Below are 55744 nucleotides of genomic sequence, written 5' to 3' on the forward strand. Positions count from 1 at the left end.
TTCATCTGGCGGGCAACCATGCATGGTAGAGAGGGTAACCCCTTGTACCAGTTTTGCAGGAATGCGTTCCGCGAGCGTCGCCAGCCGTGGGCGAATATCATCCAGCGACAAGCGGGTGAGGAAGGCGTCATCATGCAGCCAGCGGTTCAGCGTGTCGCGGTACTGGGTAAATTTGGGTTGCCCGGCGGCGTTCATCATATTATCGATAAACTGCTGCATCGGCGGTTGCTTGATCCCTTCCAGGTTATAACCGACGCTCATATTGAAAATAAAGGACTTACCGTTCTTCGCCGGCGTGAACGGGAAAACCTCTTCCAAAAGATGCAGAATAAACCATGCTTTAAGATACTCATCCCACGCTTTTTGCAGCGTAAATTCCGTAGACCATTCGGTGTTAAAGCATTCGTCTTCAGCATCGATGCAGGGTTTTTCCAGCTCAAGCCGGTCGAGGATCTGTACGGTTTTCAACTCGATAAATCGCCCACCGGTGAGCCAGGCGGTGATGATGTTCTGCGCCAGTTGGGTATGCGGCCCGGCGGCGGGACCGATTGGGGTGGCGCAGCTTTCGCCGAAGACGCTTACCCGGCGTTGGTTGACGGGCGAATAGAACTGCTGCTCAGGAATACCAAAAATGGAATGGTGTTGTTGATACTCATCGAAAATGCGCGTCAATAATTCCTCAAACGGGACGGGACGCATGATATCCCCCATAACCCTCTCCTTTATTTGTGCAATCAAATTTGCCGGTTAGTAGTGCTTATTCCGACGGATAGTTAAGGAGGAGCAACAATCGAACCAGTTATTAAAGGCAGAAGGTTTGAATAATTAAAAATGTGAGAGAGATCTAAAGAACACCTGGCTTTGTGAATAGGCTCACGCTATGGTAATGAGAATTAAAATCACTCTATATTTTTATCCGGCGGGATTTCTCAAAATAAACGGCGAAATATCACAATGATAATTTCCCGACAAAGGCATGATTAATCCTGGTTTTGCAGGCGAATAAAATCAGCAGGGGTATCGATATCCCAGACCATTTGCGGAAAATCTAACTCCAGGCAGCGATGGCGGCTTTGTAATAACCGTTTGCGCATTGAGCCTGGTCCATCGAGAGTGATAAGTTGGCGCAAGTGCGCGCCGGCAATAAGAATGGGATGGCCCGGTACGCCTTGATATTGCGGAAGAAGAGCGCTGTCTCCGCGATGTTGCCACAGCCGCTGGAAAAGTGCAGCCGGCAGGCAGGGTAAATCGCCGAGGGTGATAAAACAAAAGTTGTTTCGCACTCGGCTCGCGCCAGCACAAACAGAAGTAAACAGACCCTGCTGATAGTTGGGATTATAAACCAGGGTTATTTGCGGATGCGCCGAATAGCGTTGATGTAACTCCTCTGCGCGAAAACCGCTCACCAGAATAATACGCGAGCAGAATTGCAGGGCATTTTTTATACTTGCATCAAGTATTGTCGTTCCACGCCAGGGTAACATCATTTTCCACTGTCCCATCCGGGAGGACAATCCGGCGGCGGTAATAATACAATCGACCTGTCTCATACTCCTCCCTGAATAATGGAATCCTGGCCAGCGCATGGAAAATATACCGCATATGCAATCGCTGTTTTGTGATTTAGGCGTAAATGATGGTCCGCTGCTCATTTCCGCCGTCGGCGCGGGAGGCAAAACCAGTACCTTAATGTGGCTGGCGCAGCGTTTTCTTGAGTCTGGCCGGCGAGTTCTGCTCACCACGACTACCCATATGTATCTCCCGGCATCACTACCTGTGGTGATTTGCCGCGAACCGCTGGCGCTGCCTGTCGAGGTTTGGCAGCGGCCGCTGCAGGCCTGTTACGCCTCATGGCTCGCCCCTGCGGGTAAGGTTCGTGGGTTTAGCCCGCAACAGCTTGATGCGCTGGTTGCCGCGGGGCGCGTGGATGTGGTGCTGGTAGAAGCTGACGGGGCTCACGGTTTCGCTTTAAAAGCGCCAGCTGAGCACGAACCTTGCATACCTCAATCCTGTTGCTGCGTTATTGCCGTCATGGGGGCCTGGAGGCTCGGGCAAAACGTTGGGCCAGCGACCGTTCATCGCTGGCCCCTTTTTTCCCGGATCACCGGCGCGGCGCCGGATACGGCGCTGAGTTGGCCAATGCTGCATCGCTTAATTACGCATCCGCAGGGAGCGTTTAAAGGCGTTCCGCCATCCAGTCGCCGGATCCTGCTGCTGAATCAGCTTTCTCAAAATGAGAATTTACCGGAGGAGGCGCTGTTGCAGCAGTGGGGGATTAACGCACTGTGGGCGGGAGCGGTACAAGAGCAACCCGCGATAACGCGACGACGAACAACAGAGTGACGCCCCGGCTTGGGCGCATAGCGGATATCCATTGAGGTTGTTATGAATATTTTCTCTGAAGCGGCAAAACTCGAAGCACAGAATCGCCCGTTTGCGCTGGCGCAGATTGTCGATAGCCGCGGCTCAACGCCGCGCCATTCGGCGCAGATGTTAATTCGTGAAGATGGTTCGATAGTCGGCACCATCGGCGGTGGCATGGTTGAGCGCAAAGTGATTGAACAGGCGCTGGAAGCGCTCAGCGAAAAAGCGTCGCGCATGTTTCATGGGCGGATGGCGCGCAGCGGCAGCGATGCGGTCGGCTCCGATTGCGGCGGGGCGATGTCGGTCTATATTAGCATACATGGCCTGCGCCCGCGTCTGGTGCTGATCGGCGCCGGGCACGTGAACCGCGCGGTGGCGCAAAGCGCGGCGCTGCTCGGTTTTGAGGTGGCGGTGGCCGATATCTATCCAGAGAGTCTGAACCCCGACTATTTTCCGCCGGCAACGCAGTTGCTGCATGCCGAAACCTTCAGTGAGGCGGTGGAAAATCTGGCGATCCGCGGCGATGACTTTGTGTTAATCGCCACCAATAACCAGGATCGTGAAGCGCTGGATAAACTGATTGAACAACCGGTCGCCTGGCTTGGGCTGCTGGCGAGCCGCCGTAAAGTCCAGGTGTTTTTACGCCAGTTGCGGGAGAACGGCGTTGCCGCAGAACATATTGCCCGCCTACACGCGCCGGTCGGCTATAACATTGGCGCCGAAACGCCGCATGAGATAGCGATTAGCATTCTGGCGGAAATCCTGCAGGTAAAAAATCGTGCGCCAGGCGGCCTGCTGATGGCGGCTGCCACGCCTGCGCAGCAGCAGTTGGTCGCTATTCGCGGCGCCGGCGATATCGCCAGCGGCGTGGCTCTGCGCCTGTGGCATGCCGGGTTCAAAGTGGTGATGCTGGAAGTGGCGAAGCCGACGGTTATCCGCCGTAGCGTCGCTTTTGCCCAGGCAGTCTTCGACGGTGAAATGACGGTAGAAGGGGTGATGGCGAAGCGGGTGTCATCCGCTCAGGAGGCCATCCGGGTAATTGAAAATGGCGTGATTCCGGTATTGGTGGATCCGCTGTGCGAATCGCTGACTGAACTGCGCCCTGTCTGCGTGGTGGATGCCATTCTGGCGAAAGAGAATTTTGGTACGCAACGAGAAATGGCGCCAGCGGTTATTGCGCTGGGTCCTGGTTTTTGCGCCGGCGTGGATTGCCATGCGGTGATTGAAACCAATCGCGGTCATTGGCTGGGGCAGGTGATTTACGATGGCAAAGCGCAGGAAAACACCGGGGTTCCAGGTAATATTCTTGGGCATACTTCCCGGCGGGTGATCCGCGCGCCGGGGGCCGGGGTGATGCGAGCGATGGTGGCGCTGGGTGATATTGTTAACGAAGGCGATATCATCGCCACCGTCGGCGAGGCCGAGATTATTGCGCCACTAAGCGGTATGGTGCGTGGTTTGCTCAGCGATGGGTTAGTGGTTGATAGCGGCTTTAAAATTGGCGATATCGACCCGCGCGGCGCCAGCGCCGATTTTACCAGCGTCTCCGATAAGGCGCGCGCCATTGGCGGCGGGGTGCTTGAGGCGCTGATGACGCTGATGAATAAAAGAGTAAAAGAGAAGAGTGAGTTATTGTCGGTGGCGTAGATAGCAGCACGAAGCCGGTGTTGATGGCCTCAAAATCCCCGGTGGCGCTACCGCTTACCGGGGCTACATTCGGTGCCTTTTTACCCTTCAATGACCGTACCGGTTTTTCCTTCAATCCCTTCTTTGGCTTTATTTAATACGGTGATGAGCGCTTTGCGTCCCGGACGTGAACGGGCGAATGACGCGGCGGCCTCAACTTTCGGCAGCATTGACCCCTTAGCGAAGTGGCCTTCACGAATGAACTGCTCGGCATCGCTGAGCGACAGCTTATCCAGCCACTGCTCGTTGGGTTTGCCAAAGTTGATTGCCACTTTCTCGACCGCGGTCAGGATGATCAACATGTCGGCGTCGATCATCGCCGCCAGTTTAGCGCTGGCCCAGTCTTTATCAATTACCGCGCTGGCGCCGCGCAGATGATTGCCTTCGCGGATTACCGGGATCCCGCCGCCGCCCGCGGTGATCACCACGTGGCAGGCGTCCATTAGCGCTTTGACCGTCTCTTTCTCAATAATATCAACCGGCTGCGGCGAGGCGACAACCCGGCGATAGCCGCGTCCGGCATCTTCTTTCATGATGTACCCCTGACGCGTCAGCTGTTCCGCTTCCTGTGCCGTGAAAAAAGAGCCGATAGGTTTGGTCGGATTTTTGAACGCCGGGTCGTTGGCGTCGACTTCCACCTGGGTGATGATTGTCGCCACCGGGATATGCATCGATCGCGACAGCAGCTCCTCGCGCAGGGCGTTTTGCAGGTCATAGCCGATATAACCCTGGCTTAGCGCCACACAGACCGACATGGGCAGCATCGGGGTATGGGCCTCGGTTTTGGCAGCGGCTTCGAAGGCAAGGTTAATCATCCCAACCTGCGGGCCGTTGCCGTGGGTCACGACCACCTGGTGGCCCTGAGCTATCAGGTCGACAATAGCCTGCGCGGTTTGTTTGACGGCCTGCATTTGTCCGGCCAGATCCTCGCCGAGCGCGTTACCGCCGAGGGCGAGTACAATTTTCTTACTCATGAATACCTCACTTAAGATATGATTCCGCTGACCGGAAGGTGAGCGGTAGAAAAGGGATCGCGGCGTAAGAAGCGCCCTTGGCCAGCGCTGCCGGTAAAGGTGCCATTATCAAAAATGACCCGACCATGCGATAAGGTCTGGCGAATCGCGCCCTGGCAGATAAAGCCCTCCCAGGGTGAATAGTCGGCGTTGTCATGCAACATCTCATGGCGGATCGTGGTGGTGCGCTGCGGGTCGATAATGACGACATCGCCGTCTGCGCCGGGCGCTAATCGTCCTTTTTTCGGCCACAGGCCAAATAGCTTCGCGGGAGTGGCGCTGGTTAGCGCGACGAAACGCTGCGCTGAGATCCGCCCGGTCATGACGCCGTGGGAAAACATGAGCAACAGGCGGTTTTCCACCCCCGGTAGGCCGTTCGGACAGCGGCTGAAATCGCCGCCGGAGAGCTGCTGGCGTTGGGCCATCGAGAAAGCGCAGTGATCGGTCGCCACCACGTCGATCGAACCATCGGCGATACCACACCACAGCGCATCATTGTTGCTGGCGTTGCGCAGCGGCGGGCTTAACAGATATCCCAGCGCGTCTTCGCGTTCATAGCACCGGTCGTCAAGCAGCAGATATTGTGGACAGGTTTCAATCCACACCGGCTGGCGCCGCCGCTGGGCGAGACGCAGATAATCCAGCCCCAGGCCGTTGGAGAGATGAACGATATACAGCGGCGCGTTGTCGGCGAGCTGGGCGAGGTTGATCATTCGCGCGATAGCCTCCGCTTCACACTCCAGCGGGCGGCTAAGGGCGTGGTAGCGCGGCGCGGTTTTACCGGCCGCCAGAAATTCGGCCCGTTTACGGGCGATAGCGGCGTCGTTTTCCGGATGAACGGTGGTTAGTGCGCCGGCGCGGTGGAGATGGCGCATCGCCTGAAGCACTTCATCATCGTTCAACTTATACTGGTAGGTCAGGTAGAGCTTGAAGCTGCTAATCCCGGCTTCAACCATCATCGGGATTTCATCGAGGATGGCATGGTTGATATGCTGGATAACGCCGTGAAAACTGTAGTCTATCACCGCTTTGTAGGCAGCATATCCGTGATAGGCCTCTAGCTGGTGACGAAGGCGGCAGCCGGCGGGGCCGAAGCCCATATGATCGACGATAGTGGTGGTACCGCCGCAGGCGGCGGCGCGGGTGCCGGTGAAGAAATCATCGCAGCTGCGGGCATGCCCGGTATCAATATTAAAATGAGTATGAACGTCAATGCCGCCGGGCATGACATAGCAACCTGCGGCATCGATAGTCTGGCAAGGTTCGGTCGGGGTAATCCGTTCGGCGAGCTGGCTGACCAGGCCGTTTTCAATCAGCAGATCCTGTTTTGCCTGGCCGTCGGCGTTGACCACGATGCCGTTTTTAATCAGTACGCGCATAAAAACTCCAGACTCCCGCCGACGCGCGGCGGGAGGAATAACCGAACGAACTTACTCCGTTGCCAGCCAGCTCAGCGGGATTGCGGCGTACATCGCGGCGCAGGTCACCAGATGCTGTTTCCAGGTTTTTTCATTTGGCGCATGGGCTTCCGGCTCTTTACCCGGACCGAAACCGATAACCGGGATGCCGTGACGGCCCATGATGGAAACGCCGTTGGTGGAGAAGGTCCACTTGTCGACCACCGGCGCTTTACCGAACAGCCCTTCATAAGCGTTGCTGAGCGCGCGCACGGTGAAATGATCCTCTTCCACTTTCCAGGTCGGGAAGTAGCATTCCGTTGGATAAACCAGCCCGGTCCATGACGGACGCTCATAGTTGTACATTGAGACCACGGCACCGGCCTTCTGCACGGCAGGCAGGGCGCGAATTTCATCCAGCGCGCCTTCCCAGGTTTCGCCCCAGGTCAGACGGCGGTCGATAGAGACCGCGCAGCTGTCGGCAACCGCGCAGCGGCTTGGCGAGGTGAAGAAAATTTCTGAAACGGTGAGGGTGCCTTTACCCAGGAACTCATCGTTGCCCAGGTTATGGGAGAGCTCCTGCAGTTCGTTAAGAATTGGACCCATTTTGAAGATGGCATTATCGCCGCGCTCTGGCGCCGAGCCGTGGCAGCTGACCCCCTGGACATCGACACGAATCTCCATACGCCCGCGCTGGCCGCGATAGATTTGGCAATCTGTCGGCTCGGTACTGACCACGAATTCCGGGCGAATGCCGGACTGTTCGATGATGTACTGCCAGCACAGACCGTCGCAATCTTCCTCCTGAACGGTACCGGTCACCAGCAGGGTATATTCATCTTCCAGACCGAGATCTTTGATGATTTTTCCAGCGTAGACCATCGACGCCATCCCGCCTTCCTGGTCAGACGCGCCGCGCCCGCCGATCAGTTCGTCGGTTTCCATTCCCTGATAGGGGTCAAAGGTCCAGTTCTTGATGTTACCGATGCCAACGGTATCGATATGCGCGTCCATGGCGACCAGTCGCGGGCCGTGGCCGATATAGCCCAGCACGTTGCCCATCGGGTCGATCTCGACTTTATCGAAGCCGACTTTTTCCATCTCTTCTTTAATACGATGCACGACGCGTTTTTCGTCACAGCTTTCGCTGGGGATGGCGATCATATCGCGCAGGAAGCGGGTCATATCCTGCTGGTAGTGGTTTGCTTTTTCGACAATCAGTTTGAAAGGAATGTGCTTAGCCATGAATTAACTCTCCGGTCCTGGTTTCCCGCTTCGCGGGATGAATATGTTGAATAAGTTGAACGTTTATTGTGCTGCCGGCAGCTTGCCTTCCCAGACGACCTCGCGGTAATGCTGCACGTCGGTGTCGCCTTCAGTGCTGATGACCAGCACCACGGAGTGAGTATCAAGCCCCAGTTTGTTCATTAGCGCCTGGCGCTCGGGATGGAAGTGGACGGCGGCCAGCGTTCCGAGCCCGACGGCGCCGGATTCCCCGGAGATAACCCGGTGGTCATTGCCGACAGGATTACCGAGTACGCGCATACCGAGGGCGGCCACGGCATCCTGGCAGGAGATAAATTGGGTGGCGCAGTTGCGCAGGATTTCCCAGCCCAGCGGATTAGGTTCGCCGCAGGCCAGTCCTGCCATGATGGTGGCCATGTCGCCGCCGACGTTGACGATGTCGCCTTTTACCCCGGAGCGATAGATGCAGTCCGCCAGTTCAGGTTCCACAATCACCGAGTGCAAATCGCGGGCGCCGAAGACGTCGACCAGATAGCCGAGCACGCCGCCTGCCATCGCGCCGACACCGGCCTGCAGGAAGACGTGGGTAGGGCGAGCAATGCCCATCGCCGCCATCTGTTCTACCGCTTCATCGGCGAGGGTGGCGTAACCTTGCATAATCCAGGTCGGGATTTTGGTGTAACCTTCCCATGCGGTGTCCTGTACCACTTCCCAGCCGTTTTTCTGTGCGGTTTGCATGGTAAAACGCACGGTATCGTCGTAGTTCATATCAGTAACGATACATTCCGCGCCGAGGCGCAAAATGGCATCCACGCGTTCCTGCGCTGACCCTTTCGGCATATACACCACCGCGTTTTGCCCTAGCTGCTGGGCGGCCCAGGCGACGCCGCGCCCGTGGTTGCCATCGGTGGTCGTGGCGAAAGTCATCTTCTCTTTGATGGTGGATTTGAGGGTATCAAACGAGAAAGCGTTAATATCGAGATGGTATTTTTCGCACAACAGTTGAGCGATGGCGTAGGCGCCGCCGAGCATTTTGAAGGCGTTGAGGCCAAAGCGCTGGGATTCATCTTTTACCAGGATGTTCTTTACGCCGAACAGCGTCGCCAGTTCCTTCAGGGCATACAGCGGCGTCGGTTGGTAACCGGCGATTTTTTGATGAAAATGGCGCGCCTGTTGCGCCTGCTGACGAGAGAACAGCGGCGAAGTTTCACCGGTAAAGAAACGGTTGTCGGCAATATCCATTTTCAGCGAAAAAGCAGACATATTCTGTCCTTATCCTTCTTTGGAGTCGGGAAAGCCGGCCCGCAGACCGGCTCGCGAAGTTATTTGATGCGTTTTTGCGCGTCCTGTAGCAGTTGTTCCAGCAACTGACCGGGTTTGGCATATTTGCGACAGAGGATCATGGCGGCGATGATGTATGGCTTCCAGCTGGCCTCTTTATAGGTGGCGATACGGTATTTCTCGAACACCGCTTCGGTGACTTCGCCCTCCTCGCAGGAGACGCCGGTAATATCCGCCGGCAGGCAGTGCATATACAGTGCGTCACCGTCTTTGGTGTGCTTCATCATCTCTTCGGTACAGTGCCAGTCCTTGTGATTGGCGTTCTGGGCGAGACAGGCTTTTTCCAGCGCTTTCAGCCCGTCATGATCGTTGGCGCGCAGTAGCTCGGTGCGCTGTTCCATCACTTTGTATGGCGCCCAGGATTTCGGGTAGACAATATCGGCGTCTTTAAAGGCTTCCGCCATATCGGTGACCTGACGGAAGCTGCCGCCGGAAGCCGCGGCGTTTTTCTTCGCCACTTCGATCACATCCGGGATCAGATCGTAGCCCTCAGGATGGGCGAGGGTGACGTCCATACCGAAGCGGGTCATCAGGCCGATAATCCCCTGCGGAACGGAAAGCGGTTTGCCGTAGCTTGGTGAGTAGGCCCAGGTCATGGCAATTTTTTTACCTTTCAGATTTTCCAGCGAGCCGAAGTGCTCACGCAGCCAGGCCAGGTCGGCCATCGCCTGCGTCGGATGGTCAATGTCGCACTGCAGGTTAATTAATGCCGGGCGCTGCGGCAGTACGCCCTGTTTGTGGCCGTCATCCAGCGCTTCGCCGACTTCACGCATATAGGCGTTGCCGGCGCCGAGATACATATCGTCGCGGATACCGATAGCGTCAGCGCAGAAGGAGATCATATTGGCGGTTTCACGTACCGTTTCACCGTGGGCAATCTGCGACTTGCCTTCGTCGAGGTCCTGCTGCGCCAGGCCGAGCAGGTTTAACGCCGAGGCATAAGAGAAGCGGGTGCGGGTCGAGTTATCGCGAAAGACCGAAATACCCAGTCCGCTGTTAAAAACTTTGGTCGCGATGTTTTCCGCCCGCAACGTTTTCAACGCCGCGGCGACATCCAGTACCTGCTTCAGCTCGTCCGGCGATTGCTCCCACGTCAGCAAAAAGTCTTTTTCATGCAGGTTAGAGTTGAGCTTATTGATATCCTTGATCAGTTCGTTAACAGTTTTCATATTTCGATCCTGGTAGTGAATGACGGCTTATTGATTGCTGTGCAGTCGAAATGACATTGATGTAAGTGGCGACGGCCAGCGCTGTATTACCACTAACAATAAGCGTGCCAGTTATAATTGAGTCGCGGTGGCTGAGCAGAAAAGCCGGAAATTATGCGAGGCGGGTCACGAAAAATGGCTTATAACGCTCACTTGATGGAAATGAAATTCATTTGCCAGTTGTTACGGCAAATTAAATTTGAGCCATCAGACAAGCGTAGATATCGATCTGCGACGATGAGTTTGTCACCAAAATGATAATTTTGACCTGCGGATTATCATATTGAGAGGAAAATGTGATACCTCTTCCATATTTTCTTTAAGCTGTAAAAAAGCGCAGGGTTGGCACCTTTTTTCAGGTCGGCCGGCGGTAGTATGATAAACGCAGAATAAAAAGAGTCGATCTTCAGCATTCTCTTTCGGCTACTGATATTAAAAGGTCAATTATGATTCCCTCCAATTCGCTATCCGTTTTAATGCAGATTCAGCCAACGATTCAACGTTTTGCCCGCATGCTCTCCAGCGTGTTACAACTCGAAGTCGAGATTGTCGACAATACGCTGTGCCGGGTCGCCGGTACCGGCGCCTACGGTAAATTCCTGGGGCGAAAATTAAATACAGATTCGCGACTTTTACGTTACATAATAGAAACAAAAAAAGAAAAGGTCGTAACTCATTCGCGTTTTGATCCCTTGTGTAAAGGTTGTACCAATAAAGAGAACTGTAAAGAGAAGGCATTTCTGGGTACCCCGGTGATTTATCAGGAACAGTGTGTCGGGGTTATTAGTCTGGTCGCCTTAACTCGCGAACAGCAGGAGCGCATTAATGACAACCTCCACGAGTTCTCAGATTATGTACGCCACGTTTCTTCAATATTTGTCTCCCGCCTGTTAGAAGACCAGGGTGGGGGAGACAATATGCTTAAAATGTTTTCCACCATGATTGAAAACATGGATCAGGGCGTGCTGGTGGTTAGCCAGGATCAAAAAGTTAAATTTGCCAATCAGGCGGCGATGAAAATCCTTGGCGCGAATCACGGCAGTATGATTGGCAAAACTATTCATTTTCGTCCGCTGACTTTTGCGCAAAATTTTATTCGCGGCCATGTTCAGCACGTGATTTCATTTGATGATAAGAAAGAACTGATTATCGGTCAGCTGCACGCTATTCAGGATCAATGGCTGTTCTTAATGGCCTTCCACCAGTCGCATTCGTCAGCCGATCTGGCGCCACCGCAGGATGGCCCGCAGATTGAACAGATGGTTGGCGAATGTCGGCCAATGCGTCAGCTGAAAAAACTGATTACCCGCGTGGCGCCAAGCCCGTCGAGCGTGATGATCGTCGGTGAAAGTGGGACCGGCAAAGAGGTGGTCGCTCGCGCGGTGCATAAGCTGAGCGACCGACAGGCGAAGCCTTTCATCGCGATCAACTGCGCGGCCATCCCCGAGCAGCTACTGGAGAGCGAGCTCTTTGGCTATGTCAAAGGCGCATTTACCGGGGCCTCGGCCAACGGTAAGACCGGTCTGATTCAGGCGGCTAATCACGGCACGCTGTTTCTTGATGAAATCGGCGATATGCCATTAACCCTGCAGGCCAAGCTGCTGCGGGCGATTGAATCGCGCGAAATTCAACCGGTGGGCGCCAGCCACCCTGTCCCGGTCGATATCCGCATTATTTCGGCCACCAACCAGAACCTTGAGCAGTTCATTGCCGAAGGGAAATTCCGCGAGGATCTGTTCTATCGTCTTAATGTCATCCCGCTGCGCCTGCCGCCGCTGCGCGAGCGTCAGGATGATATCGAATTGCTGATTCACTATTTCCTGCATCTGCACACCCGTCGGCTGGAGCTGGTCTATCCCGGCGTGTCCCCGGAAGTCATCGCCTTACTGAAGAACTACCGCTGGCCGGGCAATATTCGCGAGCTGAGTAACCTGATGGAGTATCTGGTTAACGTGGTTCCCTCCGGCGAGGTGATTGATCTTTCTCTGCTGCCGCCAAATCTTATCAGCAGCGGCAAAGTCACCGAGCGGGAAAGCACCCGGGCAGCGCCAGCCAGCGTTGCGAAAGAAGAAGAGGGGGGAACGGCGCTGGAGGAGATGGAAAAACAGATGATCCGCGACGCCCTGACGCGCTATAGCAATAAAAAGCAGGCCGCCGATGAGCTCGGGATCGGCATTGCGACGCTGTATCGCAAAATCAAAAAGTATGAGCTGGTCGGGGTTTGATAAGCCGTATCACTCTGAGAGCAACGTTTATCAAAATCGCCGATCGTTATTGATCTGGCAACGAAAATGCCCTTATACGCGGAAAAGAGAAAATCACTACCGCTGATTTTCTCTTTTTTTACGCCTTTGAACTTCATCTCGTTAGTCCTTATCCGCTCTGCTTGCTCGCTTCAGTCACCATTTTCTGTTCGTTTTTTCAGCGGCTGGCATTGTTCTTGCCTTTACCGTTTGCCATCGGCTGCTGCGATAGCCGGCAAACAAACATGATAAGGACAGGAACATGGTGCAGATAAATGAGAATCTCGCGACTCCGCCCGTTTCATCGTTGAGTCGTTTTTTTGCTAAGCCCCGCATTATTGCTAAACCTGGATTTAACCGCTGGCTGGTCCCACCCGCCGCGCTGGCGGTGCATTTGTGCATTGGTATGGCCTACGGCTTTTCCGTCTATTGGCTGCCAATGTCGCAGCTGATCGGCGGCAGCGCGCCGCTGCAGTGTCCGGTCGATATGTCGTTCTGGCAGCAACTGGTTACCCGCCAGTGCGACTGGAAAATTTCCCTGCTCGGCTGGACCTATACGCTATTCTTCGTTTTTCTCGGCTGCTCCGCGGCGCTCTGGGGAAGCTGGCTGGAGAAGGTTGGCCCGCGTCTGGTGAGTTTTGTCGCCACCCTCTGCTGGTGCGGCGGCCTGCTGCTGGCGACCGCGGCAATCTATTTTCATCAGCTGTGGCTACTGTGGTTGGGCGCCGGCGTGATTGGCGGCATTGGCCTGGGGCTTGGCTATATCTCGCCGGTCTCAACGCTGTTGCGCTGGTTCCCTGATAAGCGAGGGATGGCCGCGGGAATGGCGATCATGGGCTTCGGCGGCGGGGCGCTGGTGGGAGCGCCGCTGGCGAATTGGCTGATCAATTTTTTCGCCGATGGTCAGGAAAGTGGGGTATGGCAAAGCATCCTGGCGCTGGCGGCGATTTATGCGCTGTTCATGCTCTGCGGCACTTTTGGTTACCGTCTGCCGCCAATGGGCTGGCATCCGCGCGGCGCGAAGGCGCAGCAAGCCATCAGCAAACAGCCAACCATTCAGGTTCACGTCAGCGTCGCGTGGCGTACCCCGCAATTCTGGCTGCTGTGGCTTGTGCTGTGGCTCAACGTTACCGCCGGGATTGGCATTCTCGGCATGGCCTCGCCGATGCTGCAGGAGATTTTTGCCGGAAAGCTACTATCCCTGGATCTGGGCTGGCAGGAACTCAATGCAGAACAACTGAAGCGCATCGCGACAATGGCGGCGGGATTTACCGGCCTGCTCAGCCTGTTTAATATTCTGGGGCGCTTTTTCTGGGCTTCTGTTTCCGATATGTGCGGCAGGAAAGCCACCTTCGCGCTGATCTTCTTTCTGGGAACCCTCCTTTACGGCACACTGCCGTTGATTAACCACGGCGGCTACGTGGCGTTTTTTGTCTGTGCGCTCTGCGTGATTATCTCTATGTACGGCGGCGGTTTCGCGACCATCCCGGCATATCTTGCCGATGTATTTGGCTCACAAATGGTTGGCGCGATCCATGGTCGTCTGCTGACTGCCTGGTCGGCGGCCGGGATCAGCGGCCCGGTGCTGGTCAACTATTTGCGCGAGTACCAGCTGGCGCAAGGCGTGGAACCCGCGAGAATTTATGACATCACGCTGCTGGCGTTGACCGGGTTGCTTATCATCGGCTTTATTTGTAATCAGCTGGTTCGGCCGATTCCGCAGAAATATGCCATGACCGCGGAGCAACAGCAGCAGGCGAGGGGGCTGTATACTATCAATAAAGACGCGCAGCTGAGCTGGGAACCGACGCCCGCGCCGCTGCTGCTGACGCTAAGCTGGCTAGCCGTCGGTATACCTTTGCTGTGGGGAATGGGCACCACCTTGCAACAAGCGGTGAAGTTCTTTATGTAGACCCACAGAGGCAAGCACCCAACGGGCAGGTTGGGTGCTTATTGCACAGCTATTATCAATTACGATTCCCATTCTGCGCTTCGGTGATACACTAGCTAAATGTGATCTTTGTCATATCGTAATTACTACAGAGAAAAGAGACACTGCTATGCAACATATCATTGAGGGCTTCCTCAACTTCCAGAAAGAGATTTTCCCGCAACGCAAAGAGCTCTTCCGCAGCCTGGCGTCGAGCCAAAACCCAAAAGCGTTGTTCATCTCTTGTTCTGATAGCCGCCTGGTCCCGGAGCTGGTTACCCAGCAGGAGCCAGGGCAGCTGTTCGTTATTCGTAATGCCGGTAATATTGTTCCCTCTTTCGGGCCGGAGCCGGGCGGCGTGTCTGCAACTATTGAATATGCCGTTGTCGCCCTCGGTGTGACGGATATCGTTATTTGCGGTCACTCCAACTGCGGCGCGATGAAAGCCATCGCCACCTGCCAGTGTCTGGAACCAATGCCTGCCGTTTCCCACTGGTTACGCTACTCCGACGCGGCGAAAGCGGTGGTAGAGAAGAAAACCTGGGCCAGCGAAACCGATAAAGTGAACGGTATGGTGCAGGAAAACGTTATTGCTCAGTTGAACAACATTAAAACGCATCCGTCGGTTGCGGTTGGCCTGCGCGACAAAACCCTGCGTCTGCACGGCTGGTTCTATGATATTGAAAGCGGCGATATTCGCGCGCTGGATAAAGACACCAAAACCTTCGTCTCACTGTCGGAAAACCCGGAAGTCTACTTCGAATAATATCCCCCAGGGCAAGGAAGCCCTGTGCATCGTTATAAATAATTCATGAACCCATCTCATAGGTCTGTTCGTTATTGCCTGGCTAATCAACCCCCTGCCAACTTTCTATAATCTTTTTCTCCTGTCGATACTTTCCGTTTGGAGAACAAACGATGCAAAACCCATTGAACGCGCGCCAACAGGCGCTGATCCCGGTTGCCGCCCTGGCCGCTGAAGGCAATATCGAGTCGCTGGGCCCGGCGCTGGAGACCGCGCTGGATACGGGCCTGACAATAAATGAATTAAAAGAGACGCTGGTGCAGCTGTACGCCTACTGCGGCTTTCCGCGTAGCCTGAATGCGCTCTCCTGCCTGATGAGGGTGATAACCGAGCGTCAGGCGCGAGGCGTTATTGATAACGAGGGTGCGACAGCGGCCCCGTTACCGGAGAACTGGGATAGCCTGCAGGCCGGTAGCCGTAATCAGACACAACTGGTAGGGCAGACGGTCAGCGGGCCGCTATTTGATTTTGCGCCAGCCATCGACTGCTATCTGAAGGCGCATCTGTTTGGCGATATCTTCCAGCGTGACGTCCTGGATTGGCCGACGCGCGAGCTGGCGACGATCTCAATGCTGGCCGCACTAACAGGCGTGGAAAGCCAGCTGAAGAGCCATTACGCGATTAGCCTGCACAACGGGCTGACGGCGCAGCAGCTGCGTGGATTTATTGACGTGCTGGCGACAAAAGTCAGCGCCGAAATAGCGGAAAAGGCCTCGGCGGTACTGGAGCAAGTGGCAGGTAGTTGAAGCATCGGGGGAGAGGACAACGACATTGTCTTCGCTGAAAAGCAGCGCGGCGCGCCAGAGATAAAGCCTGGCGCGTCACACTCGCACTATTATTTGCTCAGTTCCGCAGTCATATAGACGCGGTTATTGAACTGGGCGCTGGTAATCTTATAAGACGCGCCTTGCTCGGCAGCCTGGGCGGCAATTTTCGCTTCCGCACGGTCGAGGGTTGAAGCGGTTGCCGTCACGCTCTGGGCAAAAGCACCGAATGACATCAGGGATAGCACGGTAACTGCAGCAAAAGTTTTGATGGATTTCATGGTCATATTCCTTAAATATTTTGTTTGGTGAGGAGCGCTGTTGCTCCGATGTGATAAGAATAGAACCAATGATGATTGTTTAAAATCGAAACAATTTGCCTATCTTGTTCAAAATCACTGATGTTGTGCTTGATAGCGTAGTGGATACTCCGCAAGCGGATGGGGCAGGTTCATATTGTGGCTGCCCTCAATCTCGGCAACGATGGTTTGATAACCGGCGATCCAGCGTTGCCCCTGAGCTTTGGCCTGCTGGTGTTGCAGATGGTTCATCATCATTTCCATAGACTGTCGGTCGCGCCAGTAGTAGTTGTTGATGATTCGGCCGCTGGCAGCATCATGATAGCTCTCCATACCGATAAATCCCTCCAGCGACTGGGTATAGCGCTCGATCTCGCCGTCCAGTTGATAAAAGTCATCGTCGTACTCTTTCTTCTCAAAGATAAAACTGGTTAAAAATAGTGACATTACCTGCTCCTGTGTCTGACTTTATAGGCTGATTAGCGTGGACTGGTGGCTCAAACCGGGCATCATCTGCTCCAGCCCCCCGGTAAGCATGCGGCCGGCCTCATGCAGCGCTTCGAGCGGCATCTCTGGCAGGCTTTCCAGAATAAACCACATCTGCGGGTCGCGAGCGCTCAGGCGGGTACGAACTCCCTGTCGCCAGTTCCAGCGGCGGCAGGTCACGCCGCGATCGTCACGCCAAATGACCTCTCCCGGTTCCGGTGATTCAACGGCGGCTAAGCCTTCCTTCATCGTATCAAAGGGCTCAGAGCCGTCGGCGATGACCAGACGCGGCGCGCCGCAATAGGCGGCGATGTTCTCGCCGCCGACTGGAACGGCATACCGCAGGCTGACGGCATTGTAGAGGTCAACGACCGGGTCAATTGCCGGCATGTCGCCATCGCGAAGTACGCGTTTACGCAACGCCTCTGCGGAACAGGGCGTGCGTTTCGGTTTAGCGCCAAACGCTTTGAATACGGTAGACCATGCCGCGAGATGGTCCTCCGCCCATGCGGGATCTCCGGCTAATACCGCCTGACAGGCTGTCGCCAGTGCGGCTTCACCGATAGAAGCATCACGTAGCGGCGCAGCGTTGACGGTAATACTCAGCGCCCGAAACCCTGGGGCGATCGCGGCTAACTGTGGGCTAATTGACGGTAATGGGTGAGACATTGCATAATCCTGTAATGACTGATTTAGAGCATAATATCGATCGATGAACGATAAAGTCAATATAACGACCGATAACAGCAACGATCTAAGCCGCATTAATGAGGCAGTATCGCGGCGTATTAAGCAGTTTCGACGCGAAAAGAAGATCTCTCTCGACGAGCTTTCCCGTCGCGCCGGCGTCAGTAAAGGGATGCTGGTGGATATCGAAGGATGTAGGGCGAATCCCAGTATCGCGCTGTTGTGCAAAATCGCTGCGGCGATGGGGGTATCGGTGGCGGAGTTTGTCAACGTTGCGAGTGAGCCGATGGTTCATCTTATCGACCGTGATGCAATTCCGGTATTATGGCGCGGCGAGCAGGGCGGCAGTGCCAGGCTGCTGGCCGGCACCAGCGGACCGGATATGCTTGAACTCTGGCAGTGGCGGATGTTGCCTGGCGAATCGTTCCGTTCGCCGGGGCATCCGGCCGACACCTACGAACTGCTATACGTGACCGAGGGAGAACTCACCCTGACGGTGAATAATGACCCATATCAGGTGGCTGAAGGGTGTTCTGCGGTAGCACGTACCGATGTACCACATGAATATTGTAATTTCAGTCAGTTGCCCGTCGTCTTTACCATGACGGTGTATGAGAAAGGGCGCTGACGCGGACTCTGGCGTAATTCTGGCTTCACCACTACGCTGAATAATTCACGCCCTGGATAGATATAGCCTCCAGGGGAATACGGTGAGCCAGAGGAAACCTTATGAGTGAAGTCAAAATTGTTGCCACGCTAACTCCCCATCCTGAATATATCGATACCATCAGAGAGGCGGCATTAGCCATGGTGCCGCCGACGCACAGAGAAGCAGGGTGCCTGCAATATGACCTGCACGAAAGCCGGGAGATCCTTGATGTCAGACAGCTTTCCCGGCAAGGAAAGATCTCATTTGTGTTTATTGAGCGTTGGCGTTCGGAAGACGATCTGAAACAGCACGTTGCGATGCCCTATCATGACGATTTTCTGGCGATACTGGAGGGTAAACTGGAGAGTATTCAGGTGCAGCGGCTAATGGCGTTATAGATAAAAGCAAGAGGAAATAGGAGAAGTGCGCACCAAATCAATAATGATTGAAATGGTGCGTCCGAGTGGACTCGAACCACCGACCCCCACCATGTCAAGGTGGTGCTCTAACCAACTGAGCTACGGACGCAAATGGTGCGTTTAATTGGACTCGAACCAACGACCCCCACCATGTCAAGGTGGTGCTCTAACCAACTGAGCTATGAACGCAATGTTGTGGTGACAACGGGGACGCATATTAACGGCAGGGAGGCCGTGTGGCAAGAGGCAAACGTCACTTTTCTTGCAGAATAGACGCGTTTGCAGAACTTTTATCCATGTCGCCCATATTTTACTGATGATAAAGGATATTTCTTCAACAATCTCCTGCTCCGTTGCGTTTTTCTGCCCGGATTGGCAGGGGAGACGCTCACCGACTTTGTGCTAGAGTGTGCGGCAAATAAACGACGGAGCGCAGTAATGAAAGCAATTGGCATTTTTTGTGGTTCTTCTACCGGGGAAAACCCGATTTATCAGGTTTACGCGCAACAGGTTGGCAAGGCGCTGGCGCAAGCCGGGGTGGAGCTCGTATATGGCGGCGGTAAAGTAGGACTCATGGGCGCCGTGGCAGACGCCGCATTAGAACACGGCGGGCGGGTCATTGGCGTAATGCCGCGCGGGCTGGTGGAGCGTGAAATTGCGCATAGCGGATTAAGCGAGCTGCATGTCGTTGAGAATATGCATGAGCGCAAAAACAAAATGTCGCTGCTGGCTGACGGCTTCATAGCCATGCCGGGCGGAGCCGGAACGCTGGAAGAGATTTTTGAACAGTGGACCTGGGCGCAGCTTGGTATTCATGAAAAACCCTGCGCATTTCTGAACGTGAACGGCTATTACAATCCACTGCAGGCAATGGCGGAAAAAATGGCCGCCGAAGGGTTTATGCACCGTCGCTATGCTGAGATGCTGACTTTTAGCGATGATGTACAGGAGATTTTAACCGCATTCCATCGCTATACGCCGCCGCAGCGCAAATGGCTTGAGAAGTAGCGCTATTTTTTAGTCGGTTTATTATTTAACGCCAAAAAAAGGGCAAACCGTTTCAACGGCTTGCCCTTTTCTTTAGCGTTTCTGGTTAGCGCGCGGCGCGCTGCAGGATCACGCTTGACGGCTGACGCTGCAGGAAGCGCATGCGCAGCATCATCATGATGGCAGCGGAGGTCAGGCCGATGATAAATCCGCACCAGAATCCCGCAGGCCCCATCCGCGGCACCACAATATCGGTCAGCGCCAGCAGATAACCGCTTGGCAGGCCTAGCACCCAGTAAGCGGTAAAGGTAATAAAGAAGATCGACCGCGTATCTTTATAACCGCGCAGAATACCGCTGCCGATCACCTGGATGGAGTCGGAAATCTGATAAATCGCCGCCAGCAGCATCAGCTGTGAGGCCAGTAACACGACCTCCGGGTTATCGTTGTAAAGCAGGGCAATCTGCTTACGCATCAGGATCGTGAAAATCGCGGTGATCATCGCCATGCAGACGCCCACGCCGACGCCGGTACGCGCTGAAGTCTGGGCATCCAGCGTCGAGCCCTGGCCGAGGCGAAAGCCAACGCGGATGGTCACCGCCGCCGCCAGTGAGAGTGGCAGAACGAACATCAGCGAACTGAAGTTAAGGGCGATTTGATGCCCTGCGACATCGATAATCCCCAATGGCGAAACCAGCAGCGCCACAACCGCGAACAGCGTGACTTCAAAAAACAGCGCCAGCGCGATCGGCAGGCCTAACTGTACCAGCCGTTTTAATACCGAAAAATCAGGTTTACTGAAACGCTCAGCGCAGCGGATATCGCGCATTGAGCGCGCGCGGCGCACCCAGGCCAGCATGCTGGCAAACATGACCCAGTAGACCGAGGCGGTCGCGACGCCGCAGCCGATGCCGCCAAGTTCCGGCATACCGAAATGACCATAGATAAAAATGTAGTTCACTGGAATGTTGACCAGCAGGCCGATAAACCCCATCACCATTCCGGGCTTGGTTTTTGCCAGCCCTTCGCACTGGTTACGTGCGACCTGGAAGAACAGATAGCCCGGCGCACCCCATAGCAGAGCACGCAGATACCCCACCGCTTTGTCGGCAAGCTGTGGGTCGATGTTGTGCATCGAGCTGATGATATAGCCTGCGTTCCACAGCACCACCATTACCAGTACGGAGACAAAGCCCGCCAGCCAAAAACCCTGGCGTACCTGCTGGGCGATGCGATCGCGGCGACCGGAACCATTAAGTTGGGCGATAACCGGCGTTAACGCCAGCAGCAGACCGTGGCCAAACAGGATGGCAGGTAGCCAGATCGAGGTGCCGATAGCCACGGCGGCCATATCGGTTGCGCTATAGCCGCCGGCCATCACCGTATCGACAAAACCCATCGCCGTCTGGGCGACCTGCGCCAGAATGACCGGGATAGCCAATGCTAATAACTGACGCGCTTCTATAAAGTACTTCTGCACGTGAACACCTTTATATTGTTGTTATTTTGAGACTAAAAAAGCCGCCTTAAATGGCAGCAAGAAGAAAATACAGGAGGAATTTCCAGTCTATTGTAGCGAGGATTAGCCATTAAGCCAGTGAAAAAATGGTGGGGGCACGATGCGCGCTGGCAACCTGTTTGGTCAACTGTTATTGTTCCGCGTATATATAACGGTAATGATACCGTCACGATTCTCAACAGGAGCAAAGTATGTTTACTGGTATTGTACAGGGGACTGCGAAAGTGGTGTCCATCGATGAGAAACCGAATTTCCGCACCCACGTGGTGGAGCTGCCGGCGCATATGCTCGACGGCCTGGAGACCGGTGCTTCGGTGGCGCACAATGGCTGTTGCCTGACCGTTACCGAAATTGACGGCCCGCGAATCAGCTTTGATTTGATGAAAGAGACGCTGCGTATCACTAATCTTGGCGCTATCCATGAAGGTGATATGGTCAACGTCGAGCGAGCGGCGAAATTCAGTGATGAAATTGGCGGTCATTTGATGTCGGGCCATATTATGACCACCGCCGAGGTCGTTAAAATCCTCACCTCGGAAAACAATCGCCAGATTTGGTTTAAGGTGCAGGACCCGGCGTTGATGAAATATATCCTGTATAAAGGGTTCATTGGCGTCGACGGTATTAGCCTGACGGTTGGCGAAGTGACCCCGACTCGTTTCTGCGTGCACCTGATTCCGGAAACGCTGCAGCGCACGACGCTTGGCGTGAAAAAACTCGGCGATAAAGTGAATATCGAAATCGATCCGCAGACTCAGGCGGTGGTGGATACCGTGGAGCGCGTGCTGGCGGCAAAAGAAGCGGCGCAAAAAACCGCCGAGGAATAATTAAAAAAGCCCCCGTAGAAGCGTATTTCTGCGGGGGCTTTTTTGCGAGTCTAGCGGGCTACGCGCAGGCCGTGTTCAACACCGCGCGAGAAGACGACCTGCCAGAGCTGAATATCGCGGGCGCGGAAGGCACCGGCGCAGGCATTCAGATAATAGGTAAACATGCGTTTGAAACGGTCTGAATAGTTATCGGCAATATCCGGCCAACTGGCAAGAAAACGCTCGTACCAGGCCATCAAAGTAGTGTCGTAATCGGCGCCAAAGTTATGCCAATCTTCCATCACAAAATGCTTCTCGCTGGCATCGGCAATATGGCGTACCGACGGCAGGCAACCGTTAGGGAAGATATATTTATTAATCCACGGGTCGACGTTGTGATCGGTAATTTTTGAGCCGATGGTGTGCAGCAGAAAACGACCGTTTGGTTTTAAATTACGATCGACAACTTCAAAATAAGTGGCGTAATTTTTAGGCCCCACGTGCTCGAACATCCCGACGGAGACGATACGGTCAAAACTCTCATGGAGATCGCGATAGTCCTGCAGCAGAATATTGACATCTAATCCTGCACAGCGCTCCTGCGCCATTTTTTGTTGTTCGGCCGAAATGGTCACGCCCGTCACGCTGACGTTATAGTTTTTGGCCATGTAATAGGCCAGTCCGCCCCAACCGCAACCGATATCCAGCACTTTCATTCCCGGCTCAAGCTGCAGTTTGCGACAAATAAGATCTAATTTATCCTGCTGCGCCTGCTCCAGATTTTCGGCCTCTTTCCAGTATCCGCAGGAATATTGCATATAGGGATCGAGCATGCGGTGGAAAAGGTCGTTGCCTAAATCGTAGTGTTCTTTACCCACAATCCAGGCGCGTTTTTTACTTTGCAGATTGAACAGGCGAGCGCCAGCGATACGTAGCGTATCTTTGAAATGGTGGGGGAGTTGCTTATCCAGCCCGGCGCGCAATACCTTGTGAAAGAATATATCCAGGCGTTCGCATTCCCACCAGCCGTCCATATAGCTTTCGCCTAATCCGAGAGACCCTTCCTGTAACACACGTTTAAAAAAGAGCGGGTTTTTTACCCGGATATCGGAGGGTGCGGAACCATTGATTTCAATTCCGGCACGGCCCAATAATTCAGCTGCAATCCGGTACCAATCATCGTTTGGTACACTTACTTCTTCTATACACGATGAACTCATAGCTTCTCCATCACGCCCAAGTGATCAGAACCTTAAAACAGCGTAGACGCTTTTTTGGCTTTGTGAGAAATCTCACGAAAAAATCGTGAGGGTGCTATCCGACGTAGAACAGAGGAAGGGAGATAACCCTTGCCGAAAGGCCTTCCATGGTGAAACGGGCTGCTTCCTGCCCCCGTTAATATCTAAAAAACTTTCTATTTATGTGATGCCGGATCCAGTATAGGCCGCTAAAAACCGCCTTTCAATAAAAATATATTAGCAGGCTAATGACTGGTCCGGGATTTCCTTTAAAAAATCATCAAGCGTGAGAGGATTCGTTCACTAACTGCACGCGTCGTTGCTGCATCCAGAAACCGATGCCTGCCAGGACGATGGAAATCAACATCACGCTGGTGGTGGTCAGAAGCGGAGTGGCGATAAGGCTTGATACCAGCAGGCTTGCCAGGAAGCACAGGCCAAGCTGCAGCGTATTCTGCAGGGCGGCGGCGCGGCCGGTCGCTTGTGGAAAAGGTTTCAGCGCCTGGGCGACGACGATAGGGTAAATGCCGCCATTTACAATCGCCATGATGCAAAACGGAATCATTAGCGCAACCAGCGACGGATGAGCCTGCATTCCGGCAAGCCAGGTCGCCGCCACGCTCAGCGCAAAAACAACCAGCAGCCAGGGCAGCATCTGATGACCCTGCCATTTTTGCAGCGCCGCGCGGCAGCCGTAACCGCCGATCAGGAAGGCGATAGTTTGCGGCACGTAGCTGAGACCAATCACCGTTGGGCCATAACCCATTTCATGAAGGATAAACGGCGAGCCGGTGAGCCAGGCGAAGAAGCTGGCGGAACACGCCGCATAAATGAGCACGTTACCGCTATATTCACGTGAACGCAGCAGGGCCATAAAGGTGAGTTTCTGCGGCGTTTCGCCAGCAGGTTTGACCACCGCCTTCAGACGAAAAGCCGGCAGCATCAACAGTAAGGTGATAGCGAACAGGGTGGCGAAAATAGCCTGCCATTCCAGATGAACTAACAGCCAGCTGCCGAGTAACGGCGCCAGCGCCGGAGAGAGCCCGACCAGCGGCATGATCGTCGCGAAAATGCGGTTGGTGCGCTGGGCTGGATAGTAGTCGGTCACCATCGCCTGCCAGGTCACCGCGGCGGCGCATACGCCAATCGCCTGGACAAAACGCAGTACCAGCATCAGCGTCGCGTCGCGTACCCACAGCATCCCAAGACAGCCAAGAGCGAAGATAGCCAGCCCGGCGAGCAGAATCGGTTTTCGGCCATAGCGGTCCGACAACGGCCCCCAGAATAGCTGGCCGAGCGCGAAGCCCGCGAGGAATAAGCTCAGGCTGGCGCTAACCGATGCGGCAGAGGTGTTGAGGTCTTGCTGAATGGCGGCAAAAGCCGGTAGATACATGTCGGTGGCCAGAAAGCCAAGCACGCTCAGGCCGCCCAGCCACACTAAAAATCCTTTCCCAGGTTGTTGCATAACGTTCTCTTTCTACTGATGCAGGTACGATGCCGCAGAGTGTAGGGAGTGTAATCCGCCTTGTGAAACGCTATTATTTGTCACATGCATTCAAAAATTTTGCAGGCAGAATATGTGGTCTGAATATTCCTTAGAAGTGGTTGATGCTGTAGCGCGTAACGGAAGTTTCAGCGCCGCGGCGCAGGAGCTACACCGCGTTCCTTCGGCGGTGAGCTATACGGTGCGACAACTGGAGGAGTGGCTGGCGGTTCCGCTTTTTGAACGTCGCCATCGTGATGTTGAATTGACCCCTGCCGGGCACTGGTTTTTGCAGGAAGGGCGTTCTGTTATCAAAAAAATGCAGATCACCCGCCAGCAGTGCCAGCAGATTGCTAACGGCTGGCGTGGCCAGTTGTCCATTGCGGTGGACGATATCGTTAAACCCGCGCGTATGCGCCAGATGATCGTTGATTTTTATCGCCATTTTAGCGATGTCGAACTGATCGTTTTTCAGGAAGTTTTCAACGGCGTCTGGGATGCGTTAGCCGATGGGCGGGTAGAATTAGCTATCGGCGCGACGCGTTCGATTCCGGTGGGCGGGCGTTACGCTTTCCGCGATATGGGGATGCTGAACTGGCACTGTGTCGTTGCCAGTAGCCATCCGCTGGCGCAGATGGATGGGCCGCTCAGCGATGATGTGTTGCGCAACTGGCCGTCCCTGGTGCGCGAAGATACCTCGCGCTCGTTGCCGAAGCGCACAACCTGGCTGCTGGATAACCAGAAGCGGGTGGTGGTGCCGGACTGGGAATCTTCAGCCACCTGTCTTTCTGCGGGATTATGCGTCGGGATGGTGCCCGGCCATTTCGCCCGCCCGCATATCGATAGCGGGGAGTGGACGGCCTTGACGTTGGAAAACCCATTCCCGGATGCTGCCTGCTGCCTGACCTGGCAACAGAGCGATGCTTCACCCGCTTTAAGCTGGCTGCTTGACTATCTTGGCGACAGCGAAACGTTGAATCGGGAGTGGCTGCGGGCGCCGGAATAACCGGCGCCGGAGGAGGGCGTTAGCGGCGATAATCGACGAACGGGCCGTCGGCTACCGAGCGGCGCTCGATAAGACGTGGATGCACCTCGATGGACTGCGACTCTTCACGTTTATTAACGATACGATCGAGCAGCATATTGAATGCCGCTTCCCCGAGCGAGTCCTTCGGCTGGTGAATGGTGGTCAGCGCCGGGCTGAAGTAGCGGGCGTTACGCACGTTATCATACCCGATCAGCGAAATGTCCTGCGGCACGCGCAGGCCCATTTCGTCGGCGGCGCAGATAGCGCCCATCGCCATGATGTCGCCGCCGCAGAACACGGCGGTTGGGCGATGCTGCTGATTAAGGATCTGCTGCATGGCGCGGTAGCCGGATTCCGGTTCAAAGTCGCCCTGCACAATCCAGTTTTCCGGCACATTGATATGCGCTTCTTTCATTGCCTGCATGAAGCCTGCCAGGCGTCCGGCGCCGGTGTTGCGTTCAAGCGGGCCCGGAATAACGCCAATTTCGCGATGGCCGCGTTCAATCAGGTAACGGCCGGCGATATAGCCGCCTTCAAAGGCATTATCGATAACCGAGTCGGTAAAGTCCGCCTTGGCTTCGCCCCAGTCCATCACCACCATCGGAATATGACGATACTCTTCCAGCATGCTGAGTACGGACTCCGGGTACTCGGAACACATCACCAGCAGGCCGTCGACGCGCTTTTGCGCCATCATAGACAAGTAGGCGCGCTGTTTTTCCGGATCGTTCCAGGCGTTGCCCAGAATCAGGGTATAGCCTTTCTGGAAGCAGCTCTTTTCTACGGATTCGATAATTTCAGCGAAATAGGCCGCTTCGCTGCTGGTGGCCAGCAAACCGATCGATTTAGTGTGATTGACTTTCAGGCTGCGAGCCACGGCGCTTGGCGAATAGTGGAGTTCTTTAATTGCCGCCCACACCGCATTGCGCGTCTCTTCCGCCACGAAACGGGTTTTGTTAATCACATGTGATACAGTTGTAGTGGAAACGTTTGCGCGTTTCGCTACATCTTTAATAGTTGCCATTACTTCTCACTCCAGACCTTGACCTGATCGTCTGATTATCGATACGTAAACGTTTGCCTATACACACCCTGTATACAATGCTCAACATTGCAACACCTGGGAAAACGACACAGAACGACAGGAAGGGGTCAATGGCCGATACGCTTTCAAATTAGCGTGGGATTTTGTCCTATCTCGAAGCAAAGGGGAAGAGCAAAAATGTGCATCACTCTAAATCCGGGAAGATTTTTGCATATTTTTGTGCAAAAATGAGCAAGCTCACTTTCTATGTGGGGATAATCAGGGGAGAAAATTGATGGACACAAATTTAAAGTTTTCGCTGACAACGACGGTTATTGTTTTGGGTCTGATCGTCGCCGCCGCGTTGACCGCGGTACTGCACTGATTCCAGCAGGGAGGGGGCTTCCCCTCCCATCCCGCCATTATTAGCAAATCTGCAAAAATCTTTTGTCATTTCGTTTACTTCTGTTTTTCTGTGATTGATGTCATGCTTTTGGCTTCTGATGTAATGCCGAGTCCTGAATCGGCCTGATGGAGTCTCTGAATGAAAATCAACTTTCCCTTACTCGCGTTGGCGATCGGTGCCTTTGGTATCGGTACCACCGAGTTTTCCCCGATGGGACTACTGCCGGTTATCGCCAAAGGCGTAGATGTTTCTATTCCGGCCGCGGGGATGCTGATTAGCGCCTATGCCATTGGCGTGATGGTCGGCGCGCCGTTAATGACGTTACTGCTGTCGCATCGCGCTCGCCGCAATGCATTGATCTTCCTGATGGGGATCTTCACCCTCGGCAACGTTCTCTCTTCAATTGCGCCGGATTACACGACGCTACTGCTGTCGCGTATTATCACCAGCCTCAATCATGGCGCGTTCTTCGGCCTCGGCTCGGTCGTTGCCGCAAGCGTGGTGCCAAAACACAAACAGGCCAGTGCGGTCGCGACCATGTTTATGGGGCTGACCATTGCCAATATCGGCGGCGTACCGGCGGCTACCTGGCTTGGCGAAACCATCGGCTGGAGAATGTCTTTCCTCGCCACGGCGGGTCTGGGATTAATTGCGATGGTCAGCCTGTGGTTCTCCCTGCCGAAGGGTAGCGCCGGCGAGCGTCCGAACGTGAAGCGCGAGCTGTCGGTGTTGATGCGTCCTCAGGTACTCTCCGCGCTGTTGACCACCGTGCTGGGCGCCGGGGCGATGTTCACGCTGTATACCTACATTTCTCCGGTACTGCATACCATTACCAATGCTTCACCGCTGTTTGTTACCGCCATGCTGGTATTAATCGGCGTTGGTTTCTCACTTGGCAACTATCTGGGCGGTAAATTTGCCGACCGTTCAGTCTCCGGAACGTTGAAAGGGTTCCTGTTGTTACTGATTGCCATCATGTTGGCCATTCCGCTGCTGGCGCAATCGCAGTTGGGTGCTGCCGTCAGCATGGTCGTGTGGGGCGCGGCAACCTTCGCGGTGGTTCCGCCGCTGCAGATGCGCGTAATGCGCGTGGCGCACGAAGCGCCGGGTCTGTCATCGTCGGTGAATATTGGCGCTTTTAACCTCGGTAACGCGTTGGGTGCGGCGGCGGGCGGCGCGGTGATTTCCGGCGGTCTCGGTTATGCTTTTGTGCCGGTGATGGGGGCGATTATTGCCGGGCTGGCGTTGGCGGTAGTGCTGTTTGGCGGGCGTTCTCAACCAGAAGAAGCGTTAGCGAATCACTAAGTTGTACTAAGAAAAAACCGCAGCGGGGCAAGCCTGCTGCGGTTTTGTTTTATGCTGCCAGGTTGGCGGCAACAAATTTCCAGTTTACCAGCGCCCAGAAGTGTTCCAGATAATTAGGACGGGCATTGCGGTAGTCGATGTAGTAGGCGTGTTCCCAGACATCAACGGTCAGCAGCGGCGTCGCATCGGTAGTCAGCGGAGTGCCGGCGTTGCTGGTGGAGACGATAGCCAGGCTGCCGTCTGCGTTTTTAACAAGCCAGGTCCAGCCTGCGCCGAAGTTTTTCGCCGCGGCATCGGTGAATTTCGCTTTAAAATCAGCGAAGCTACCGAAAGATTTGCTAATCGCTGCGGCCAGTTCGCCTTCCGGCTCACCGCCGGCGTTCGGCGCCAGGCAGTTCCAGTAGAAAGTGTGGTTCCAGACCTGCGCTGCGTTATTGAAGACGCCACCTTCAGAAGAGCGAACGATCTCTTCCAGAGATTTGCCTTCAAAAGCGGTGCCTTTGATCAGGTTGTTGAGGTTGGTCACATAGGCCTGGTGATGCTTACCGTAATGGTATTCCAGGGTTTCTGCGGAAATGTGCGGCGCCAGGGCGTCTTTTGCATATGGTAATGCAGGTAATTCGAACGACATTGCTACTCTCCTTATAACTTTTTGTTTTTTCTCACATTAATTAGGTGAAAGTTCACCTGAATACAGTATTTACTGTGTAACGCTGTCGCGAGTGTTACATGTTATTGTGTTGAGAATGTTAACATTTGCTGAAGTCAGTTAAAAGACTTACAACAACAAAGGTTATTCATTGCTAACGCGACTGATTAAGCCTTCGCCAGTCTGGCGCATGACGAGCGATATGATTCGCAAAGTCCCCATCGACGCTCCTGCATACGACTAAAACGCTGCATATCCTCACCGCTTGTTATCTTTTTAAAATGCGATAAATCATTAGCTTGTTAGCATTATGCGTAATAGGAATGACTTTCATGCCCAATAATCATTGGGATCTATTTTAATTGTATGACAAATATAATTGTCTCTGCAGGCAACGGACCTCGGAGTAAGAAATCGTTATTGAACAAGCATAAAGCTCATAATTGATGGATGAAAAGAGATGGCGCACAAACATGAAATGGTCAGCGGACATATTATCCCGATCGTCATAGATATTATCGAATGGATCGAAGACAACATTTTTACCGCGCTCCCCGTTACCGCGATCTCGAGGAAATCGGGTTATTCGCACTGGTACTTTCAGCGCCAGTTTGCGCTGATTACCGGTTATACGCTGGGAACGTATGTTAGCCGACGCAAAATGACTATTGCCGCCGGTATTCTCAAACAGACGAAGGATTCGGCGTTGAGTATCTCATTGCTGCTCGGTTTTGAAGGCCAGGCGACATTCTGCCGTACTTTCCGTCGTCATTTTGGTATGTCGCCGACCAGTTATCGCCGCCACCCCGCGCAACTGGAGGAGCGAATGCAGTATCCGCTGAATCTGGAAGAGGGGGGGGATGTACAGAAGAGCGGTTTGCCGGCGCAGCGGCAAACCGAGGCCAGCGTCTCTTAACGAATGGTTTTTGGCGTCATTACGCGGCGCGCGCCGACGTAGTGGCGAACCCAATAATCTTCGCTTAAGGAGGTTATCTGAATATCACGACCGGTACGCGGCGACTGGATAAACTTACCGTTTCCAACGTAAACGCCTACGTGGTCGGCGGTGCCGCGTCCACGGGTACGGAAGAAGACCAGGTCGCCGCTTTGCAGTTCATCGCGGTCAACCGGGCGGGCATCGCGCAGGTGGTACATTTCGTTAGCGGTGCGCGGAATATGAATTTTTACCAGATCTTTATAGGCGTAATAAACCAGCCCGCTGCAGTCGAAACCGGTACGCGGTGAGGAGCCTCCCCAGCGATAAGGCTTGCCCAGCTGATCCATGAGTTTATTCATTGCGGTACTTTGCGCTTTTTGCACGCGGGCTTTGTGTGCGTCGGCAATCGTCAGATTCGGCTCGTCGACAACGGGCTTACAGCGTTTTTTGTAGCCTTTACGCACTACGCATTTGCTTTTCACGTTGTTCAACGCCAGCGTCGATGCTTCGCCGGATTTTACCGTTTTCGCACACTGTTTTTTATAACCTTTGCGCAACACGCATTTTTTGGTGGCGCCGGCGGCTTGACGATTAAGCGCGGTTTGGCTTGCTGCGGTAGTGCGGGTAGGGAGCTTAGAGCTGGAGGTTTTTTTACGGGTAGTTTTAGCGGTGGATTTGGATTTATTCTGTGCCGCTTTCTTCTTACGCTCGGCGGTGGAGCCTTTTGCCGGATGCGCCTTCGGCGTAGCCGAAGCGTGCGTATGCCCTGAAGCATGCGCCAATGGCGTAAGCGAGATAGATGTAAACAGTAATGCACAGAGCGATATCGCGATTTTATTGAGCCGCGCCACTGAGCAATCCCCTGATTAAATTACAGACATATACTAATGCCTGACGGTGAATGACAAACCGGAATGATTCTAAAGCATAAAAAGCCAGAAAGTTAATACTCTTTTGTATCTAAAATGTCGTTTGGTTAACGATTGCAAAAAAATAAGTCAGAGAATCGCCGCTGCGTACAAAAAATGCGCAACCCGCCCCGCACTGACGTCACAAAGTGATATTTTTAAGGCAACTTCAGACGACAGAAGATAAAATGTGGCGAGTGAAAAAAATGTTATTATCGGTCCTGCGTCCAGGACGCTACAATGACAAATTACTGCCGTAAAGATGTTTAAGGAAGCACGACAATGAGCACCACTTTAGAAACAATCCAACGTCAAATCGCTGAAAACCCGATCCTGCTGTATATGAAAGGTTCTCCGAAGCTGCCGAGCTGCGGTTTCTCCGCTCAGGCTGTACAGGCGCTTTCCGCTTGCGGCGAACGTTTTGCCTACGTAGACATCCTGCAGAATCCGGATATCCGCGCTGAATTACCGAAATACGCTAACTGGCCGACCTTCCCGCAGCTGTGGGTTGACGGCGAACTGGTTGGCGGTTGCGACATCATCATCGAAATGTATCAGCGCGGCGAACTGCAGCAGCTGATCAAAGAAACGGCAGCCAAGCACAGCGCTGACGAGCCGAAAGCAGAGTAATTCTTTGCAGCAAAGAAAAAGCGACTTCCCCGGAAGTCGCTTTTTTTATCGCTTATGCTTCAAGCGCAGGTAACGGCCAACCGCCAAGGCGCTTCCAGCGGTTGACGATTTCGCAGAATAGCTGGGCGGTTTGCTCGGTATCGTACAACGCAGAATGAGCCTTGCTGCCATCAAACTCCATTCCCGCGGCAATGCAGGCTTTAGACAATACCGTTTGCCCTAAGGCCAACCCGCTCAGCGCGGCGGTATCGAAGGTCACGAAAGGATGGAACGGGTTGCGTTTCAACCCGGCGCGCTCGGCGGCGGCCATCGTAAAGCTATGATCGAAAGTCGCATTATGCGCCACCATAATCGCGCGGCTACAATCGCTCTCTTTCATCCCTTTGCGGACCATTTTAAAAATGGCGTGCAGCGCATCGTATTCACTTATCGCGCCGCGCTCAGGATCGTTTGGGTTAATTCCATTGAAAGCCAGCGCTTCCGGCTGCAGGTTGGCCCCTTCGAAGGGAGCCACGTGAAAATGCAGCGTTTCGTCCGGCATCAGCCAGCCCTGCTCATCCATCTTCAACGTAATAGCGGCGATCTCCAGCAGGGCGTCGGTTTTGGCATTAAACCCGGCGGTCTCAACATCAATCACCACTGGGTAAAAACCGCGAAAACGGCCGCACAGACCATTAAGTTGAGCGTTCTCGGACATCAGATTCTCTTAGCTGGAAAAAAGTAGCGCGCATTATGGCAAATTTTGCCGCGGCTTGCAGCAGGTAGGGATAAAACATCGGGCGCGAACGCGCCCGAATTAGCTTAGTTGCCGAGACCTTTTCCGGCATCTTTCTCTTCGATCAGCTCAATTTTGTAGCCGTCCGGATCTTCAACAAAGGCGATAACCGTGCTGCCGCCTTTCACCGGGCCGGCCTCGCGAGTGACGTTGCCGCCGTTCTGGCGAATACGTTCGCAGGCTTCCGCCGCGTTGTCGACGCTCAGCGCAATATGGCCATAGGCGGTACCGAGCTCGTAGCTATCCACGCCCCAGTTATAGGTCAGTTCGATAACCGCGGTATCGCTCTCTTCGCCGTAGCCGACGAAAGCCAGCGAGTATTTATATTCAGGGTTTTCGCTGGTACGCAGCAGCTTCATGCCCAGCACGTTGGTATAAAACTCGATAGAACGTTGCAGGTCGCCAACGCGCAGCATGGTGTGAAGTAAGCGCATAATTTCCCCTATGCAGTTTGTTTTGATACATCAGAGTCTTGAGTATAGCGGCGTTGGTACGCCGCTATCAATGGAGGGATTACAGGGTTGGATAATCGGTATAACCTTCCGCGCCGCCGCCGTAGAAGCTTTCCGGGCGCTGCGGGTTCAGCGCCGCTTTCTTCTGCAGACGGGCCACCAGATCCGGGTTGGCGATGTAATCGCGGCCAAAGGCCACGGCATCGATCAGCCCTTTATTAATAAGGTCGTTGGCTTTCTCCACCGTATAGGCGCCAGCGCCGATAATCGCGCCAGGGAAACGATCGCGGACTTTCTGACGGAATTCGTCGCTATACGGCTGGCCGCCGGCCCAGTCTGGTTCGGACATGTGCAGATAAGCGATACCGCGTTTTGCCAGTTGCTCAATAAGATAGAGCGCATCGGCTTCTTCGTTCGGGCCGTTATCGACGTTCTGGAAACTACCGATTGGCGACACGCGGATACCGATACGGTCGGCGCTCCACTCTTTGCTGACGGCATCGACCACTTCGAGCACCAGGCGGGCGCGGTTCTCAACGCTGCCGCCGTACTGGTCGGTACGCTGGTTAGAAGAAGGCGACAGGAACTGGTGCAGCAGATAACCGTGCGCGGAGTGCAGCTCTACCAGATCGAATCCGACATCACGGGCATTGCCTACCGCCTGACGGAAATCATCAACGATGCCTGGTATTTCGTCCGTTTCCAGCGCGCGCGGCATTGACGTATCAACGCGAATCGCATGGCCGTTTTCATCACGCAGCGAAGTACGCGTGCCTGCGCTCAGTGCCGATGGCGCGACCGGCGCTGCGCCGCCCGGTTGCAGGCTGTTATGGGAAATCCGCCCGGTGTGCCACAGTTGCACGGCGATATGACCGTTTTCAGCATGAACGCCAGCGGTGATTTTTTGCCATGCGGCCATTTGCTCTGCGCTATGCAGGCCCGGCGCGCCGGCATAACCTTTCGCCTGGGCGGAAATTTGCGTCGCTTCGGTGATAATCAGGCCGGAGCTGGCGCGCTGACGATAGTACTCAGCCATCAGCGGAGTAGGGATGTCGCCAGGTTCGATGCTGCGCAGACGGGTCAGCGGAGCCATAAATACGCGGTTAGGTACGGTCACCGCACCGACTTTTAACGGGCTGAACAATTTAGATTCTGACATAATGACTCCTGAGTAGACCGGTCGTCTTGTAACTGGTTAAATAAAAACGCCTGTTAAACCGCAGGCGCTGCAATGATCTGTTTGGCGTGAGCAAGGGCGCTTTCCAGCGGCGTTGCGCTACGCGTAATTTTGGCCTGTAGATTGGCCCCCAACCACAACGAGTACAGCACCTGTGAAAGGGTGATAGCTTCCCCCTCAAACAGCAGGCTACCCTCCAGACGGCCTTTTTCCAGTGCTTCGCCCAATAGGGCGATAATCTGACTGGCGCCTTTATCCATGGCGGTACGCATATCTTCCGACAGGTCGCACACTTCCGCCGACAGCTTCACGGTTAAGCAGCCGCTGATAATGCCCTGTTGGCAAAACTGATTCAGCGTGTGCTGATAGTAGGCCAGCAGTCGGTCGCGGTAGTTGCCTTCGCCATGGTCGAAGTGGTCAACCAGGCGCTGCAGATAGCCGGTGTAGTGATGTTCAAGCAACGCGACGCCGAAGGCTTCTTTTGAGCGAAAGTAATGATAGAAAGAGCCTTTCGGCACTTCCGCCGTTTTCAGAAGTTCACTTAAGCCCATTCCGGTAAAACCACGATGCATGCATAGTTGTTCGCCGGTGACGAGGATGTGTTCTCGGGTATCGCATTCGCTGTGTCTGTTCATGCGGCACACTGTAGTAGACCGATTGGTCTAATGCAAGCAAAATGATCATTCTGCGAGGATAACAAACTAACAAAAGTTGCGCGCGAGCGGCAGAGCGTCTTCAATGAGAAGCAGAGAGAACAAACAGGAGATCGGTTGTGGCAGAGCAGCTTGAGTTTTTCCCGGTACAAAGTCCGTGTCGGGGAATATGTCAGTCCGATGAACGCGGGTATTGCCGTGGCTGTTTTCGTAGCCGTGATGAGCGCTTCAACTGGCAAAAACTGAGCGATGCGCAAAAACAAGAGGTTCTGCGCCTGTGCCGTCAGCGATTACTGCGTAAAATTCGAGCGGCTAAGCCGGAGCCGGCGGAAGAACCGCAGCAACCCTCACTGTTTTGAAGATAAATATGCGTATACTCAGAGCACTTTTTTGTCGAGGAAGCGTTTATGGTTCAGCGTATTGCTATGGCTCCGCAGGGGCCGGAATTTTCACGTTTTGTTATGGGTTACTGGCGGCTAATGGACTGGAATATGTCCGCCGAGGCGCTGGTCGGCTTTATTGAGCAGCACCTGGATCTGGGAATTACTACCGTCGACCACGCCGATATCTACGGCGATTATCAGTGTGAAGCCGCGTTTGGCGAAGCGCTTAAACGCGCCCCGCACCTGCGTAACCGTATGGAAATCGTCAGCAAATGCGGTATTGCGACCAAGGCGCGCGCGGAAAATACTATTGGCCACTATATTACTGACCGCGACCATATCATTCTCAGCGCCGAGCAATCCCTGCGTAATCTGGCGACCGATCATCTCGATTTACTGCTGATTCACCGCCCGGATCCGCTGATGGATGCCGATGAGGTCGCTGAGGCTTTCCTCGCGTTACATCATAGTGGGAAAGTGCGCCACTTTGGCGTATCTAACTTTACGCCGGCGCAGTTTACGCTATTACAATCACGCCTGCCTTTCACCCTGGCCACTAACCAGGTCGAGATCTCACCGGTACATCAGCCTCTATTGCTTGACGGTACCCTCGATCAGCTCCAGCAGTTGCGCATTCGCCCGATGGCCTGGTCCTGCCTCGGCGGCGGACGCCTGTTCAACGACGAGAGCTTCCAGCCGCTGCGCGACGAACTGGCGCAAATTGCCCAGGAGCTTAACGCCGAAAGCATCGAACAGGTAGTTTACGCGTGGGTGTTGCGCCTGCCGTCGAAACCGCTGCCGATTATTGGCTCGGGGAAAATCGAGCGCGTGCGCTCGGCGATTGTCGCGGAAAAACTGCATATGACGCGCCAGCAGTGGTTCCGCATTCGTAAAGCGGCGCTGGGTTACGACGTCCCATAAGCCAGATTACGCCTCCGGATGCCGCTGCCTGGTTTACACTTATCAGGGAAACAGCCAATCCGGAGGTGTTATGCAACGATGTTTACTCGCTATTTTCACTCTCGCATTTTGCGCTGGCGCTCAGGCCGCCAGTGAAGATGTCACCCTCAATCTTGTCACCAGCCAAAGCGTTGGCCAGGCCGTCGGCAGCGTTAAAATTACTGAAACCGACAGGGGACTCGAATTTGCTCCTGATTTACGCGCGTTACCGCCGGGTAAACACGGTTTTCATATTCATGCTGAAGGGAGCTGCCAGCCGGCGATAAAAGACGGTAAAGCGGTCGCCGCCGGCGCGGCGGGCGGGCATTTCGACCCGCAACATACCGGCAAACATGAAGGGCCATTAGGGGCGGGGCATCTCGGCGATCTCCCTCTGCTGGTGGTGAACGACGATGGCGTGGCTAATCAACCAGTTATTGCCCCGCGCCTGAAAACGCTCGCGGAAGTGAAGGGCAAAGCGCTGATGGTGCATGTCGGCGGCGATAATATGGCCGATAGCCCGCAGCCGCTGGGCGGCGGCGGCGAGCGTTTTGCCTGCGGGGTGATTAAGTAGCCCGTTCGGTAATGGTGCCGGCAATCGGCGCTTGTTCTAATTGCGATAGCGAGCAGTATAACCGCCAGATAATCGCCGCCAGCTCTTTAGCCGCCGGCTGATGATGGTGATTAAGGGTGTCGCAAATCCGCTGCAGTTCCAGCAACGTCGAGGCAAGTGGGCGTTGCTGGACGCCGCGTTCGCTCATGACGTCGCGTAGCAGGCTAATACACAAGTCGCGCACTTGTGAAAGCGGATCGGAGCGTGTCTCCCAATCACGTAGTTGCCACACGACATGCGAGCAGTTGAGCAGCACCACGCCCCAGCGCAGCAGCCAACGTCGCGCCAGCGCGTCCTGGCTGCTGCTTAACTGGCTAATGTGGTGATACACCAGTGACTCAAATTCGTGCTCGCTATGCTGCGGGCGGCGGCTCAGCTGATCGACGAAGTGACGCCGTAACGCACGAATATGGCGGCGGCTTTTCCGCGCATCCGAACCGGGACTGATAATCGCAAAGGCAAGCCATGCAAGACCGACGCCGATGATTTTGCTGAGATTATCATTAAGAAACGAGGCGAAGTCATAGACCGGAGGGTTGGTGACCGAAATAAACGATCCCATAAAGACGATTAACTGCCCCCATAGCCCTGCGAACTTCGGCATTTGAAGTTTTAATAATTGCATGGTGGTGAGCAGCGGGAACAGAAACAGTAAAAACTGCCACAGGTCGGTTATCTGCACCATTAAGCCAAACTTCACCACAAAGCTGAACAGCGACAACAGCACCAGGGTACGCATCAATAAGGTGAGCGATTTAAAAGGCGAAGGCGACACCGAGTACAGTACGCAGCTAATGGCGGCAAGGGTGAGCGCGGCGGCGCAGGCCTGCCATTGGGTGCTGATGCCCCAGGCACCCACGGCCACCAACGCGCAGAAGGTACGCAAGCCGTTCCATAACGCTTCCGCCTGATCGGTATGACGCGACAACGCAGGCGCCGAAGGGACGTTAAACTCGGTGATAGCGCTGGCATTCTCGATGCGGCGGATCCAGCGGCTGCTTTCGAGATAGATACGACAGAAATAGCGCAGCCGTTTCCAGAACGCCAGATGGCGATAGTCGGCGTTGGGGCCAGGAGCAAGCGGCACCAGTATCCGTGCCACGCTATAAGCAGTCGCGTGCGGGTTGGCGAGCTCGCTGAGTAGCGTTTCGAGCACCGCCCGCGTATTGCCTGGCGCATCCGGCCAGTTCAATAACATTCGCCGCAGGCTGGAGATGACGCTGGTCATTCGCAACTGCTGGTGTAGCAGATAATTCAGCAATGGATTTTGCCGTCTGAAACGGTAGTGGCTCCAGAAGGCCTGGATACGCAGCAGATTCATGGTCAGGATCTGGCCGATGACGCTTTCATGAGCGCTACGAATCGCATCGGTGGTTTCCGGCACCCACAGCAGGCTGGCATGCTCTAATAATCGGGAGTGCATATTCTTCAGTGCCGTCAGCAGCGTGACGCCATCCGAGGTACTGGGCAGGATCATCATCATGAACCCGCCGGACAATATCCCCACAATCACTTCACAGACACGCGACTGAGCGATAGTCCACAGTTCATTCGCGTCGGTAACATTAATAACCGGGAAGGCGATAATGGCGCAGGTATAGCCTGCCAGCTGAAAAGCGTAGGCGACGTTATTGGTAAACATCGCACAGGCCCAGGTACAGAGCGCAATCCAGGCTGAGATACTGAATAGGAATAGCCAGGGGTCATTAAGGGTATGGCCGGCCAGTAGCAGGGCGGCGCAGGCGCCGAGCAGGCTGCCTGCGATACGGCCAAAACTCTTACTGATAACGCCGCCGACGGTCGGGAAGCTGACTACCGCGGCCGAGGTCATCGCCCAGTAAGGCTCATCAAGGTCCAACGCATAGGCGATGCTGAGCGCCAGACACATGGCAATACCGTTGCGCAATGCGTAGCGCCATTGCGGGCGACTGGCCTTAAACCACGGCAGTGATTGCCAGCGCAGAGCCTGCAGCTTCATTATTGTCCGCCAATTGACACGGTACAGGTGGTACCTGAAACCAACGTGACATCCGCAGGGAGTTTATCGAACTCGATACGTACCGGTACGCGTTGCGCAAGGCGTACCCATGGAATGTTGGGTTTAATATTAGCGACCAGCGCCGAACCGCCTTCAACGCTCTGGTCAACGATGGCGCGGCCGATACTGGAGACGTGACCCTGTAACGTTTGTTTGCTGCTATAGAGAACGACCTGAGCGCTATCACCTTCGCGGATGTGACGCAGTTTGGTCTCTTCAAAATAACCCAGAACATAAAAAGAATGACTATCAACCAACGCAAATACCGGATGGCCGACGGAGGCGTAATCCCCGACTCGCGTTGACAAATTAGTGATCCAGCCATCAACCGGGGCTTTGACCACGGTTTGCGCCAGCTGCCACTGCGCATGCTCCAGCGCGGCTTGCGCTACGCCAACCACCGCTTTTGCCGCTTCATAAGTCGTATTGGCGGTATTCAGAGTGGTATTAACGGTTTCCATATCTTCAGCAGATATGAAGTTTTGCGAAAGACTGCGGCGACGAGCGACATCGCTGGCGGCTTTAGTCTGCTCGGCTTTGGCTTTAGCCAGTTCGGCTTTGGCTTTTGCCAGCTGCGCTTGTGCGTTTAATACCGAGATGCGATACGGCGTATCGTCAATACGGAACAAAACGTCGCCGGCTTTGACCAATTGGTTATCTTTAACATTCAACTGCAAAATACTGCCGGAAATCTGCGGGGTGATACCGACCTGTTCGGCGCGAATTTTGCCATCGCGCGTCCACGGAGACTGGGTGTAGTAGTTCCATACCAGCCAGGCGGCGATAATCGCAATGGCGGCAATAATTAAGGTTGAGAGATATTTTAGTTTCTTCATGAAATGAGCATCACAGGAGAGTCAGGAGAACCAGCGCCAGGCAAACGGCCAGCGCAAACAGGGAAAGGTCCATCAGCAGGGGATGCCAGATTTCGCCGGCATACATCCAGTCGCGTAGCTGACGATGAACGATTAACCAGATAAAGAAACCAAGCACGACGGCTTTAAATAACGGGGGAAAATAGATAGAAGCGCCGAACACCAGGTCCTGTAGCGACAATCCGGGAGTGTTAAGACTCAGTTTCACAAGCAAAAATCCTTTGCCGTTGCAGGGATAATGTTCTTGGTGATGAATTAGTTCACATTGTAAATCATTGTCTTGAATTTAGTGAATCAAGTAATTCATTTGTTTTGGTAATTTAAATGCTGCACACTATTCTAAAAGCAGTATAATAACTTAGCAAGCTAATTATAAGGAGATGAAATTGGAATCGCCACTTGGTTCTGATCTGGCACGTTTGGTACGCGTTTGGCGCGCGCTGATCGACCATCGCCTGAAACCTCTGGAGTTAACGCAGACGCACTGGGTCACGCTGCATAACATTCATCAGCTACCTCCTGAGCAGTCGCAAATCCAGCTGGCCAAGGCCATTGGTATCGAACAGCCCTCTTTGGTGCGCACGCTGGATCAACTGGAGGAGAAAGGGCTCATTTCTCGCCAGACTTGTGCAAACGATCGCCGGGCGAAACGTATTAAGTTAACGGAAAAGGCTGAACCGCTGATCAATGAAATGGAAGCGGTGATTGGCAAAACGCGTGATGAAATCCTTGCGGGTGTCTCAAAGCAGGAAGTCGAAACGCTACTCAACTTAATCCGTAAACTTGAAAACAATATCCTCGATCTTCAGGCAAAAGACTAGCCGGGAAAAGGGCTTTGCGTTCGCAAAGCCCTTTCTATTATTCCTGCCAGACCACCACGCGGTCGCGGCCACCGTTTTTCGCCGCGTACATAGCCGTATCCGCGCGCTTGACGCATTCCTCAGCCCCAATGCTTGAGCTTGTAACGGTGTAAACACCCATGCTAATGGTCATTCGTTCCGGCAGCGATGTCTGTCCGGCGCTGACCATCTGACGAATTCGCTCGGCTATCGCCAGCGCATCATCAGCGTGGGTATTTACCAGCAGCAGGGCGAACTCTTCGCCGCCGATGCGCGCGGCAATATCATCATGGCGCACGTGCGTCCGTAATACGTCGGCGGCAAACTGAATCACCTTGTCACCCTGAACATGACCGTAGTTGTCGTTGATACGCTTAAAGTGGTCGAGATCGCTGACGATAACCGACAGCGGTTGTGTTGCTGAAACTTGCGGCAGCAGACCGTTGAGCGTGTCGTAAAAGTAGCTGCGGTTGTACAGTCTGGTCAGCGGATCGCGGATAGAGTTCTGATATGAATTGATGTATTTGTTGTTAGAGTCGCGATAGAGAAGAAAAACGTCGCTTAACAGGACGAACAGCATAAATAAGGTACTTAAGGTTTCGAACAGGCGTGCCTGATTCCATGCGATGATATGTTGGCTATTTGTCGCTGTGAGTAATACGTTTAGCGTAAACAAATAGGCGGCGCAGAAAAATGCCCCGCTGTACCAGAATATATTTCTTAGCCGGGTGAGAGTAACCAATAATACCAATGTCACTACCCAGACTAAAAAAAGCAACCAGCCCATCCAGTTATGCCATAACGGAGTAAAAGTGCTGGTGAGATCGTCGATGAAATCGATGCTTAATAATGGACTGTTACTGGAGTGTAGCCACGACAAAATAAGAGTGATAGCACTAAAAAGAAAACACCCCGTCAGTACTATAGTATGTGCGCCGGACGCTTGATTAAGATACTGACGAAAACGGTATATAACAATAGCGGTGATGAACAACACCGCCATCAGGATATTACGGAATGAATAAAAGATCAGTGCGTCATTTTGTTTAACAATATATTCGCTGTTGTACAATAGCCAGCCGGGATAGCTGCTCAGGGTACCCAGCATCAGCAGGGCGGAGCTGGCAAAGGCGATGGCGATAGGCATTAGATACAGGCGGTTTTTATCACACCAATATTTCATGCTCATGAAACAGGCAATAGTAATATGAAAAATCATTAATATTATTGTCAACAAAGGAAAAAGTGGTGATGAAGTCGTAGGAATACGATTAACGACTGAATGAGATAGTAAATCAATCGTAATAATTGCCAGGCTGCAGGCAAAGATATAAGCAAATAAGCGGTGCGATAACCGGTTTAAATTCAGAGGCACAGGCAAACTCCCGCGATAAAAGGGCGGATAAAAACGACGCGCTGGTCGCTAAATGAAAAACATCTTCAGGCTAACGAATTAATCAACGGGAAATATTGCGCAAACGCAAGTTGCTGTGCAGAAACATCAATAATATTGATATATGTATGATGAATGTTTTGGTGATAAATAATGAATCTGGAGAATTAATGCGGCCAATTAAGGCCGCATTAGGGAGGCTTAACGCGGGGAAACCGTCACTTGACTACCGCTGCCGGCAATGGCTACGCGCTGGCCGACGGAGAACGGGGTGCTGCCCTGTTTCTGAACCACCATGATGGTATTACCGTCATCTTTGCGGATCTCCAGCTCAACGCCCTGCGTTTTGTTCATCGCGCCCTGTACGCCCTGACCGGCTACGCCGCCGGCAACCGCGCCTGCAGCAGTTGCAAGAGAACGACCGGTACCGCCGCCGATGGTATTACCAAGGAAGCCGCCGAGTACCGCGCCGCCAATCGCGCCGATAGCATTGCTGTCATCGCCGCTTTGGATCTGGACCGCACGGGTATGTACGATGGTACCGTAGGTCACGCTTTGCACCTGCTTGGCTTCTGATGCTGTGTAAACATCGCCGGATAGACCGCTGCTGCTGACGCAACCCGCCAGGGTTAAGCCAATCATCGAGACAGCCAAAACACGTAAAATCATTTATGAATCTCCTGTGTACCAAAATGTTCCAGTGAACTTCCATGTGGTCAATTATATGGCATTTAAGCGTTCGCTGGCATAGCTTCCTTATGGACTGTTTAAAAATAATAAGGTTCGCTTTAACGACGGATAAACGTAAGTACTTTACATAACAAATTGTCGCGGCAGAACTATTGTTAAAAAGTATTAGTGCGCCATAGCATTGCACGCTGCTTTATGATGCACTGATGGCACTGCAAAAGTCATGGAATGAGGGTAGGCGTATGAAATCAGGTCGTTTTATTGGCGTAATGTCTGGCACCAGCCTTGATGGCGTTGATGTTGTTCTGGCGGCAATAAATGAAAACATGGTGGCGCAGCAGGCGAGCCTCTCGTACCCCATCCCGGTCAATCTGAAAGAAGATATTTTAGCGATTTGCCAGGGGCAACAGCTGACCTTGTCGCAACTGGGGCGACTCGATACCCGTTTGGGACGGCTTTTTTCGGATGCAGTATTAGCGCTGATGCGCCAGCAAAATCTTCAGCCTGAGGATGTCGTCGCTATCGGTTGCCATGGCCAGACGGTGTGGCATGAACCGACCGGCGATGCGCCGCACACGATGCAAATAGGCGATAACAACCAGATCGCTGCACATACCGGCGTGACTGTGGTGGGGGATTTCCGCCGCCGCGATATGGCGCTTGGCGGCCAGGGCGCGCCACTGGTTCCGGCTTTCCACCAGGCGCTGCTGGCGCACCCGGTTGAAAGACGTATGGTGCTTAACATCGGCGGCATAGCCAACCTTTCCTTGCTGGTTCCAGGGCAGCCGGTACGCGGTTACGACACCGGACCGGGAAATATGTTGATGGACGCCTGGATTTGGCGCCAGTGCGGTAAACCCTACGATAAAGACGCGCAATGGGCCAGTGAAGGCAAAGTATTGCTACCGCTGCTGCAGGATATGCTAAGCGACCCGTGGTTTGCGTTACCCGCGCCGAAGAGCACCGGTCGCGAGTATTTCAATTATGGTTGGCTGGAAAAACATCTGGCGCGTTACGCTAATCTGCGAGGGCAGGATGTTCAGGCCACGCTGACTGAACTGACGGCGGTGACCATCAGTGAGCAGGTTTTGTTAAGCGGCGGCTGCGAGCGTTTGTTAGTTTGCGGCGGCGGGGCGCGGAATCCGCTGTTGATGGCGCGTCTGGCGGCGCTGCTGCCAGGAACGGAAGTCACGACCACCGATGATGCCGGTATCAGCGGTGACGATATGGAAGCGTTGGCTTTTGCGTGGCTGGCATGGCGTACGCTTGCCGGCCTGCCGGGTAATCTTCCTTCCGTCACCGGCGCCAGCGAAGCGACCATTCTTGGCGCCATTTATCCCGCGAATCGAGCGCAGAATCAGAGTTAACTGAAGTCGCTATTTTTTATTTACCGGTAAACTGGACGAAATTCCGGGAGGGCGGTTTGCCCTCCTGACCGGGAAAGTCGAAGGCATACTCATGAAAAAATTTCTTATTGCGGTAGTTCCTTTTATGCTGGCGGGGTGTAGCTATTACAACCAATTCGTTGAACGGATGCAGACCGACACCCTTGAATATCAGTGCGATCAAAAACCGCTGACCGTCCATCTGAACAACGCTCGTCAGCAGGTGAGCTTTATCTATGATAATCAGCAACTCAATCTGACCCAGGGGCTCTCGGCTTCCGGTTCTCGTTACACTGATGGCGTTTATGTCTTCTGGTCGAAGGGCGACAGCGCCACCGTGTATAAGCGCGACCGCGCCGTACTGGACAACTGCCAGTTACAAACCGCCAAACGTTGAGATTTCCGTAGCGGGGGCGCACAATAACGCCACCCTATGACAACGATCTCAATGGTTATGTCTGATAACGACGAATTGCAGCAAATCGCGCATCTGCGCCGTGAATATACCCGTGGCGGCCTTCGTCGCCACGATCTTCCCGCTGAACCCCTGACGTTATTTGAACGTTGGTTGCGTCAGGCCTGCGACGCTAAGCTCGCCGACCCGACGGCGATGGTAGTCGCGACCGTTGATGAAAACGGCCAGCCCTATCAACGCATCGTATTGTTAAAACACTATGATGAAAAAGGGCTGGTGTTTTATACCAACCTGGGCAGCCGTAAGGCGCACCAGATCGAAAAAAATCCCCATATCAGCCTGCTGTTTCCCTGGCATATGCTGGAGCGCCAGGTGATGGTAATAGGCCAGGCAGAACGTCTGTCGACGCTGGAAGTGGTTAAGTATTTCCACAGCCGACCGCGCGATAGCCAGATTGGCGCCTGGGTCTCCCAACAGTCCAGCCGTATCTCCGCTCGTGGGATCCTGGAAAGTAAATTCCTCGAGCTTAAACAGAAATTCCAGCAAGGCGAAGTCCCGTTGCCAAGTTTCTGGGGCGGTTTCCGCGTCAGTATTGAACAAATGGAGTTCTGGCAGGGCGGTGAACATCGTCTGCACGACCGCTTTTTATACCAGCGGCAAAATGATGGCTGGCAAATCGACCGTCTGGCGCCATAAAGGACGCAAAATGTTGTTTTAAGCGCTGGTGCTACGTGCTCCGGCGCTTTATTCTATGTACCTTTCGCGTCTGGCGAAAAGTCGTGTACCGGCAAAGGTGCAGTCGTTTATACATGGAGAATTTGATGGCAAGCAGTAACTTGATTAAACAATTGCAAGAGCGGGGGCTGGTAGCCCAGGTGACGGACGAGGAAGCGTTAGCAGAGCGACTGGCGCAAGGCCCGATCGCGCTCTATTGCGGCTTCGATCCTACCGCTGACAGCTTGCACTTGGGGCATCTTGTTCCATTGTTATGCCTGAAACGCTTCCAGCAGGCAGGCCATAAGCCTGTGGCGCTGGTCGGCGGCGCGACCGGTCTGATTGGCGACCCGAGCTTTAAAGCCGCTGAGCGTAAACTCAATACCGAAGATACCGTGCAGCAGTGGGTGGATAAAATCCGTAAACAGGTTGCGCCATTCCTCGATTTCAACTGCGGCGACAACTCGGCGATTGCCGCGAATAACTACGACTGGTTCGGCGGCATGAACGTGCTGACCTTCCTGCGTGATATCGGCAAGCACTTCTCTGTGAACCAGATGATCAACAAAGAAGCGGTGAAGCAGCGTCTGAACCGTGACGATCAGGGGATCTCTTTCACCGAGTTTTCCTATAACCTGCTGCAGGGTTATGACTTTGCCTGCCTGAATAAACTGCACGGCGTGGCGCTGCAAATCGGCGGCTCCGATCAGTGGGGCAACATCACTTCAGGTATCGACCTGACTCGTCGTTTGCACCAGAATCAGGTCTTTGGTTTGACCGTTCCGCTGATCACCAAGGCCGACGGCACCAAGTTCGGTAAAACAGAAGGCGGCGCGGTATGGCTGGATCCGAAGAAAACCAGTCCGTACAAATTCTACCAGTTCTGGATTAACACCGCCGACGCAGACGTTTATCGCTTCCTGAAGTTCTTCACCTTCATGGACATTGCCGAGATCAATGCGCTGGAAGAAGAAGATAAAAACAGCGGTAAAGCGCCGCGCGCGCAGTACGTGCTGGCAGAGCAGGTGACGCGTCTGGTCCACGGCGAAGAAGGCCTGGAAGCGGCTAAGCGCATTACCGAAAGCCTGTTTAACGGTAATCTGAGCGACCTGAGCGAAGCAGATTTCGAACAGCTGGCGCAGGATGGCGTGCCGATGATCGAAATGGGAAAAGGCGCCGATCTCCTGCAGGCGCTGGTGGATTCCGAGCTGCAGCCGTCCCGCGGTCAGGCGCGTAAAACCGTAGCCTCTAACGCGGTGACCATTAACGGTGAAAAACAGTCCGATCCGGAATATGTATTCAGTGATAGCGACCGCCTGTTCGGCCGCTACACCTTACTGCGTCGCGGTAAGAAGAATTACTGCCTGGTCTGCTGGAAATAAAAAATAAAACCAGGGCGTGGGAAACCACGCCCTTTTTTCTTTTTAGGGTTGTGGTAAGAAAATGAAGAACATCCTCGCCATTCAGTCTCACGTTGTGTTTGGCCATGCGGGCAACAGCGCCGCTGAATTTCCGATGCGCCGCCTCGGCGCCAACGTCTGGCCCCTCAATACCGTTCAGTTCTCCAACCATACGCAGTACGGCAAATGGACCGGCTGCGTCATGCCGCCTTCGCATCTGACCGAAATCGTGCAGGGGATTGCCGATATCGATAAGCTGCAGAGCTGCGATGCGGTACTGAGCGGCTATCTTGGCTCCGCCGAGCAGGGCGAACATATTCTCGGCATCGTGCGTCAGGTTAAAGCGGCGAATCCGGCAGCGAAATATTTTTGCGACCCGGTGATGGGCCACCCGGAAAAAGGCTGTATTGTCGCCCCCGGGGTGGCTGAATTCCACGTACGCTATGCGCTGCCGGCCAGTGATATCATCGCGCCGAATTTTGTCGAATTGGAGATCCTGTGCGGCCATCCGGTAGCCAACGTTGACGAAGCCGTTAGCGCGGCGCGTGAGCTGATAGCACTAGGGCCGCAGGTGGTGCTGGTGAAGCATCTGGCGCGGGCCGGTATGAGTATGGATCGCTTTGAGATGTTGCTGGTGACAGCGGATGAGGCCTGGCATATCAGCCGCCCGCTGGTCGATTTTGGCAGCCGTCAGCCGGTCGGCGTGGGCGATGTGACTAGCGGCCTGCTGCTGGTTAAGCTACTGCAGGGCGCCAGCCTGCGCGATGCCCTTGAGCACGTTACTGCGGCAGTGTATGAAATCATGCTGGCCACCAAAAATATGCACGAGTATGAATTGCAGGTGGTGGCGGCGCAGGACCGCATTGCCAAACCGGAGCATTACTTCAGCGCTACGCAGCTGTAAGCGCGATGGCATGCCCGCAAGCGGGCATGCCAATGGTTTACTTCAGACCTTCCGCCGACAGCGCCGCCGCAACGGACGGCCGCGCAGCGACGTGCGCCATCCAGGCGCCAATATTAGCGTACGCTTCCATATTCAGTTTCACCGCATAGCCCCAGCGCAGGACCGTAAACAGGTAGCCATCGGCGATGGTGAAGCGATGCCCATTCAACCACTGTTTATCCTGCAGCGACTCATCGACATACTGCAGCTTTTTCTCCAGCAGCGCGCGCACCGTCGGCTTGTAGTCTTCCGGGGTGTCCGGGCGGAACAGCGGGGTAAAGCCTTTATGTAATTCGGTGGCGACGTAATTCAGCCATTCCAGCGTCTGATAGCGGGCAATGGTGCCCACTGGGGCCAGCAACTGACGGTCAGGTACGCGGTCGGCAATGTACTGCATGATGGCCACGCCCTCGGTCAGCAGCATGTCGTCGTCAAGCAGCAGCGCGGGAACCTGACCCTTAGGGTTAATCAGCAGGTAGTCATCGCCGTTTTCGAGGCGTTTCTTCGCCAGGTCGACGCTATCGATGGTAAAGTCGAGGCCGCTTTCGCGCAGGGCGATATGAGAGGCAAGGGAACAGGCGCCGGGCTTGTAGAACAGTTTCATCAGTAACTCCTCGTGGCTGCAGTTTCCTGTATGTTAGTCCCCCGTGGGGCAAAAAAAAAGCCGCTAACAAACGTTAGCGGCCTAAATTTATTGGTTTTCCCGGAGCATTTAAGCGGTTGCGGTTTCGCGCGCTTTGGCGACAGCGTCGTCGTCCAGCGTCATGCGGTTCAGCTTCGGCGCGGTCAGCAGCATCAGGAAAGCGATGACTGCGGTCGCGATACCAATTTGCAGGAACACGTGGCCGTAAACGTTCAGAGAAACCAGCGGGTCGGTGACGTTTTCCGGTACTGCCATCAGGTTAGCGATTTTACCTGCAATGATGGCGGCGCCTGCGGTGGTCAGGAACCAGCTACCCATGATGAAGCCCATCAGACGTTGCGGTACCAGTTGAGCCACCATCGCCAGGCCGAGGCCGGAAATCATCAGTTCACCGATACTCTGCAGCGCGTAGCTGAGGATCAACCAGTTGACGGAGACGATACCGGCATCGCTGGCGAATTTGGTACCCAGCGGCAGCACCAGGAAAGCACCGGAGCACAGTACCATACCGATGGCGAACTTATGCGGCATCGGCAGACGGTCACCCATCTTGTTATAAATCGCCGCCAGAATCGGGCTACCAATCATAATCCAGAACGGGTTCAGCGCCTGATACTGCTCAGGTTCGAACGCGATACCCAGAATCGAGTGCTCAACGTTACGGATCGCGAAGAAGTTCAGCGAGGTTGGCATCTGGCTGTACAGTACGAAGAAGACAATCGCTTCAACCATCAGCAGGAAAGCAACGATCATTTTACGACGCGCCGCGCCCTGCAGCGCCATGGCTTCTTTAGCGAAGATGATAACGATGCCCAGTGCGATGACGCCCAGCGCCATACGTGCGATGCCCTGGTTGTGCAGCAGCCAGGTGGCAATAGCAACCAGAACTACCACGCCGACGATGGTCGCCAGCAGTTTGCCGACATGTACCGGAGCGAAGTCAGGTTTAGAACCGTACTGTTTAACCCACTTCTGGCAGAAGGCGAAGTTAACCACGGTAATCAGCATGCCCACTACGCTCAGCGCGAACGCCACGCTCCAGCCGAACTTCGCCGCCAACCACGGTGTGGCCAGCATAGAGAAGAAGGAACCGATATTGACGGACATGTAGTACATGGTGAATGCACCGTCCAGACGCGGGTCGTTCTTGTCGTAGCAGGTAGAGAGCAGGGAGGACGGGTTGGCTTTAAACAAGCCGTTACCGACGGCGATAGTCGCCATACCCATATAGACGATGGCGGCATCGTGACCGGACCAGGCAACCAGCGCATAGCCGATAGCCAGTACAATCGCGCCAAGCATGATGACGCGTTTGGTGCCAAGTACCTTGTCGCCGAGCCATCCGCCGATAGCGACCAGGCCATAAACCAGTGCACTAAAGGAAGAGAACAGGGTGATAGAATCCGCTTCCGACATACCCAGCTGTTTTACCAGGTAAACGGCCATGATCCCTTGCAGGCCGTAATAACCAAAACGCTCCCATAACTCAATGGAGAAAATGAGATAAAACGCTCTTGGTTGTTTGAAAGCGTTCAAACTCACGCTTTCTGCTGGTTTATTGTTTGCAGTTGACACATATACCTCTTTTTTTACATCCCATATTAACGGGGGCTGTTTGGGGCGCAATCCCGGAGGACCGCCGCCTTTATAGTTATTCTTGGAGGGAAAACGGCAAGTAATGTTCACTATCCTGCCCCATCAGGCAATAGCTTTGTAATACTCTGTTACACATAACTAAGCCACTATAATTAGCCAGTCATACAAATGTTATACAGAGTTAAATTTCACCTTTTTGCTAAACCTGATATTTTAATCTGTGATTGGCCGTCGCTGCGGGGATAAAGGCGATATATTCTGCTTTTTGACCTTGAAGGTAGTGAGATGGCCTATATTCCTAAAAATAAGCAGGCTATTGTCCTGGCGTGTAAGGCTCTGATATTGAAATTGCTGGCTTTTTGCAGCATTTTTGCAACAGTAATTTAACGATGAGTTGCGTGGATGATCTTGATCACAAATATATAGAAAATTTTCAACGGTAAAAAACGAATGCGCTGATTGCTGGTTATATAACCGCATAATTATCCATCTAAACGGCAAAAGTATGGAGTGATTATCGGTATGATTGATAAATAATAGAGCCATAACCATAGGTTAAGTTATGGCTCCTGGCGGTCAATGAGGAAAATAGCGGCGGCTGGGGAGAGCGGTCGTATTCAGCAGATATGCAGAACTCAGGACTCTACCTTCTCTTTATACTCGCACAAATCTTCAATCAGGCAGGAACCACAGCGCGGTTTTCGCGCGATACAAGTGTAACGGCCGTGAAGAATAAGCCAGTGGTGGCAGTCAACTTTAAACTCCGCAGGAACCACCTTTAACAACTTTTCTTCGACTTGTTCAACGTTCTTGCCGGGAGCAAATTGTGTCCGATTGCAAACGCGAAAAATATGGGTATCGACGGCAATAGTCGGCCAGCCAAAGGCGGTATTCAGCACGACATTAGCGGTCTTACGCCCGACCCCCGGTAAGGCCTCCAGCGCCGCCCTGTCTTCCGGTACTTCACCGTTATGCTGCTCCAGCAGGATGCGACAGGTCTTAATGACGTTTTCGGCTTTACTGTTAAAAAGACCAATGGTCTTGATATAGGACTTCACGCCGTCAACGCCAAGTTCCAGCATCGCCGCCGGCGTATTGGCGACCGGATAGAGCTTCGCCGTCGCTTTATTGACGCTCACATCGGTGGCCTGCGCCGACAGCAGCACCGCAATCAGTAACTCGAACGGCGAGGTAAAATTAAGTTCGGTGGTTGGGTGCGGGTCGTTATCCCGCAGCCTGGTCAGGATCTCCAGGCGTTTGGCTTTATTCATCTTACGCTTTCCCTGTCACATCAGTTGGGGCGACGGAGACGGCCTGCGCCGCTTTCGCCTTACGCTGCTTAGTACGCTCATCGATGAGGTATTTTACCGCCAGCATCATACCGAGGCCAATGAAAGCGCCCGGCGGCAGCATCGCCAGCAGGAACGGCGTATCGGTATGGAAAACTTCGATGCGCAGAACTTTCGCCCAACCGCCTAATAAGCTATCGGCGCCATCAAACAGCGTGCCATTGCCGATTATTTCGCGCAGCGATCCCAGCACAAACATGGCGCAGGTCGCGCCCATACCAATGGAAAAACCATCAAGCGCCGACAGCGCCGGTCCTTTTTTTGCGGCGAACGCTTCGGCGCGCCCCACCACGATACAGTTGGTGACGATAAGCGGAATGAAGATACCCAACGATTGATACAGGCCGAAAGCGTATGCGTTGATAAGCATTTGTACCACGCTAACTACCGAGGCGATAATCATCACGTAGATCGGAATACGGATCTCCGCTGGCGTCCAACGGCGCAGGCTGGAGATAGTGAGGTTAGTTAGCGTCAGTACCAGCGTGGTCGCCAGACCGAGGCCCAGAGCATTGGTAGCCGTTGAGGTAACCGCAAGCAGGGGACACATACCCAACAGCTGAACCAGCGCCGAGTTATTCTTCCACAACCCTTGAACAATGACGTCTTTTACTTCGCTCATGGTTTAGTCTCCGCAGGCGGTGAATTCAGGGATCTGCGCGGGCAGCGTTTGCGCATACAGTCCCGCGCGTTTAACGGCGTTTACCACCGCGCGGGGGGTAATGGTCGCACCGGTGAATTGGTCGAAATCACCACCGTCTTTTTTCACCGCCCAGTGGCTATCATTTTGACCATGGATAACCTTGCCGCTGAAGTGGGTGATCCAGTCAGAAATACGCAGTTCGATCTTATCGCCGAGCCCGGGGGTCTCATGATGCTCGGTGACACGTGATCCAAGAACGGTGCCTTTAAAGTCAGCTGCGACCAGCAGTTGAATCGCCCCGGAATAACCATCCGGCGCCGTGGCTTCCATCACCGCGCCGACCGGCTTATCGTTCTGTTTTGCAATCCACACTTTATGCTGACCTTTGCCTAACTGCGACGCGGTCACCAGATAACAGCTTTTCAGCAAATCGTTATTATAACTCTCCGCTGGCAGGACCTGATCGAATAGGGCCTTTTGCTGCAGCGCGGCCTGCTGCTCGATGGTGTTTTTGGTTAACTCATTAATGGCGGCCGTTAGTCCGGTCGAGCCAGCGGCAAAGAGCGCCAGCGTGATGCCATGTTTACGCATGCTGTTTAACATCGCGACTCCTCAACGGTGGCCATACACGCGCGGGCGCGTGTAGTAGTCAATCAATGGGACGGTAATATTCGCCAGCAGCACGGCAAAGGCGACCCCGTCCGGATAACCGCCGAAGCTGCGGATTAGCCATACCAGTAAACCGGCCAGCGCGCCGAAAATCAGGCGTCCGCGGTTGGTGGTGGATGCCGTCACCGGATCGGTAAGGATAAAGAATGCCCCGAGCATGGTGGCGCCGGAAAGCAGATGCATTTGCGGCGATGCCAGGCTTTCCGGTGAGAAAATCCAGCCGAGAGTGGCGCAGACGGCAAGGCTTAGCAGGAAGCTAACCGGGATATGCCAGCGGATGGTTTTTTGCCAAAGCAGGAACAGACCGCCAGCCAGCCAGGCGAGGTTAACCCACTGCCAGCCGAGACCAGCCAGTTGGCCGCCATAAATTGGATACTGCAGGATCTCTTTTGCGCTGTGTCCGGCATGCAGCGACGTTTTAAATGTATCCAGCGGAGTAGCCTGGCTGATACCGTCGATTCCCATGCGCAGGCTGTTCATATCGCCACCGCTGGCGGTGTGGCCGCTGAAAATGACCTGCAGCGCATCCATAAAACCAGGAACCTGAGCGGCAATCTCGTGCGGTGGTAACCAGGAGGTCATCTGCACCGGGAAAGAGATCAGCAGGACGACGTAGCCGATCATTGCCGGGTTGAAGGGGTTATGCCCTAATCCGCCGTACAGTTGCTTGGCAATCACCACCGCGAATGCGGTGCCCAACACCACCATCCACCACGGCGCCAGCGGCGGAATACTGACTGCCAGCAACAAACCGGTCAGCAGGGCGGAGTTATCCGCAAGGGTTGCCGCAATATTTTGTTTGCGCAACTTGAGAATAGCCGCTTCGGTTCCCCATGCGGTGAAGGCCGCAAGGATAATCTGCAACAGGGTACCCCAGCCGAAAAACCAGCTCTGGACGACAATACCAGGGATCGCCGCCAGCAGCACCAGTAGCATAATTCGCGAGGTCTGGCGCTGGTTGTGGGTATAAGGGGAGCTTGCGATTCTGAAAACCATTTATTCCTCGTTAACTGCCTGCTGTGTTGCTTTACGTGCCTGAACGCGAGCGATAGCTGCCGCGACGGCCGCTTTACGCGGGTCGTCATTGGCCGCGTCCGGCGCGGTTTGTTGTTCTACTTGCTGTGCGGCCTTACGCGCTTTTGCACGGGCGATAGCGGCTTCAACGGCGGCTTTACGCGGATCGACCGCGGGCGCAGCCTCAACCGTTGTTTCACTTTCGGCAGACGGTGCGGCGTTTTCAACCTGCTGCGCAGCCTTACGCGCTTTGGCTCGGGCGATAGCGGCTTCAACGGCGGCTTTACGCGGATCGACCGCGGGCGCTGCCTCAACCGGAGCTTCACTTTCGGCAGACGGTGCGGCGTTTTCAACCTGCTGCGCAGCTTTTCGTGCTTTGGCGCGAGCGATGGCGGCTTCAACGGCGGCTTTACGCGGATCGGGAGCATCGGCTGTCGAGTCGACAGCAGTTTGCTGTGCGGCTTTGCGCGCCCGAGCCTCGGCTTTACGCGCTTCGCGGGCGGCAATCGCTTCGCTGTTGTCCGGTTTACTGCCGGATTGAATGACAATCGGCTGCGCCGCATCACGCTGCTTATCACGCACCCGGGCCAACGCGGCGTTAATAGCATCCTGATCTTTCGCCGCCGGTTGGACGGCCGCTTTTTTGTGCCGCTCCTGACGCGCGGCTTTTTCGCGCTCAAGACGCGCCTGTCGCGCTTCAAAACGAGCTTTGGCTTCGGCGGCGCGCTGTTCTTCCAGGCGAATGGCGGCAATTTCCGCTTTTTCCTGGCGGAAATATTGCACTAGTGGAATATTGCTAGGACAGACCCAGGCGCAGGCGCCGCATTCGATGCAGTCAGCTAAGTTGTGGGTGGTGGCTTTATCGTGCTGCTGGCCTTTACTGAACCAATATAGCTGCTGGGGGAGGAGATCTGCCGGGCAGGCATCGGCGCAGGCGCTGCAGCGGATACAACCTTGCTCTTCCTGCGTTTCGCCCATCTCAGTCACCGACGGCGCCAGCAGGCAGTTAGTGATTTTCACGACCGGAACGTCGAGCCAGGGCAGAGTGAAGCCCATTAGCGGCCCGCCCATGATGACCATCGGCTCCGCGCTGGCGCAGAAACCGGCATCGCTCAGAAGATGGCGCACCGGCGTACCCAGGCGCGCCCAAACGTTGCCCGGACGGCTAATCGCTTCGCCGGTGAGGGTGACGACGCGCTCGGTCAACGGCTCGCCGTCGATCACCGCGCGTTTAACTGCATAAGCGGTGCCAACGTTCTGCATCAGGACGCCAATATCGGAGGAGCGTCCGCCGTGCGGCACCTGCTTTCCGGTGAGGATTTGCGTGAGCTGCTTCGCGCCGCCGGAGGGATATTTGGTTGGGATCACCCGCAATGCTATGCCGTGGGCGTCGGTTAATACCGCGCGCAGCATGGAGATGGCCTGCGGCTTGTTATCTTCGATACCAATCAGCACCTGTTTGGGTTGCAAAATATGCGCAAGGATGCGGATCCCCTCCACAACCTGCGCCGCGCAATCCTGCATCAGGCGATCGTCAGCGGTGATATAGGGTTCGCATTCGGCGGCATTGATAATCAGGGTGTCGATTTTATCACCGCCGCCGCGCAGTTTTGTTCCCGTAGGGAAGCCGGCGCCGCCGAGTCCGGCGACGCCAAACTGGTGGATACGTTCGATCAGTTCTTCACGCGACTTGTTGTGGTAGTCGCTCCAGCCCTCGCGCTCAATCCAGCAATCTTCGCCATCGGCGTCGATAATAACGCTCAGTTCCGCCAGCGCGGAAGGATGGGCGGTCGAGTGAGGCTCGATAGCCGTCACCGTTCCGGAAGTCGGGGCATGAACCGGCAGCATTCTGCCAAAACCGCGGGTCAACGGTTGACCGCGCAGAACTTTGTCGCCCGGTTGTACGCACAGTTCGCCTTCAGCACCGATATGCTGCTTCAGCGGAATGACGAAACGCTGCGGCAGAGGAACCTGACGCAGCGGCGTGCCGTTGGACTGAGTTTTCATTTCAGGCGGATGAATACCGCCGTTGAAGTCCCAGATTTTGTCTTTTCGGAAAGCGGAAAATAACTTAAACATGTTGTTCCACAGGAATATTGCGTACTGGGATGGTTTGCAGGTCCCATTTCCAGGTTTCGGTGGTCTGAGCGACTGGACGCAGGTCAATACACTGAGTCGGGCAGGGGGCCACGCAGAGATTACAGCCGGTACACAGGTCGCTCATCACCGTATGCATGGCGCGGGTCGCGCCAACGATGGCATCGACCGGGCAGGCCTGAATACATTTGGTACAGCCAATGCAGTTGGCTTCATCAATCACCGCCAACATGCGAACCGGCTCTTGCTGCTGCTCGTCGCCGTCAATAGGCTGCGGATCGACATTCAATAATGCGGCGATTTTTAACATAACCGCTTCGCCGCCGGGGGCGCAGCGGTTAATTTTTTCACCTTGAGTCCCAACGGCTTCCGCGTAGGGACGACAGCCAGGAAAACCGCATTGGCCGCATTGACTTTGCGGCAGCAGTTCATCAATTTTTTCTACCACCGGATCGTCTTCCACCGCAAAACGGCGCGACGCGTACCCTAGTATTAAGCCGAAAATCAGCCCGAGCAGGCTGATGGCGATCACGGCTATCCAGACAGCGCTCATTACAACTTCACCAAACCACTAAAGCCCATAAATGCCAGCGA

58 protein-coding genes and 2 tRNA genes (2 of these 60 cut by a window edge) are annotated in these 55744 nt (G+C 54.4%); 24 read left to right on the top strand and 36 right to left on the bottom strand.

Going from position 1 to position 55744, the window contains the following annotated elements:
- Both ygfK and ABLV17_RS21340 read right to left on the bottom strand, forming a co-directional pair.
- Nucleotides 1–711: the beginning of a putative selenate reductase subunit YgfK gene (ygfK, locus tag ABLV17_RS21335; RefSeq protein WP_087858450.1), read on the bottom strand. Its footprint begins 2394 nt before the window's first position; only the first 711 of its 3105 coding nucleotides appear in the window; its start codon is at nucleotides 709–711; its stop codon lies off the left edge, out of view.
- A gap of 269 nt (nucleotides 712–980) precedes the next feature.
- Nucleotides 981–1550: an NTP transferase domain-containing protein gene (locus ABLV17_RS21340; RefSeq protein ID WP_308958297.1), complete on the bottom strand. Its 570-nt coding sequence runs from the start codon at nucleotides 1548–1550 to the stop codon at nucleotides 981–983.
- Nucleotides 1551–1584: 34 nt separating this feature from the next.
- Here ABLV17_RS21340 and yqeC point away from each other — a divergent pair, with 34 nt between their 5' ends.
- Both yqeC and yqeB read left to right on the top strand, forming a co-directional pair.
- On the top strand, nucleotides 1585–2343 hold the full coding sequence (gene yqeC, locus ABLV17_RS21345) for a selenium cofactor biosynthesis protein YqeC (RefSeq protein WP_087858452.1): 759 nt from the start codon (nucleotides 1585–1587) through the stop codon (nucleotides 2341–2343).
- Nucleotides 2344–2385: 42 nt separating this feature from the next.
- Nucleotides 2386–4011: a selenium-dependent molybdenum cofactor biosynthesis protein YqeB gene (gene yqeB, locus ABLV17_RS21350; RefSeq protein ID WP_308958298.1), complete on the top strand. Its 1626-nt coding sequence runs from the start codon at nucleotides 2386–2388 to the stop codon at nucleotides 4009–4011.
- An 80-nt stretch (nucleotides 4012–4091) separates the two neighbouring features.
- Here the strand turns inward: yqeB and arcC are convergent, their stop codons facing one another.
- The 5 genes from arcC to ygeW all read right to left on the bottom strand — a co-directional run bounded on the left by arcC (nucleotide 4092) and on the right by ygeW (nucleotide 10215).
- Nucleotides 4092–5024 (bottom strand): carbamate kinase, encoded by a 933-nt coding sequence (gene arcC, locus ABLV17_RS21355; RefSeq protein ID WP_087858454.1) that lies wholly within the window; start codon nucleotides 5022–5024, stop codon nucleotides 4092–4094.
- An 11-nt stretch (nucleotides 5025–5035) separates the two neighbouring features.
- Nucleotides 5036–6442 carry a dihydropyrimidinase gene (gene hydA / locus ABLV17_RS21360; RefSeq protein ID WP_308958299.1) on the bottom strand — a complete coding sequence of 469 codons (1407 nt, stop codon included), beginning with the start codon at nucleotides 6440–6442 and terminating at the stop codon, nucleotides 5036–5038.
- A 51-nt stretch (nucleotides 6443–6493) separates the two neighbouring features.
- Complete coding sequence (locus ABLV17_RS21365) at nucleotides 6494–7705, bottom strand: YgeY family selenium metabolism-linked hydrolase (protein ID WP_015705213.1); 1212 nt, start codon at nucleotides 7703–7705, stop codon at nucleotides 6494–6496.
- A gap of 63 nt (nucleotides 7706–7768) precedes the next feature.
- The gene (gene dpaL / locus ABLV17_RS21370; protein ID WP_087858457.1) at nucleotides 7769–8968 is read right to left on the bottom strand and encodes a diaminopropionate ammonia-lyase; all 1200 of its coding nucleotides are present in this window, start codon (nucleotides 8966–8968) and stop codon (nucleotides 7769–7771) included.
- 59 nt (nucleotides 8969–9027) lie between these two features.
- Nucleotides 9028–10215, bottom strand: a complete 1188-nt coding sequence (ygeW, locus tag ABLV17_RS21375; RefSeq protein ID WP_015366901.1) for a knotted carbamoyltransferase YgeW — start codon at nucleotides 10213–10215, stop codon at nucleotides 9028–9030.
- A gap of 485 nt (nucleotides 10216–10700) precedes the next feature.
- Between ygeW and ABLV17_RS21380 the strand changes: the two genes are divergently transcribed.
- From ABLV17_RS21380 to ABLV17_RS21395, 4 genes are all read left to right on the top strand, one after another.
- The gene (locus ABLV17_RS21380; RefSeq protein ID WP_087858459.1) at nucleotides 10701–12479 is read left to right on the top strand and encodes a sigma-54-dependent Fis family transcriptional regulator; all 1779 of its coding nucleotides are present in this window, start codon (nucleotides 10701–10703) and stop codon (nucleotides 12477–12479) included.
- A 280-nt stretch (nucleotides 12480–12759) separates the two neighbouring features.
- Complete coding sequence (locus tag ABLV17_RS21385; RefSeq protein WP_308958300.1) at nucleotides 12760–14409, top strand: OFA family MFS transporter; 1650 nt, start codon at nucleotides 12760–12762, stop codon at nucleotides 14407–14409.
- 148 nt (nucleotides 14410–14557) lie between these two features.
- On the top strand, nucleotides 14558–15193 hold the full coding sequence (locus ABLV17_RS21390; RefSeq protein WP_015366898.1) for a carbonic anhydrase: 636 nt from the start codon (nucleotides 14558–14560) through the stop codon (nucleotides 15191–15193).
- Between the two features lie 110 nt (nucleotides 15194–15303).
- A complete protein-coding gene (locus tag ABLV17_RS21395) occupies nucleotides 15304–15978 on the top strand; it encodes a carboxymuconolactone decarboxylase family protein (protein WP_308958305.1) in 675 nt (224 codons plus the stop codon).
- Between the two features lie 89 nt (nucleotides 15979–16067).
- Here the strand turns inward: ABLV17_RS21395 and ABLV17_RS21400 are convergent, their stop codons facing one another.
- The 3 genes from ABLV17_RS21400 to ABLV17_RS21410 all read right to left on the bottom strand — a co-directional run bounded on the left by ABLV17_RS21400 (nucleotide 16068) and on the right by ABLV17_RS21410 (nucleotide 17450).
- A complete protein-coding gene (locus ABLV17_RS21400; RefSeq protein WP_015366896.1) occupies nucleotides 16068–16277 on the bottom strand; it encodes a YdgH/BhsA/McbA-like domain containing protein in 210 nt (69 codons plus the stop codon).
- A 114-nt stretch (nucleotides 16278–16391) separates the two neighbouring features.
- A complete protein-coding gene (locus ABLV17_RS21405) occupies nucleotides 16392–16742 on the bottom strand; it encodes a hypothetical protein (RefSeq protein ID WP_032711514.1) in 351 nt (116 codons plus the stop codon).
- Between the two features lie 21 nt (nucleotides 16743–16763).
- The gene (locus ABLV17_RS21410; RefSeq protein ID WP_113374664.1) at nucleotides 16764–17450 is read right to left on the bottom strand and encodes a B3/4 domain-containing protein; all 687 of its coding nucleotides are present in this window, start codon (nucleotides 17448–17450) and stop codon (nucleotides 16764–16766) included.
- 43 nt (nucleotides 17451–17493) lie between these two features.
- On the opposite strand from ABLV17_RS21410, the gene ABLV17_RS21415 reads away from it, so the two are divergent.
- Both ABLV17_RS21415 and ABLV17_RS21420 read left to right on the top strand, forming a co-directional pair.
- Nucleotides 17494–18096: a cupin domain-containing protein gene (locus ABLV17_RS21415; protein WP_087858464.1), complete on the top strand. Its 603-nt coding sequence runs from the start codon at nucleotides 17494–17496 to the stop codon at nucleotides 18094–18096.
- Between the two features lie 101 nt (nucleotides 18097–18197).
- Nucleotides 18198–18515, top strand: a complete 318-nt coding sequence (locus ABLV17_RS21420) for a putative quinol monooxygenase (protein WP_113374665.1) — start codon at nucleotides 18198–18200, stop codon at nucleotides 18513–18515.
- 53 nt (nucleotides 18516–18568) lie between these two features.
- Here the strand turns inward: ABLV17_RS21420 and ABLV17_RS21425 are convergent.
- Nucleotides 18569–18645: transfer RNA gene (locus ABLV17_RS21425), tRNA-Val, on the bottom strand.
- A 3-nt stretch (nucleotides 18646–18648) separates the two neighbouring features.
- Nucleotides 18649–18725 (bottom strand) — tRNA-Val (locus ABLV17_RS21430).
- A gap of 249 nt (nucleotides 18726–18974) precedes the next feature.
- Between ABLV17_RS21430 and ABLV17_RS21435 the strand changes: the two genes are divergently transcribed.
- Complete coding sequence (locus tag ABLV17_RS21435) at nucleotides 18975–19544, top strand: TIGR00730 family Rossman fold protein (RefSeq protein ID WP_047058352.1); 570 nt, start codon at nucleotides 18975–18977, stop codon at nucleotides 19542–19544.
- An 85-nt stretch (nucleotides 19545–19629) separates the two neighbouring features.
- Here ABLV17_RS21435 and mdtK read toward each other — a convergent pair whose 3' ends face one another.
- Nucleotides 19630–21003 carry an MdtK family multidrug efflux MATE transporter gene (gene mdtK, locus ABLV17_RS21440; protein ID WP_087858465.1) on the bottom strand — a complete coding sequence of 458 codons (1374 nt, stop codon included), beginning with the start codon at nucleotides 21001–21003 and terminating at the stop codon, nucleotides 19630–19632.
- A gap of 230 nt (nucleotides 21004–21233) precedes the next feature.
- Between mdtK and ABLV17_RS21445 the strand changes: the two genes are divergently transcribed.
- Nucleotides 21234–21869 (top strand): riboflavin synthase subunit alpha, encoded by a 636-nt coding sequence (locus ABLV17_RS21445; protein ID WP_087858466.1) that lies wholly within the window; start codon nucleotides 21234–21236, stop codon nucleotides 21867–21869.
- Nucleotides 21870–21919: 50 nt separating this feature from the next.
- Here ABLV17_RS21445 and cfa read toward each other — a convergent pair whose 3' ends face one another.
- Complete coding sequence (gene cfa, locus ABLV17_RS21450) at nucleotides 21920–23068, bottom strand: cyclopropane fatty acyl phospholipid synthase (RefSeq protein ID WP_015705219.1); 1149 nt, start codon at nucleotides 23066–23068, stop codon at nucleotides 21920–21922.
- Between the two features lie 298 nt (nucleotides 23069–23366).
- Nucleotides 23367–24551, bottom strand: a complete 1185-nt coding sequence (gene punC / locus ABLV17_RS21455; protein WP_308958302.1) for a purine nucleoside transporter PunC — start codon at nucleotides 24549–24551, stop codon at nucleotides 23367–23369.
- A 112-nt stretch (nucleotides 24552–24663) separates the two neighbouring features.
- Between punC and punR the strand changes: the two genes are divergently transcribed.
- Entirely contained in the window at nucleotides 24664–25575 is a 912-nt protein-coding gene (punR, locus tag ABLV17_RS21460; RefSeq protein WP_087858468.1) for a DNA-binding transcriptional activator PunR, read from the top strand.
- Nucleotides 25576–25594: 19 nt separating this feature from the next.
- On the opposite strand, the gene purR is transcribed toward punR, so the two are convergent.
- Nucleotides 25595–26620 (bottom strand): HTH-type transcriptional repressor PurR, encoded by a 1026-nt coding sequence (gene purR / locus ABLV17_RS21465; protein WP_015366884.1) that lies wholly within the window; start codon nucleotides 26618–26620, stop codon nucleotides 25595–25597.
- 295 nt (nucleotides 26621–26915) lie between these two features.
- On the opposite strand from purR, the gene ABLV17_RS21470 reads away from it, so the two are divergent.
- Both ABLV17_RS21470 and ABLV17_RS21475 read left to right on the top strand, forming a co-directional pair.
- A complete protein-coding gene (locus tag ABLV17_RS21470; protein ID WP_032705726.1) occupies nucleotides 26916–27005 on the top strand; it encodes a YnhF family membrane protein in 90 nt (29 codons plus the stop codon).
- Nucleotides 27006–27164: 159 nt separating this feature from the next.
- Nucleotides 27165–28331 (top strand): MFS transporter, encoded by a 1167-nt coding sequence (locus tag ABLV17_RS21475; protein WP_087858469.1) that lies wholly within the window; start codon nucleotides 27165–27167, stop codon nucleotides 28329–28331.
- Between the two features lie 49 nt (nucleotides 28332–28380).
- Here ABLV17_RS21475 and sodB read toward each other — a convergent pair whose 3' ends face one another.
- Nucleotides 28381–28962 carry a superoxide dismutase [Fe] gene (gene sodB, locus ABLV17_RS21480; RefSeq protein WP_045373530.1) on the bottom strand — a complete coding sequence of 194 codons (582 nt, stop codon included), beginning with the start codon at nucleotides 28960–28962 and terminating at the stop codon, nucleotides 28381–28383.
- A gap of 478 nt (nucleotides 28963–29440) precedes the next feature.
- Here sodB and ABLV17_RS21485 point away from each other — a divergent pair, with 478 nt between their 5' ends.
- Entirely contained in the window at nucleotides 29441–29896 is a 456-nt protein-coding gene (locus ABLV17_RS21485) for a helix-turn-helix domain-containing protein (protein ID WP_087858470.1), read from the top strand.
- On the opposite strand, the gene ABLV17_RS21490 is transcribed toward ABLV17_RS21485, so the two are convergent.
- Nucleotides 29893–30768, bottom strand: a complete 876-nt coding sequence (locus ABLV17_RS21490) for a C40 family peptidase (protein ID WP_087858471.1) — start codon at nucleotides 30766–30768, stop codon at nucleotides 29893–29895. The two genes, ABLV17_RS21485 and ABLV17_RS21490, sit on opposite strands and share 4 nt — an antisense overlap.
- Nucleotides 30769–31107: 339 nt before the next feature.
- Here ABLV17_RS21490 and ABLV17_RS21495 point away from each other — a divergent pair, with 339 nt between their 5' ends.
- Nucleotides 31108–31455: a Grx4 family monothiol glutaredoxin gene (locus ABLV17_RS21495; RefSeq protein ID WP_045392486.1), complete on the top strand. Its 348-nt coding sequence runs from the start codon at nucleotides 31108–31110 to the stop codon at nucleotides 31453–31455.
- Between the two features lie 52 nt (nucleotides 31456–31507).
- Here ABLV17_RS21495 and rnt read toward each other — a convergent pair whose 3' ends face one another.
- From rnt to ABLV17_RS21515, 4 genes are all read right to left on the bottom strand, one after another.
- A complete protein-coding gene (rnt, locus tag ABLV17_RS21500) occupies nucleotides 31508–32152 on the bottom strand; it encodes a ribonuclease T (RefSeq protein ID WP_047040933.1) in 645 nt (214 codons plus the stop codon).
- A 104-nt stretch (nucleotides 32153–32256) separates the two neighbouring features.
- The gene (gene gloA / locus ABLV17_RS21505; RefSeq protein ID WP_045373539.1) at nucleotides 32257–32664 is read right to left on the bottom strand and encodes a lactoylglutathione lyase; all 408 of its coding nucleotides are present in this window, start codon (nucleotides 32662–32664) and stop codon (nucleotides 32257–32259) included.
- A 79-nt stretch (nucleotides 32665–32743) separates the two neighbouring features.
- Complete coding sequence (locus ABLV17_RS21510; RefSeq protein ID WP_015366875.1) at nucleotides 32744–33841, bottom strand: alkene reductase; 1098 nt, start codon at nucleotides 33839–33841, stop codon at nucleotides 32744–32746.
- A gap of 53 nt (nucleotides 33842–33894) precedes the next feature.
- Complete coding sequence (locus tag ABLV17_RS21515; RefSeq protein WP_045392477.1) at nucleotides 33895–34494, bottom strand: TetR/AcrR family transcriptional regulator; 600 nt, start codon at nucleotides 34492–34494, stop codon at nucleotides 33895–33897.
- A 137-nt stretch (nucleotides 34495–34631) separates the two neighbouring features.
- On the opposite strand from ABLV17_RS21515, the gene ABLV17_RS21520 reads away from it, so the two are divergent.
- The 3 genes from ABLV17_RS21520 to sodC all read left to right on the top strand — a co-directional run bounded on the left by ABLV17_RS21520 (nucleotide 34632) and on the right by sodC (nucleotide 36408).
- Nucleotides 34632–34871: a DUF1289 domain-containing protein gene (locus ABLV17_RS21520; protein ID WP_087858472.1), complete on the top strand. Its 240-nt coding sequence runs from the start codon at nucleotides 34632–34634 to the stop codon at nucleotides 34869–34871.
- 48 nt (nucleotides 34872–34919) lie between these two features.
- Nucleotides 34920–35816, top strand: a complete 897-nt coding sequence (locus ABLV17_RS21525; protein WP_213317650.1) for an aldo/keto reductase family oxidoreductase — start codon at nucleotides 34920–34922, stop codon at nucleotides 35814–35816.
- A 70-nt stretch (nucleotides 35817–35886) separates the two neighbouring features.
- Entirely contained in the window at nucleotides 35887–36408 is a 522-nt protein-coding gene (sodC, locus tag ABLV17_RS21530) for a superoxide dismutase [Cu-Zn] SodC (RefSeq protein ID WP_113374668.1), read from the top strand.
- Here sodC and ABLV17_RS21535 read toward each other — a convergent pair.
- The 3 genes from ABLV17_RS21535 to ABLV17_RS21545 are packed head-to-tail and all read right to left on the bottom strand — an operon-like array spanning nucleotide 36401 to nucleotide 39568.
- A complete protein-coding gene (locus ABLV17_RS21535) occupies nucleotides 36401–38425 on the bottom strand; it encodes an FUSC family protein (protein ID WP_113374669.1) in 2025 nt (674 codons plus the stop codon). The two genes, sodC and ABLV17_RS21535, sit on opposite strands and share 8 nt — an antisense overlap.
- A complete protein-coding gene (locus ABLV17_RS21540; RefSeq protein WP_087858476.1) occupies nucleotides 38425–39321 on the bottom strand; it encodes an HlyD family secretion protein in 897 nt (298 codons plus the stop codon). The genes ABLV17_RS21535 and ABLV17_RS21540 overlap by 1 nt, the downstream gene beginning before the upstream one ends.
- A 10-nt stretch (nucleotides 39322–39331) precedes the next feature.
- On the bottom strand, nucleotides 39332–39568 hold the full coding sequence (locus tag ABLV17_RS21545; RefSeq protein WP_015366868.1) for a DUF1656 domain-containing protein: 237 nt from the start codon (nucleotides 39566–39568) through the stop codon (nucleotides 39332–39334).
- A 172-nt stretch (nucleotides 39569–39740) separates the two neighbouring features.
- Between ABLV17_RS21545 and slyA the strand changes: the two genes are divergently transcribed.
- Nucleotides 39741–40181 (top strand): transcriptional regulator SlyA, encoded by a 441-nt coding sequence (slyA, locus tag ABLV17_RS21550; RefSeq protein WP_087858477.1) that lies wholly within the window; start codon nucleotides 39741–39743, stop codon nucleotides 40179–40181.
- Nucleotides 40182–40218: 37 nt separating this feature from the next.
- Here slyA and ABLV17_RS21555 read toward each other — a convergent pair whose 3' ends face one another.
- Together ABLV17_RS21555 and slyB are read right to left on the bottom strand one after the other, a co-directional pair.
- The gene (locus tag ABLV17_RS21555) at nucleotides 40219–41574 is read right to left on the bottom strand and encodes a GGDEF domain-containing protein (RefSeq protein WP_113374670.1); all 1356 of its coding nucleotides are present in this window, start codon (nucleotides 41572–41574) and stop codon (nucleotides 40219–40221) included.
- A gap of 219 nt (nucleotides 41575–41793) precedes the next feature.
- Entirely contained in the window at nucleotides 41794–42261 is a 468-nt protein-coding gene (slyB, locus tag ABLV17_RS21560) for an outer membrane lipoprotein SlyB (protein ID WP_045392464.1), read from the bottom strand.
- Nucleotides 42262–42524: 263 nt separating this feature from the next.
- Here slyB and anmK point away from each other — a divergent pair, with 263 nt between their 5' ends.
- The 5 genes from anmK (at nucleotide 42525) to pdxY (ending at nucleotide 47100) form a co-directional block, all read left to right on the top strand.
- Entirely contained in the window at nucleotides 42525–43649 is a 1125-nt protein-coding gene (gene anmK, locus ABLV17_RS21565) for an anhydro-N-acetylmuramic acid kinase (protein WP_087858479.1), read from the top strand.
- Nucleotides 43650–43740: 91 nt separating this feature from the next.
- The gene (mliC, locus tag ABLV17_RS21570; RefSeq protein ID WP_087858480.1) at nucleotides 43741–44064 is read left to right on the top strand and encodes a C-type lysozyme inhibitor; all 324 of its coding nucleotides are present in this window, start codon (nucleotides 43741–43743) and stop codon (nucleotides 44062–44064) included.
- 57 nt (nucleotides 44065–44121) lie between these two features.
- A complete protein-coding gene (gene pdxH, locus ABLV17_RS21575; RefSeq protein ID WP_032706215.1) occupies nucleotides 44122–44778 on the top strand; it encodes a pyridoxamine 5'-phosphate oxidase in 657 nt (218 codons plus the stop codon).
- A 125-nt stretch (nucleotides 44779–44903) separates the two neighbouring features.
- Nucleotides 44904–46178: a tyrosine--tRNA ligase gene (gene tyrS / locus ABLV17_RS21580; protein WP_271032199.1), complete on the top strand. Its 1275-nt coding sequence runs from the start codon at nucleotides 44904–44906 to the stop codon at nucleotides 46176–46178.
- Nucleotides 46179–46239: 61 nt separating this feature from the next.
- Nucleotides 46240–47100 (top strand): pyridoxal kinase PdxY, encoded by an 861-nt coding sequence (pdxY, locus tag ABLV17_RS21585; RefSeq protein WP_271032200.1) that lies wholly within the window; start codon nucleotides 46240–46242, stop codon nucleotides 47098–47100.
- Nucleotides 47101–47137: 37 nt separating this feature from the next.
- On the opposite strand, the gene gstA is transcribed toward pdxY, so the two are convergent.
- The 9 genes from gstA to rsxA all read right to left on the bottom strand — a co-directional run.
- Nucleotides 47138–47743 (bottom strand): glutathione transferase GstA, encoded by a 606-nt coding sequence (gene gstA, locus ABLV17_RS21590; protein ID WP_087858482.1) that lies wholly within the window; start codon nucleotides 47741–47743, stop codon nucleotides 47138–47140.
- Nucleotides 47744–47851: 108 nt separating this feature from the next.
- Nucleotides 47852–49357: a dipeptide/tripeptide permease DtpA gene (gene dtpA, locus ABLV17_RS21595; RefSeq protein ID WP_087858483.1), complete on the bottom strand. Its 1506-nt coding sequence runs from the start codon at nucleotides 49355–49357 to the stop codon at nucleotides 47852–47854.
- A 656-nt stretch (nucleotides 49358–50013) separates the two neighbouring features.
- Entirely contained in the window at nucleotides 50014–50649 is a 636-nt protein-coding gene (gene nth, locus ABLV17_RS21600) for an endonuclease III (protein WP_113374672.1), read from the bottom strand.
- A 1-nt stretch (nucleotide 50650) separates the two neighbouring features.
- Nucleotides 50651–51349 carry an electron transport complex subunit E gene (locus ABLV17_RS21605; protein ID WP_087858486.1) on the bottom strand — a complete coding sequence of 233 codons (699 nt, stop codon included), beginning with the start codon at nucleotides 51347–51349 and terminating at the stop codon, nucleotides 50651–50653.
- A gap of 3 nt (nucleotides 51350–51352) precedes the next feature.
- Entirely contained in the window at nucleotides 51353–51973 is a 621-nt protein-coding gene (rsxG, locus tag ABLV17_RS21610) for an electron transport complex subunit RsxG (RefSeq protein ID WP_271032201.1), read from the bottom strand.
- Nucleotides 51974–51982: 9 nt separating this feature from the next.
- Entirely contained in the window at nucleotides 51983–53035 is a 1053-nt protein-coding gene (gene rsxD / locus ABLV17_RS21615; RefSeq protein WP_015705232.1) for an electron transport complex subunit RsxD, read from the bottom strand.
- Complete coding sequence (gene rsxC / locus ABLV17_RS21620; RefSeq protein ID WP_348854604.1) at nucleotides 53036–55132, bottom strand: electron transport complex subunit RsxC; 2097 nt, start codon at nucleotides 55130–55132, stop codon at nucleotides 53036–53038. It lies immediately after the preceding gene.
- Nucleotides 55125–55703, bottom strand: coding sequence for an electron transport complex subunit RsxB (gene rsxB, locus ABLV17_RS21625; protein ID WP_045392444.1), 579 nt, complete (start codon nucleotides 55701–55703; stop codon nucleotides 55125–55127). Before rsxB ends, rsxC begins: the two co-directional genes overlap by 8 nt.
- Nucleotides 55703–55744 carry the final stretch of an electron transport complex subunit RsxA gene (rsxA, locus tag ABLV17_RS21630; RefSeq protein WP_015366851.1) on the bottom strand. The gene runs 540 nt beyond the window's last position, so the window shows 42 of its 582 coding nt (coding positions 541–582); the start codon falls outside the window, past its right edge — the gene reads right to left on this strand; it ends in the stop codon at nucleotides 55703–55705. Before rsxA ends, rsxB begins: the two co-directional genes overlap by 1 nt.

The organism is Klebsiella sp. CN_Kp091 (assembly GCF_040065095.1).
GTDB lineage: Bacteria > Pseudomonadota > Gammaproteobacteria > Enterobacterales > Enterobacteriaceae > Klebsiella > Klebsiella aerogenes.

What these genes read in the sequence shown, in the direction of transcription:
- ABLV17_RS21340 (WP_308958297.1), bottom strand. Translation starts at nt 1,550, where the DNA reads ATGAGACAGGTCGATTGTATTATTACCGCCGCCGGATTGTCCTCCCGG.
- yqeC (WP_087858452.1), top strand. Translation starts at nt 1,585, where the DNA reads ATGGAAAATATACCGCATATGCAATCGCTGTTTTGTGATTTAGGCGTA.
- yqeB (WP_308958298.1), top strand. Translation starts at nt 2,386, where the DNA reads ATGAATATTTTCTCTGAAGCGGCAAAACTCGAAGCACAGAATCGCCCG.
- arcC (WP_087858454.1), bottom strand. Translation starts at nt 5,024, where the DNA reads ATGAGTAAGAAAATTGTACTCGCCCTCGGCGGTAACGCGCTCGGCGAG.
- hydA (WP_308958299.1), bottom strand. Translation starts at nt 6,442, where the DNA reads ATGCGCGTACTGATTAAAAACGGCATCGTGGTCAACGCCGACGGCCAG.
- ABLV17_RS21365 (WP_015705213.1), bottom strand. Translation starts at nt 7,705, where the DNA reads ATGGCTAAGCACATTCCTTTCAAACTGATTGTCGAAAAAGCAAACCAC.
- dpaL (WP_087858457.1), bottom strand. Translation starts at nt 8,968, where the DNA reads ATGTCTGCTTTTTCGCTGAAAATGGATATTGCCGACAACCGTTTCTTT.
- ygeW (WP_015366901.1), bottom strand. Translation starts at nt 10,215, where the DNA reads ATGAAAACTGTTAACGAACTGATCAAGGATATCAATAAGCTCAACTCT.
- ABLV17_RS21380 (WP_087858459.1), top strand. Translation starts at nt 10,701, where the DNA reads ATGATTCCCTCCAATTCGCTATCCGTTTTAATGCAGATTCAGCCAACG.
- ABLV17_RS21385 (WP_308958300.1), top strand. Translation starts at nt 12,760, where the DNA reads ATGGTGCAGATAAATGAGAATCTCGCGACTCCGCCCGTTTCATCGTTG.
- ABLV17_RS21390 (WP_015366898.1), top strand. Translation starts at nt 14,558, where the DNA reads ATGCAACATATCATTGAGGGCTTCCTCAACTTCCAGAAAGAGATTTTC.
- ABLV17_RS21400 (WP_015366896.1), bottom strand. Translation starts at nt 16,277, where the DNA reads ATGAAATCCATCAAAACTTTTGCTGCAGTTACCGTGCTATCCCTGATG.
- ABLV17_RS21405 (WP_032711514.1), bottom strand. Translation starts at nt 16,742, where the DNA reads ATGTCACTATTTTTAACCAGTTTTATCTTTGAGAAGAAAGAGTACGAC.
- ABLV17_RS21410 (WP_113374664.1), bottom strand. Translation starts at nt 17,450, where the DNA reads ATGTCTCACCCATTACCGTCAATTAGCCCACAGTTAGCCGCGATCGCC.
- ABLV17_RS21415 (WP_087858464.1), top strand. Translation starts at nt 17,494, where the DNA reads ATGAACGATAAAGTCAATATAACGACCGATAACAGCAACGATCTAAGC.
- ABLV17_RS21420 (WP_113374665.1), top strand. Translation starts at nt 18,198, where the DNA reads ATGAGTGAAGTCAAAATTGTTGCCACGCTAACTCCCCATCCTGAATAT.
- ABLV17_RS21435 (WP_047058352.1), top strand. Translation starts at nt 18,975, where the DNA reads ATGAAAGCAATTGGCATTTTTTGTGGTTCTTCTACCGGGGAAAACCCG.
- ABLV17_RS21445 (WP_087858466.1), top strand. Translation starts at nt 21,234, where the DNA reads ATGTTTACTGGTATTGTACAGGGGACTGCGAAAGTGGTGTCCATCGAT.
- cfa (WP_015705219.1), bottom strand. Translation starts at nt 23,068, where the DNA reads ATGAGTTCATCGTGTATAGAAGAAGTAAGTGTACCAAACGATGATTGG.
- punC (WP_308958302.1), bottom strand. Translation starts at nt 24,551, where the DNA reads ATGCAACAACCTGGGAAAGGATTTTTAGTGTGGCTGGGCGGCCTGAGC.
- punR (WP_087858468.1), top strand. Translation starts at nt 24,664, where the DNA reads ATGTGGTCTGAATATTCCTTAGAAGTGGTTGATGCTGTAGCGCGTAAC.
- purR (WP_015366884.1), bottom strand. Translation starts at nt 26,620, where the DNA reads ATGGCAACTATTAAAGATGTAGCGAAACGCGCAAACGTTTCCACTACA.
- ABLV17_RS21470 (WP_032705726.1), top strand. Translation starts at nt 26,916, where the DNA reads ATGGACACAAATTTAAAGTTTTCGCTGACAACGACGGTTATTGTTTTG.
- ABLV17_RS21475 (WP_087858469.1), top strand. Translation starts at nt 27,165, where the DNA reads ATGAAAATCAACTTTCCCTTACTCGCGTTGGCGATCGGTGCCTTTGGT.
- sodB (WP_045373530.1), bottom strand. Translation starts at nt 28,962, where the DNA reads ATGTCGTTCGAATTACCTGCATTACCATATGCAAAAGACGCCCTGGCG.
- ABLV17_RS21485 (WP_087858470.1), top strand. Translation starts at nt 29,441, where the DNA reads ATGGCGCACAAACATGAAATGGTCAGCGGACATATTATCCCGATCGTC.
- ABLV17_RS21495 (WP_045392486.1), top strand. Translation starts at nt 31,108, where the DNA reads ATGAGCACCACTTTAGAAACAATCCAACGTCAAATCGCTGAAAACCCG.
- rnt (WP_047040933.1), bottom strand. Translation starts at nt 32,152, where the DNA reads ATGTCCGAGAACGCTCAACTTAATGGTCTGTGCGGCCGTTTTCGCGGT.
- gloA (WP_045373539.1), bottom strand. Translation starts at nt 32,664, where the DNA reads ATGCGCTTACTTCACACCATGCTGCGCGTTGGCGACCTGCAACGTTCT.
- ABLV17_RS21510 (WP_015366875.1), bottom strand. Translation starts at nt 33,841, where the DNA reads ATGTCAGAATCTAAATTGTTCAGCCCGTTAAAAGTCGGTGCGGTGACC.
- ABLV17_RS21515 (WP_045392477.1), bottom strand. Translation starts at nt 34,494, where the DNA reads ATGAACAGACACAGCGAATGCGATACCCGAGAACACATCCTCGTCACC.
- ABLV17_RS21525 (WP_213317650.1), top strand. Translation starts at nt 34,920, where the DNA reads ATGGTTCAGCGTATTGCTATGGCTCCGCAGGGGCCGGAATTTTCACGT.
- sodC (WP_113374668.1), top strand. Translation starts at nt 35,887, where the DNA reads ATGCAACGATGTTTACTCGCTATTTTCACTCTCGCATTTTGCGCTGGC.
- ABLV17_RS21535 (WP_113374669.1), bottom strand. Translation starts at nt 38,425, where the DNA reads ATGAAGCTGCAGGCTCTGCGCTGGCAATCACTGCCGTGGTTTAAGGCC.
- ABLV17_RS21540 (WP_087858476.1), bottom strand. Translation starts at nt 39,321, where the DNA reads ATGAAGAAACTAAAATATCTCTCAACCTTAATTATTGCCGCCATTGCG.
- slyA (WP_087858477.1), top strand. Translation starts at nt 39,741, where the DNA reads ATGAAATTGGAATCGCCACTTGGTTCTGATCTGGCACGTTTGGTACGC.
- slyB (WP_045392464.1), bottom strand. Translation starts at nt 42,261, where the DNA reads ATGATTTTACGTGTTTTGGCTGTCTCGATGATTGGCTTAACCCTGGCG.
- anmK (WP_087858479.1), top strand. Translation starts at nt 42,525, where the DNA reads ATGAAATCAGGTCGTTTTATTGGCGTAATGTCTGGCACCAGCCTTGAT.
- mliC (WP_087858480.1), top strand. Translation starts at nt 43,741, where the DNA reads ATGAAAAAATTTCTTATTGCGGTAGTTCCTTTTATGCTGGCGGGGTGT.
- pdxH (WP_032706215.1), top strand. Translation starts at nt 44,122, where the DNA reads ATGTCTGATAACGACGAATTGCAGCAAATCGCGCATCTGCGCCGTGAA.
- tyrS (WP_271032199.1), top strand. Translation starts at nt 44,904, where the DNA reads ATGGCAAGCAGTAACTTGATTAAACAATTGCAAGAGCGGGGGCTGGTA.
- pdxY (WP_271032200.1), top strand. Translation starts at nt 46,240, where the DNA reads ATGAAGAACATCCTCGCCATTCAGTCTCACGTTGTGTTTGGCCATGCG.
- gstA (WP_087858482.1), bottom strand. Translation starts at nt 47,743, where the DNA reads ATGAAACTGTTCTACAAGCCCGGCGCCTGTTCCCTTGCCTCTCATATC.
- nth (WP_113374672.1), bottom strand. Translation starts at nt 50,649, where the DNA reads ATGAATAAAGCCAAACGCCTGGAGATCCTGACCAGGCTGCGGGATAAC.
- ABLV17_RS21605 (WP_087858486.1), bottom strand. Translation starts at nt 51,349, where the DNA reads ATGAGCGAAGTAAAAGACGTCATTGTTCAAGGGTTGTGGAAGAATAAC.
- rsxG (WP_271032201.1), bottom strand. Translation starts at nt 51,973, where the DNA reads ATGTTAAACAGCATGCGTAAACATGGCATCACGCTGGCGCTCTTTGCC.
- rsxD (WP_015705232.1), bottom strand. Translation starts at nt 53,035, where the DNA reads ATGGTTTTCAGAATCGCAAGCTCCCCTTATACCCACAACCAGCGCCAG.
- rsxC (WP_348854604.1), bottom strand. Translation starts at nt 55,132, where the DNA reads ATGTTTAAGTTATTTTCCGCTTTCCGAAAAGACAAAATCTGGGACTTC.
- rsxB (WP_045392444.1), bottom strand. Translation starts at nt 55,703, where the DNA reads ATGAGCGCTGTCTGGATAGCCGTGATCGCCATCAGCCTGCTCGGGCTG.